This window comes from Paraburkholderia domus (assembly GCF_905220705.1).
Lineage (GTDB): Bacteria > Pseudomonadota > Gammaproteobacteria > Burkholderiales > Burkholderiaceae > Paraburkholderia > Paraburkholderia domus.
On record NZ_CAJNAT010000014.1, the window covers coordinates 112,702 to 170,372 of the forward strand.

The following is a 57,671-nucleotide window of genomic DNA, read 5'->3' on the forward strand; positions in this document are numbered from 1 at the left end:
AAAGCCTGGTGGGCATGATGGTGGGTCGCGACATTTCTGGCTTCTACAAGAAGGAGCACGCCCCGTACGATCCGGGCAAGGTCGTGCTGCAGGTGCGCGATGTTGCCGACGCCGGGCGCGTCCGCGGCTGCAGCCTGGATGTTCACACGGGCGAGGTGCTCGGCATCGCGGGCCTCGTCGGTGCAGGACGCACCGAACTGGCCCGGCTCATCTTCGGCGCCGAAGCGCGTGTGCGCGGCGAAGTCGCCATCGACGGCCGCAAGCTCGAGATGCACACCCCGCGTGAGGCGATCGACGCCGGCCTCGTCTATCTGACGGAAGACCGCAAGCGCCAGGGGCTCTTTCTCGACATGAGCGTGCGCGACAACGTCAATGTCTCGGTATGCGGCCGCGATGCCCGTCTGGGCGTGCTCGACCGGGTCCGGGGCGCGACCCGGGCGCGCGAGGCGATTGCCTCGCTCTCCATTCGCGTGCCGCATGCGAAGGTCAACGCCGGCGCCCTGTCGGGCGGCAACCAGCAGAAAGTGCTGCTCTCGCGCCTGCTGCAGACCCAGCCCCGTGTGCTCATCCTGGATGAGCCGACCCGGGGCGTGGACATCGGCGCGAAATCGGAAATCTACCGCATCATCAACGAGCTGGCGAAGTCCGGCGTGGCCATTATCGTCATCTCGAGCGAGCTGCCCGAGATCATTGGTGTCGCCGACCGCGTGCTGGTCATGCGCGAGGGTGAGATCGCCGGCGAACTCGGTGGATACACCGGCAAGCCGATCAGCCAGGAAGCCATCATCGAGCTGGCCACCGGCTCCCGACCTGCGCTGGGCCAGGCTGCCTGATCTGCGAAAGTAAATTCGTTACATCATATTTAGGAGTGCGACATGTACAATACCACCAAACAGCCGAACGTCGACGCCGTGCCGGTCTCGAAGACACAAAGCCAGCCCCAGCGGCAATCACGGATTGAACACAAGGAGCGCATGCAGACGTTGATGCGCACCGCAGGCATGCTGCCGGTGCTGGTGCTGCTGTGCATCGGCTTCGGCCTCGTGACCGACGGGTTCTTCACCCTGCAGAACCTGTCGATCGTCACGCAGCAGGCATCGATCAACATCGTGCTCGCCGCGGGCATGACCTTCGTCATCCTGACCGGCGGCATCGATCTGTCGGTCGGCTCGGTGCTCGCCGCCGCCGCGGTCACCGCCCTGCTGGCGTCGAACATTCCCGGCTGGGGCTGGCTCGGCGTGCCCGTGGCGTTGCTGGTCGGGCTGGGCTTTGGCCTCGTCAACGGCGGCCTGATCGCCCTTCTGCGGCTGCCACCGTTCATCGTCACGCTCGGTGCGCTCACCGCCGTGCGCGGCATCGCGCGCCTGATCGGTCACGACACCACCATCTTCAATCCGCAGCTGTCGTTCGCCTTCATCGGCAACGACTCGATCCTCGGCATCCCCTGGCTCGTGGTGATCGCCGCCGTCGTGGTCGTGATCTCGTGGTTCATCCTGCGCCGCACCGTGCTCGGGTTGCGCATCTATTCGGTCGGCGGCAATCCTGAAGCTGCCCGCCTCGCGGGTATCAAGGTGTGGGGCATCCAGATCTTTGTCTATGCGGCCTCCGGTGTACTGGCCGGGCTGGGCGCGGTGATGTCCGCGGCCCGCCTGTATGCCGCCAACGGCCTGCAGCTCGGCCAGTCGTATGAGCTCGATGCCATCGCCGCGGTCATTTTGGGTGGCACCAGCTTCGTCGGCGGCGTCGGCTCGATCGTCGGCACCCTGATCGGTGCACTGATCATCGCCGTGCTCACGAACGGACTGGTCCTGCTCGGCGTGTCCGACATCTGGCAATACATCATCAAGGGGCTCGTCATCATTGGTGCCGTCGCACTCGACCGCTACCGCCAGCGCGGTTCGGCCCGCACCTGACGTACCTGGTTTTGCCCTGAGCTGAAACCCCTATCCTTGCCTTGACCGTATGCAGGCGCCTGCAGGTCCGCTTACGCCCGATACACCCGATACACACCACAAACCACCCTGGAGACACCCTCATGTTCAAGCAGAAAATCGCCTTCGCCAGCATCGCTCTCGCCCTCGGCTCCGGCCTGACCGTGCCCGCAGCGCAGGCCGCCGACAAGCCGCTCACCTCCGTCGGCATCACCGTTGGATCGCTCGGCAATCCCTACTTCGTCACCATCGCCAAGGGTGCCGAAGCCAAGGCGAAGCAGATCAATCCCAACGTCAAGGTCACCACCGTGTCGGCTGACTACGACATGAACAAGCAGTTCACGCAGATCGACAACTTCATCTCCGCCCACGTCGATCTGATCCTGCTCAATGCGGCTGACCCGAAGGCGATCGAGCCGGCGGTGAGAAAGGCGCGCGCGGCCGGCATCGTGGTGGTCGCCGTCGACGTGGCCGCGGCAGGCACGGACGCCACGGTGCAGACCAACAATGTCCAGGCTGGCGAACTGTCGTGCGGGTTCATCGCCAAAAAGCTTAACGGCCACGGCAATGTCGTCATCGAGAATGGCCCGCCGGTCTCCGCCGTGCTCGACCGCGTGAACGGCTGCAAATCGGTACTGGCCAAAAATCCCGGCATCAAGATCCTCTCGGATGACCAGGACGCCAAGGGCTCGCGCGAAGGCGGCATGAACGCGATGCAGGGCTACCTGACGCGCTTTCCGAAACTCGACGCGGTCTTCACCATCAATGACCCGCAGGCTGTGGGTAGCGATCTGGCCGCCAAACAGCTCCATCGCAAGGACATCGTGATCACGTCCGTGGACGGCGCGCCGGACATCGAAACTGCGCTCAGGAGCGACACCCTGGTACAGGCTTCCGCCAGCCAGGATCCGTGGGCCATGGCGCAAACGGCAGTGGGCATCGGCTACGGCATCATGAACGGCAAGAAACCCGCCAATCCGACCGTCCTGCTGCCCTCGACCCTCGTGACACGTGACAACGTGAACACCTACAAGGGCTGGTCGTCGCCACGCTGAAGTTAAGCCGTCAACTACGCGCTGGATAAACATGTCAAACCTCACTCAGTCGCCCGCCTGGCGGGCGCTCGCCGAACATCGCGAGAGCATGGCGCACGCGTCGATAGGCGATCTTTTTGCACAGGATAACGAACGTTTCCAGCGACTCTCACTGGAAGCCGCCGGCGTCTACGTCGACTACTCCAAGAACCTGATCACGACGGGCACGCTCGATCGCCTGAACGCGCTTGCGCGCCAGGCGGGCGTGGAAGAGCGACGTCGCGCCATGTTTGCTGGTGAGCGCATCAATACCACCGAGGACCGGCCGGTGCTGCACGTCGCGCTGCGCGAGCGCACCGGCACGCCGATTCTGGTGGACGGCAAGGACGTCGTCCCGGAAGTGTCTGCGGTTCTTGCGAAGATGGGGCGTTTTGTCGACGCCGTCCAGGAAGGCGCATGGCGCGGCTATACGGGCCGAGCGATCACCGACGTGGTCAACATCGGCATTGGCGGCTCGGATCTGGGCCCGCGCATGGTCTGCGAAGCTTTGAAACCGTATGCGTGCACAGGACTGACGATGCACTTCGTGTCCAATGTGGATGGCGCGGAAATTGCCGAAGTGCTGCAGGTCGTCGATCTCGAGACGACGCTCTTCGTGATTTCGTCGAAGACCTTCACCACACGGGAGACCCTGGCCAATGCACGCACCGCGCGCTGCTGGCTGTTAAGCACTGGCGCGCCCGAATCAGCCGTAGCGAAACACTTCGTTGCAGTCTCGACGCATGCTGAAGCGGTCGCAGCGTTCGGCATCGATCCTGACAACATGTTCGAATTCTGGGACTGGGTGGGCGGCAGGTACTCGCTCTGGTCCGCCATCGGACTGCCCATTGCGCTCCAGATCGGCATGGACGCGTTCGAGGCGCTGCTGGCCGGTGCCCACGCGATGGACCGGCACTTTAGCGAAGCGCCCCTGGAGCGGAACCTGCCGGTCCTGCTTGCCTTGATCGGCATCTGGCACACCAATTTCCTGGGGGCAACCAGTCACCTGATCGCCCCATACGACCAGTACCTGCACCGCCTCCCCGCGTATCTGCAGCAACTCGATATGGAAAGCAACGGCAAGTCCGTCACGCTGTCGGGCGAACGCGTCGACTATGCGACCGGGCCGGTCATCTGGGGAGAACCCGGCACCAACGGCCAGCATGCCTTTTTTCAGTTACTGCACCAGGGCAGCGCCGTGATTCCGGCGGACGTGATTGCCTGCATGCAGCCTCATCATCCGCTGGACGTTCATCACGACATCCTGCTCGCCAATTGCTTTGCCCAGACTGAGGCGCTGATGAACGGCTCGCAGGCTGCAAGTGAGCCGCACCGCACTTTCGACGGCAACCGCCCGACCAATACGATCCTCCTGGACAAGCTCGATCCGGCCTCGCTCGGCGCCCTGCTCGCGTTGTACGAACACAAGGTGTTCGTACAAGGGGTGATCTGGAACATCAATTCATTCGACCAATGGGGTGTGGAACTCGGCAAGCGGCTGGCCGTGACGATCGAGAGCGAAATCAACCAGCCGGGCGTGGTAAACGCCCACGACAGTTCCACCAACGGTCTGATCAACCGCTTCAAGCAGCGGCGCAAGCAACAGGCTGAATCGGCAATTTGAGTCAATTGGAAAGACGATGAACCTCCCCAAACTGATCGTGTTCGGCGAAGCGCTGACCGACTTTATCCGCGAAGACCGCCAGCGCTGGCGCAGCACGCCTGGTGGCTCGTGCTGGAACGTTGCCCGCGTCGGCGCCCGTCTCGGCGTGCCCACCGGCTTCGCCGGCACCGTCAGCCACGACACCTTCGGCGACGAGTTGATGCAGCAAAGCGCGCGGGCTGGGCTCGACATGCGCTTCACCCGTCAGGTCGAGCGCGCGCCGTTTTTCGCCATGGTGGTCTCGAAGCATCCGCCGCAATATTTCTTTATCGGCGACAACAGCGCCGACCTCGCTTTCGATGTCAAAGCCATGCCCTCCGGCTGGCTGGAGGCGGCCCGGATCGTTCACTTCGGCTCGCTTAGCCTCGTCCGGCAGCCGCTCGCCGCGCACCTGCTGGAGATCGCAGAGGCCGCCCACGCCGCCGGCAAGCAGATCTCATTCGATCCAAACTACCGCGATCTGATGGCCGGCCCTGCCTATCGGAACACACTGCGCCGCATGGCCGGACTGGCCAGCTATATCAAGGTCTCCGACGAGGATCTGCGGGGCCTGTTCCCCGAACTGGACGAAGCCTCGGCTCTGGCCCAGCTTCGCGAATGGGCGCCGGCCGCGGCCATTCTCGTGACGCGTGGCGCCGCGGGCATGCAACTGTTCACGGCGCAGGAGGTGCTGTTTCAGCCGGCCTTCGCCGCCGAAGTAGTCGACACCGTCGGCTGCGGCGACGCCTGCGTCGGCGGATGGATGGCGAGCCTGCTCACCCGCCCCGATGCGCCACTGGCTTCCCATCTCCAGTTTTCCGCCGCCTGCGCAGCGGTAACGTGCGCGCAGCAAGGGGCCTATGCCCCGCGGTCGGACGATGTGACGGCGCTGCTCGGTTCCGAAAGTCCCAGTATCGATTTCCATCACTGACTGCCATGACGAAACCTTCTCCCCGCGAGCTGGACCACCCCCCATTCGCCTTCGTCCTGTTCGGCGGAACGGGCGATCTGGCGATGCGCAAGATCTTGCCCGCGCTTTATGCGGCGCACCGCGACGGCCTGCTCGCGCCAGATGGCAGAATCGTCTCCGTCGCGCAGACGGCACTGGATACCGGCAGCTATCTGCGATGGGTCGACGAGCACGTGAAGCCCCACATCCCGGGAACAGCGATCGACGATTCAGTGTGGCGAAGCTTTCGCGAGCGCATCGCCTACGTCGCGCTCGACGCCAGTCAGCCCGAAGCCTTCTTCTCGCTGGGCGATACGCTCGGCGCGGGACACGGCAGACGCATTTTCTATCTGGCAACCGGGCCTGCGCTGTTCGTGCCGATCTGCCGCGCCCTGGCGTCGGCTGGGCTCACCGAAGGCTCCCGCGTCGTTCTGGAAAAACCGCTTGGCTACGATCTGGAATCGTCCAACGCGATCAACGATGCAGTCGGCCAGATCTTCAAAGAAGACCAGATCTACCGGATCGATCACTACCTCGGCAAGGAAGCGGTACAAAACCTGCTCGCGCTGCGCTTTGGTAATTCGTTGTTCGAACCATTGTGGCGCCGCGAATGGGTCGAGAGCATTCAGATCACCGTAGCCGAGGAACTGGGTGTCGAAGGCCGCGGCAACTTCTACGACCAGACGGGTGCGCTGCGCGATATGGTGCAGAACCATCTGCTGCAACTGCTCTCCATTATCGCGATGGAGCCGCCGCAGTCGATGGACGCGGATGCGGTGCGTGACGAGAAGCTGCGCGTGCTGCGGGCGCTCAAACCGGTGCTGGGCGAGGAAATCAGGCAAAGCGTGGTCCGCGGCCAATACCACGCTGGCGCCATCAAGGACACAACGGTATCCGCTTATCACGCAGAGCCCGGTGTCCGGCAAGGCAGTACGACCGAGACTTTCGTCGCGTTGAAAGTGGAGGTGGAAAACTGGCGCTGGGCCGGTGTGCCGTTTTTTCTACGCACCGGCAAGCGGCTCGCGGGCCGTATTGCCGAGATTGTCGTCAACTTCAAGCCAGTGCCGCACTCCGCGTTGGGAGCAATGGCCTTGCGTCCCGGTTCGAACCGGCTGACGATCCGTTTGCAGCCGAACGAATCGATTCGGCTCAGTGCGCTTGCCAAGCAGCCTGGCATGGGAATGACCCTGCAAGGCGTGCATCTCGATCTCGCCTTCGATCAATTCTTCCAGCAAGGCCGCATGGAGGCCTATCAGCGTCTGTTGCTCGATGTAATAGCGGGGCGGCTCGCCCTCTTCGTGCGGCGCGACGAACAGGAGGCGGCATGGCGCTGGGTCGCGCCGATCATCGAAGACTGGGCCACGCAGGGAAACCTTCCGAAACCTTACGCGTCCGGTACGTGGGGCCCGGCGGCGGCCAGCGCGCTGCTCGCGCGGCACAACACCTGCTGGCAGGAAGAAGAAAACTGAGCACCGACTGGACTTTTCGTGGCTGAGATCGCTCAGGCGCCCCTCGGCCACGAGCACTCGATCAACCAGATCATGACGCGCTTATTCCGTAGTACGAGCTATACGGCATGACGCGCCGCTCTCGGCCCGGGCAACGAAGTGCGGCGCCATACCATTTTCTTTTAAGAAGACAACAATGAATGAAATCTGGCACCTTGAATGGCCTCATGGCTCCCTTGACGTTCACGCCAGAGGCGGGATGCTCAGCGGCGTTTCGCTAACGAGCGGCAGCCGGCACGTCCAGCCGTTTTACGAAGCCCCGTGGCTCGCCGACGGGACGCCCGAACAGGCGGGACTACTCGGCCAGCTCAGAAGCGAATTTCCATGCGTTCCTTTTGGGGTGCCGTATTCTCCGGAAACCGTCGTGGAAAGCTGGCAGGAGAGTCTCGCCACGTCAGTCGACAAAGATGATCACCCGTTAGATGCGAGCGACGACCTGCTGCATGGTTATGCCTGTGTGGGTGAATGGTCACTCGTGCGACAGACAGATCTCGCGATCGAGATCGCGCTCGAGTATCCGTCCACCTCGTCGATTGCTCGCGTTGTCCGCGCGATTCGCGCCGACCCCGATGGCCCCGCAATCGACTTCTCCGTAACGGTTGAGGCTCGCCAGAAGACGCGCCGTCCGATTGGCCTGCACCCCAATCTTGCGCTGCCGTCGATGACCGGAGCGCTCCAGATCTACCCGGGCACGTTTCGCTTTGGTGTCGTTCACCCGGCCGGCCCCGAACCAGGTGTGTCTCGTGCCGACCCGGGCGCGGTCTTCGACAAACTCGATAACGTACCGCTGCATGCCGGAGGAACAGCCGCGTTTGATCGTTTTCCTCTCGCTCACGATACGGAGGAAATCATTCAGCTCTGCGGAGTCGACGGGTCCGTCATCCTGACGAATGACGAGTCCCGGGTTGCATATCGGCTGACCTGGGACGCCTCCGTACTCCCATCGCTTCTGCTGTGGATCAGCAATCGCGGCCGCACCCACAGCCCCTGGAACGGCCGCAACCTCTGCCTGGGCGTCGAGCCGGTGGCGAGCGCGTTTGAACTCGGCTGTCGTCCCTCGCTCGCGGCGAACCCGATCAATGCAAGAGAGGTTCCAACCGCGATATCGCTCAATCCGGATCAGCCGGTTGAAATTGCTTACCGATTCGAGGTCGTGACCCAATGAATGCGAGCCATGCATGTGCGGGGGTGCCGGCTGCCTGAACCCGCGCCAGGCGTGTCTGGCGGAATTCAGCCGCGTTTTTCAGCACTTCGTGCGCGCGCATGCTCCTTGACCGAAACCAGCGCCAACCTGCACGTTGCGCTTTACGCAGCGCGCCTTGAACGTTTTGATTCGCCACGACTGCCTTAATGTCACCCCCTCCTTCGGAGACCTCATGACGACCGACCACAATTCGCGACTCGCCCAGCACTTCCCTACGCCCGACGAGATTCCGGCGGAACGCTGTCTCACCACTCCGGTTCACCAGCGCGGTTTCCTGATCGGCGGCCAGATGCTCGTATGGGACGGCCCCTGTAAAACCGTGCTGTCGCCAGTCTGCACCCGCGACCCGGCGACCGGTGACGTGAGCCAGGTCGCGATTGGCAGCTACCCGCTGATGGGCGAGGCGCAGAGCGACGCGGCTCTGGATGCCGCGGTCGCCGCGTACGACAACGGCCGGGGCCAATGGCCGACGATGACCGTCGCCAGCCGTATCGCCTGTATGCAAACGTTCGTGAGAGGCATGGTCGAGCGCCGCGAGGCGATCGTGAACCTCCTCATGTGGGAAATCGGCAAGAGCCTCGCCGACTCGCGCAAGGAATTCGACCGCACCATCGAGTACATCCAGGCCACGATCGAGGCCCTGAAGGACATGGACAACGGCCATTCGCGCTTCATGGTGGTCGAGGGCACCATTGGCCAGGTCCGCCGCACGCCGCTAGGCGTGGTGCTGTGCATGGGGCCCTACAACTATCCGCTAAACGAAACGTTCTGCACGCTGATCCCGGCGTTGCTCATGGGCAATACGGTGGTCCTCAAGCCACCACAATATGGCACCCTGCTGTTCGAGCCGCTGCTCGACGTGTTTCGGGATGCGTTCCCGCCCGGCGTGGTCAACACCATCTACGCACCGGGTCAACTGGTGGTGCCGCGCATGCTGGCCTCGGGCAAGGTCAACGTGCTGGCATTGATCGGCTCGAGCCGCGTGGCAGACCATCTGAAAAAGCAGCACCCCAAATCTCACCGCCTGCGTGCCGTGCTGGGACTGGACGCGAAGAATGCGGCCATCGTGCTGCCCGACGCTGACCTGGATCTCGCCGTCAAGGAGTGCCTGCTCGGCGCACTGTCGTTCAATGGGCAGCGCTGCACGGCCCTCAAGATGCTGATCGTGCACAGCAGTATCGTCGACGCGTTCCTTGAACGCTTCACGGCTGAACTGGCGCGGCTCAAGATGGGCATGCCCTGGGAGGCCGGCGTGCAGATCACCCCGCTGCCCGGGCCGCATCGCACCGCCTACATGACGGAAGCGATCGAAGATGCCAGGGCCAAGGGTGCGCGCGTCGTCAACGAGGGCGGCGGCGCCTTTTGCGACACGCTGTTCAACCCTGCTGTCGTCTACCCCGTGAAGGAGGGGATGACGTTGTACCGCGAGGAGCAGTTCGGTCCGGTCGTCCCGGTGATGAGCTTCGACGCCGTGGAAGAGGCACTTGACTACGTGATCACCTCGGATCACGGGCAACAGGTAAGCATCTTCGGAACCGACGCCGCGCAGATCGGTGCGCTGGTGGATCCGCTGGCCAACCAGGTCTGCCGCGTGAACATTAACTGCCAGTGTCAGCGCGGGCCGGACGTGTTCCCGTTCGCCGGGCGCAAGGATTCCGCCGAGGGCACGCTGTCGGTCAGCGACGCGCTGCGCGCGTTCTCGATCCGCTCGATGGTGGCCACGAAACAGACCGAGCCGAACAAGGAACTGCTCAATACCATCGTGCGCGAGCATCAATCAAAGTTCATCAATACAGACTTTATCCTTTGAGCGGAACGAATATGATGCGTCGAAAACGTAACGCCAGGATCGTCGCTACACTCGGGCCATCGAGCTCCGACCTGACCACGGTGCGCGCCCTCTTCGACGCCGGGGCCGACGTGTTCCGGCTTAACTTCAGCCACGGTACGCACCCCCCGGCGCCAGGAGCGGCTCGAGATCATCCGCGGCTTGGAGCGGGACACCGGGCGGCCCATCGACGTGCCGCTCGATCTCCAGGGCCCGAAGCTGCGCCTCGAGTTCCGCACTCAAGGAATAACCGCTTACGGGCGAAGCTCCAACGCAATGCACCCTTCGAGATGCGCGCTTAGACCAGCGACGTTTGCCAACAGGCATTCGACTCGCATGAAGGTAGTGGTCTACGATGGCTCTTCGCCCCGAACCGGGGAAGGGAGAGACTCAAGCAGTCTCACAAGCCTTGCCTGCTGCTGCGCAGTCAGCCCTCGTGTAGCACTCACCTGCTGAACACGTGTGCGCCAGTAGGTCCGGCTGAACAGTGAATCTGCGCCGTCGGCTGACAGGATCCGTTCGAGATGTGAAATCGCATCCTCGGCAGTTCGGGGCGTATAAGGGCTCTCCATGTCTCCGGGCCCTTTTTTGATTGTTGTTTTCATCCACTTCTCTCGTGTGCTGCGGTTACCGACTAAGTCCGGTCCGTTCGTCAGGCTTCAGTTGAGCCTGTCCCTGCAAAATGCGGGCGTACCCTCGCTGAACAGCGCCCATGCGCACCCCGGAACCGCGACGCGCCCCGGCCGACGCCTAGATGCGACCCGTTGCACGCATACGGCACCGGGAATGTTTAGCAAAGCTCTGCGGTGGCCACCCACGTCATCTTTTCGAACTGCCGGAGAACGGTGTTCAGCGACCCGGAGAACGTTTCAGCAAACCATATCGTTATGTCCTCAGAACCGCGTTCGCTGTTGGTCACAATCTGGACGCGCTCGATGTCACGGGCGACCGGCATCAGCACCTGCCAGACCGCGGCGACCCGCATGCCGCCGCTCCTCGTACGAACCGTGATCTGATGGCCTGTGGCCTTTAATAGCCCGGCAATTTCCGGTGTCATCCTCCAGCCCTCTCTCTGATGTGTTTGTCTTGTCATCCGCACGGGCGGTGCGATCACATTCGCCCACGCGTTTGATGCCACCACTCATGACGATTCAAGTGTCGTAGCAGTCTTGCCCGTCTCCGCTCACGGCGATAGTGACCAATCATCATGAGCAGCGCGATACTGAGGGCCGAGCCCCCGATGATCAGGCCCATCCAGGTTTCACTCATGACACATTCCTCTCCTGGAAGCACAGGGGTGTTGCGTGAATGGTTCACGCCGGTTCGTGCGGTGCCCCACGCGAACCGGCCGGTGCGCGCGTCGAGTTATTGCATGTGCTGGCCACCGTTGATCGCGATATTGGAGCCGGTCACGAAACCGGCATCATCCGAACACAGATAAAGCACGAGCGCCGCCACTTCCTCGGGCTTGCCGAGACGCCCCATCGGGATATGTGGCAGGATCTTCGTATCGAGAATCTCCTGCGGAATCGCCGTGACCATCTTCGTCGCGAGGTAACCTGGCGAAATCGTGTTGACGGTGACTCCTTTGCGCGCCACTTCCAGCGCCAGCGATTTGGTAAAACCGTGCATGCCAGCCTTGGCCGCGGCGTAGTTGGTCTGGCCGACTGAACCTTTCGAACCGTTGACGGACGAGATGTTGACGATGCGCCCCCAGCCGCGTGCGACCATGTCTTCGCACAACGGCTTGGTCATGTTGAATACTGAATCCAGATTGGTGCGAATGACCGCGTCCCAGTTGACCTTGTCCATCTTCCTGAGTGTCATGTCCTGGGTGATCCCGGCGTTGTTCACCAGAATGTCGATAGGGCCGACTTCAACCTGAATTCTGGCCACACAGTGCTGGCATGAGTCGTAGTCGGCCACATCAACCGGGTACGCGCGAAAGTTCCGGCCTTGAGTTTCCATGCTCGCCAACCATTCGGCTGCGCCTGTGTTATTTGGCGAGTGCGTGACTACAACCACGTAACCCGCGTCATGCAGTTTCATACTGATCGCTTCTCCAAGGCCGCCCATCCCGCCTGTCACTACAGCGATTCGTTTCGTCATCCATTCCGTCCGTGATCGTAATATCTGCGAGGATCATGAATACCCAATGGCCGGCTCGCACAACCCGCCATTGCTTTGCCACAATGCATTGCCGCCTCCGGACTTGCGGGAGGGGGCAATGCATTGGTTGAACTGCGCGGGTTTTTGTAGGCTTGTGGTATTGCGCGAATGGAGTCTGATGCGCCGGCGAGCTACAACATGCCGCGCCGGCGGACCGCTCTAAAAATTCCAGATGTCCCGAATGATCAGGCGCGCGCGCCCGGCTTCGACGCAACGTTCCTGCTGGCTCCGGCGGCGATCGCGGAGACATTGGCCTGCGCGGCTTCTACGACGCTACGGACCGACTTGTGCACCGCTTCCGCCGTGTCGCTAGCCGTCGAAAACGCCGACTTCACGGCGACGAGAGCCGTCTCTGAACCCGCCGGCGCATGCTTTGCCCAGTTATCGATGCGGGCCAGTAAGTCGCGGCTGAACTGGTCGTACTGCGCGTCGATGATCTTCGCCGAGGCGGACTGGGCTGCGACCGCAATGTCGTGGACATGCTGCTGGTACGACAACGTCTTCCCGGCAGCGGACTGAACAAGGCGCAACGGCGAAACCAGCCAGTCTGCGCTCGCCGTGTCGGAGCTCACTTCCTGCAGACGCGCGACGCTTTCTGACAGAACGGAGCGCCCCGCCTGCAAGTTAAGTTCGGCCAGCTTCTGCACCCCCTCAAACGCCTCGCTGACGAGCGAAAAGAAGGTTGAAACATTCGACTTGTAAAAATGCGTCAACTCCTCAGACGAAAATTCGTTCATTGTCTCTCCTGGGTTAATGTTTGAAACACCCTACTCCGCCGGTTGCGCAGGCCATTAATTATCTGACTGCGGGTCCGCCGGATTTTCAATCCGAAAGTTATAGTTAGTATTGCGAATTGATGCAATGCACTCCAACCCAGATCGAAACCTCTGGCCCGACATCCAACATCCAGCTGATGCAACGTTGCGCGATTCTGACCACCGCGTCGCGCCCGCCTGGTCAGGCATGACACTCGATTTGCCTGGCCGCGCCACTGGTGGAGCGGCATCTTCGGTTACGGAGGTTTCGGTGTATGTAGTTACATGTAAGCAGATATTAGAGTGTTTATTCTAACGACTAAATGTTAAATCCAAATGCTGGATCACTAGGTAGATACCCCTATTTTTGTGCGAAACGCACGCTCATGAGGGGCTGTTGTCTGAGCACTGCCGACGCTCGAACGTCGGGGGCAGCCCGAGCCAGTGGCGCTTCCTGGCCGGGTGGAGTCTTGATGGCGGAAACCCTCGCGGATGTTCACCGACGAAAAAAAACCGGCGCGAGGCCGGCTTGGAAAGGTCTAGTATCCAAGGGAATGCTAGAACCTGAGAGACGAAAAACTGCTGGCAGCACCGTCGCTTGGGAAGGCTGACTCGCGCAAGGAACCCGTTGCTGCCAAAGTTGTGTTATCGGGTTTACGGACAGATTGCAGCAATCTTTAGGGGTAGGATCAAATAGGCTGCCGGCAGCTTCGACCGCGTAACTGCGTGACAAACCCATATCTGACGGGCCTCTCATCCGCTACGTGAACAGTCCTGTGACCATTCTGCAACGCCTGCGCCAGCGATTGAGACCGGCCTGCGCCACGATAGATGCGGCAATGCAGTCTCTTGCAAATATTCAGATGAAAGACCTGATTGCTTCGGAAATGCGGATGTGTAGGATGGCACCAACGTCAGCGCCTCATGCGCGGCGTGTGTGTTCGAGGCCGCAGCAATGTCTGCGGCTTTTTTTATGCATCCGGAATCTCTCTGGCGTTTGCGCGAGCCATCCGGCGGTGCTAGCTTCCACGGCACAAACGGCTCGCCGCAGGCCGACAGATTGCGGTGCGCAAACGGGCGATCGTCCAGAACTGCTGTCTATGCCATGTGCTCGAAGCGACTGCCTAGCGGTCACGGCGACCCAGGCCAGCCGCGTTTGGGGTGTCAAGTAAGCCATAGGCGGGTCCTGCGCCGTCCTTTTATGTACACACCGGTGAAAATCCGCAGGGACTGGATCAAGAAATGTTCCGGTGCGGCGTTCGGTGTTGTCGAGATTTCGAGCGACACGGACAAGTGCTTCCCGCTAGCGTGGACCGGCCCCCGGTTTCGAAGTCATCCAGTTCAAGCAGCAGCCTATCCAGCGCACAGAGTTGAGCGGGCGTGAGGTGCGTCGCATCCAGAAGCTTGTGGAGCCGCCCGCGCCAATATTCGGCCGGCAGGATTGGCCTGCGGAGGCCTCCTACCAATGACGGCAACATCACGCGTGCAATATGCGCAACCTCCTGGTCAAAGAACATACCCATGCGCGCCCCCGTATTTGCTTTTGGCCCACGAACCATTGCTTTACGTCTGATCAATACTGTAGGCCAGTTTTCCGCGATATGCCAACTATTGGGATAGATGGCGCTAATTCTCAGGCAACCGTCTCGCGAGCCGTATTGGGTAGTTGATGAGCGTTGGCACGCCCTTCAGCGGCCCGGATATTCACCGCCCCCGCCTGTCGCCATCACCTAAAATACAGGCATGATCGCGACAAGCAAGGAGACGGCCATGGGCGAGTCAATATCGGGGATGTTGCTTGGGGTGGTCGTCCTGATCATGGCAGCCATCCTGGTTGCGGAGCACTACAGGCGCGAACATCACAGGAATCAGCAACTTCGCTGGCTGGACACGCACCCTATGCGCGACTGGTTACACCGCAGGCCTTGACGCAGGCAGGAACGAAAAGCCCAGCGCCAAGCGGGGCAGATCAGGCGAAACGGGTTAATGGCAGCGGTTTTGCCAGTGGCCGTGTACCTTCACTTTATGGCAAACGCGATGGTGTTGATGATTGTCGGCGTGTGCAGGTGCAACTGCGCCGAGGGATATAACTACCGCTGCAAGCGCGAGAAATGCTTTCTTCATCGTGGAACCTTCGAGTGGAACGGGAGACGGGCATCCTACCAACGCCGCATTACGATTCACTGAACCGAAGGTTTCGCAGCATGCCGCAATCCGTCAAGCGCGATCGTGATTGTCAGGGTGGCCGCCAAGCGCCCGTAATACGTCACGCGCGAAGTCTTCGTCTACCTCTGCCCATCCCGCCGAGCCGATCGGGTAATCGTCCGGATTCTTTTTGCCCCGGCCCTTGCGGATCGCTGCGACGCTCAGGGCAAGTGCTCTAGCCTGCAGATACTCAGGGTGTCCCGGGCCGAACGGGACGTACGGGTCGTCTTCCATAACCGGAATGTCGGCTGTGATCGCGCAAACTTTAGCGCGTGCCTAGACGTCTTCAACGCCGTCCACCAATGGCATCCTCGACAGATGCGCCGCACGGCGCAGATCTAGTCTGGTACCACGATGCAGCGCGCTGGGCGAATCACCCGCCGCCCACACGTGGAGGGCCTCCGCCTGTTCGCAGTGAGGTCGGTCGAGCGCTGGGGCCGCCGCCCGGTCGTGAGCGTGCGTATGGGCGCGGGCCGGAAACTCCGCCGAGCATGGCGGCGCCCCTCAACAGCAGGTTCAGCCTCAGCCCCGGCCGCAGGCCAGTCTTCAGCTTGGGCCAGGCCCTGCTCATGCGGTGGTAGCACCGCAGATGCATGGCGGCGGCCGTCAGCCCGCACAGCGCGGTGGGGAAGCACACGGCGGCTATGAACACGAAAGCCGTCCGGACAGCCATTAGGCGATGGCTTGCCTTTCCCCAGCAACGGCGGTGACGCGCGTTTACCCAGACCCAGCTCCGCCCGGCTTTGAAAATCAAGTAGCGGGCCCGGGCCTCACGGCGGACTCCGAAGCTGGCATTGCCGCGTGGAAGTCAGCGATTGCTACCACCAGTACACTGGTCGAAACGCCGCAGAAAACAAACCAGCAAGCAGTACAACTTGCCGAAAGCCACAGAGGCTGCGACGGCTGCCCGACGCACCGGCGAGCAGCCCTCGGCTGGCGCGAAGCGGTAACGCCTCACGCGGGCTGCATGCCCGCTTCCGTGAACAACGTCATGCAAAGGAGTCCGATTGACATCGGCTCCGCTGAATAATTCCCAGGCGGGCGTCGTCGCTCTCCATTGGAGTGCGGCGCGACACGCCGGCCCCGACGTCGACGAACCGACAACGCGATACGAGCCGCAGAAGCGGCCGAATTGAAGCCATGCCCGATGGTACGGCCATTTTTGACGACCTATTTCATCGCGTCGATGCGGCGCTCGGCGTCGAAACGAGCCTCTTCGATCGCCTGCTCCGGAGTTCCCGCAGGCGCCTCCGGGTTTTTCCAGTAGATGGGCGGTTTGGTCAACGTGTATGCCCAGTCCCACCTGCCGTCCTTTTGTTGGGTCACGTAAACGCTGTAGTTGACCTCGTTGTACGAGAAATTGTGGCTGGCCATGAAGGTTTCTCTCGGTTTTTTTCGAGGAATCCTAGCATGAAGGAACTATCCGTAAGCCGGCTCTCCGGCGCAAGTGAATCAGTGCTGCCCCGCGTTCAGGAGCATCCAGATCTGTCGCGCCGGCGGCTCGGCGAGAATGCGCGCAAATACGCCACAGCGTCCCAATCTTTTTTCCCGCGGCTTTGAATGATTCGGCGAACCATCAAATCGCCGCACGGAGAGGTCATACTTGCGCGGAGTGCAAAATCGAAGCGGCCGCCATGCGACTTTCCCGCCGAAAAAAGATCATGTCGGAACTGCGGCGTTAATCACAAAGTGCGGCGTGCCGATACGCAGCCCCTTCAACGCAAACGATAGCGATGCGAAAGTGGCGTGCCGGTGCGCGCCTGCCCCACGGCCGCACCCGGCTTGCGGGCGCGGTGGCCTGCACGTTCATGTCGCCTCCGTTTGCCCGGATGTGAGGCGCGAAGGCTCGCCGTATGTCGCAGGTGTGCCTCTCCGACACCTTCTGAACCTGACGGCGTGACGTTGCCGTCGTCATGGCGCGAGAGCAAAGTATCGCCGGGTTTGATCACGGCCAGCATGGTTTTTAGTCTCTTCAGCATGAAACTTCAGTCTCCTTCAGGCGGTGCTCAACCGTTCCAGTTCGGTGTCGACCAGCAGCTTCTTCAGTTCCGGCACGCACGACCCGCAGTTGCCACCAGCCTTCAGGCAAGCGGTGATTTCCGCCGCCGTCTTGAGCCCTTGCTCACGGATCGCCGTGCAGATCGTATTGCGTCCGACACCGAAACACGAACAGACCGTGGGCCCCGTATCGACCCCCTTGCCAATCGGCTGTCCCGCCAGCAGGCCGGCACGATCCTCTTCGTCGAGCTCGTCCTTCCCGAACAGGCCCGCGAGCCACGTACGCGACGGCAACTGCGACTCGCGGCGCGCCGATACGAAGATGCAACTCTCGATACGCTCATCGATCAGGTGCACAGCGCGATAAGTGCCCGCCGCCCTGTCCTCGTACTCGAGCCAGTCAGCGTGCGGATCCTCGATACCGAACAGGGCTTGCGCCCAGTTGCCGTGATCGGCCAGCGGCTTGCGCCCCGCGAGTTCGTAACGCACGAACTGCGTGCCGTGGACGCGCGTCCAGTAGGTCACGTCGTCCAGCATCGGAGCGTGACGGCTCAACGAGAAACCGTGCCAGGCGACGTCGAACCTGTCGACCCGAACCGGCGTATGTTTGAACTCAGGCTCCCCGGAAACCGGATCGACCTCGGGATTCACCACTGCGCCGACACGCGCGTCGGATGCCACCTGATCGTTCCAGTGGATCGGCACGAACACGCTGCCACGCGACATACCACCGCCATGCTGCACACGTGCGACCATCGTGCCCCAACGGCTCGACACGCGCGCGAGTTCACCTTCACGCACGCCGCTCGACAGCGCGTCCTGTGGATGCAGATCGACGAATGCTTCCGTCACATGGCCGGCGAGCTTCTCCGACTTGCCCGTGCGGGTCATCGTGTGCCATTGGTCGCGCACCCGGCCGGTATTCAGCGTCAGCGGATACTCGTCGTCCGGCGCGTGGACCGGTGCGCGCGGTGGTGTCGCGACGAAACGCGCCTTGCCGTCCGCGTGGGCATAGTGACGATCACCGAAAAGACGCGCGGTACCACGCTGCTCTGCGCCGTTCGCCGCCAGTACCGGCCACTGAATGGGCTGCAACGCGTCGTAACGCTCGCGACCGAGTGCGACGAGGCCGCCCAGATTGAACACACGCGGCACATTACCGTCGATGTGTCCGTTGCCTGTTGTCCCGAGACTGTCATTGGTTTCGCTGCCGTTGCCCGCCTCGTTACGATAAGCACTTAGCCGCGCATGCTCGTCAAAGATCTCGTGCGGATGCGAAAAATCGAAACCGGCATACCCCATGCGCTGCGCAACGTCGCAGATGATCCGCCAGTCGGCGCGCGCTTCGCCCGGTGCCGGCAGGAACGCACGCTGGCGCGAAATCCTGCGCTCGGAGTTCGTGACGGTGCCATCTTTCTCGCCCCAGCCGAGCGCTGGCAGCAGGACGTGCGCAAACGCATTGGTATCCGTGTTTTCAACAATGTCGGAGCTGACGACGAGTTCGCAGCGCGCGAGCGCGCGCTTCGCCTGATCGCCGTCGGGCAGGCTCACAACCGGGTTCGTGCCCATGATCCAGACGGCCTTGATCCGGCCTGCCTCGATTGCCCCGAACAGCTCGACCGCCTTGAGTCCCGGCCGCTCCGCGATAGCGGTCGAGCCCCAGAACGTCTGCACGAGTTCGCGATGGCGCCGATTATCGAGCTCCAGGTGTGCCGCCAGCATGTTCGCGAGTCCGCCCACTTCACGCCCGCCCATCGCGTTCGGCTGCCCGGTAAACGAGAACGGCCCCATTCCCGGCTTGCCGATGCGACCGGTCAGCAGATGGCAATTGATGATGCTGTTGACCTTGTCAGTGCCGGAGGTCGACTGGTTCACACCCTGGGAATAAACCGTCACCACCCGCTCAGTCCGCGCGAACAGCCGGTAGAACTCGAGCAGATCGTGCCGGTCGACCTTGCAGCCCTTCGCGCACTGCGCGAGGTCAAAGCCGTTCGCCGCGTCGGTTGAGGCCGCATCGAGCGCCTGCGCATAGCCGGTCGTATGCGCATCGACGAAACCTGCATCTGTCGTATCGTGTTCCGCGAGAAAACTGAGCAGCCCATTGAAGAGGCGAACGTCGGTGCCCGCCTTCAGCGGCAGGTGCAAATCGGCCATCTCGCAGGTCGCGGTGTAGCGCGGGTCGATCACGACGACCTTCATATCGGGTCGCGTTTCCTTGATCCTGACAATCCGCTGGAACAGGATCGGATGGCACCACGCGGTATTCGATCCGACCAGCACGACGAGGTCTGCCAGTTCGAGGTCTTCGTAGCACACCGGCACCAGGTCTTCGCCGAACGCACGCTTGTGCCCTGCAACCGAAGACGACATGCACAGGCGCGAATTGGTGTCGATGTTCGCGCTGCCGACATAGCCCTTCATCAGCTTGTTGGCAACGTAGTAGTCCTCCGTCAGCAGTTGTCCCGAGACATAGAGTGCGACCGCATCCGGGCCGTACTGATCGATGATCCGGCGAAAGCCGCTGGCGACTGTGTCGAGCGCATCGCTCCACGAGACATCGCGCCACTCGCCGCTGCCCGGTTCGCGCAACTTCGGATGCAGCAGGCGTCCGTCGAGCCCGACCGTTTCGCCGAGCGCCGAGCCCTTCACGCAAAGGCGTCCGGCGTTTGCCGGATGGCGTTCGTCGCCGGCAATGTCCGGTGGGCCGTCCGGGCGTGGGGTCGCGCGTACGCCACAACCGACGCCGCAATACGGGCAGGTGGTTCGGACCGCGTCACGGCTACCGTCAGGCGGGCTGGAAATGACGATGGGAAAACTCACGTTTGATTCCGGTTCAGGCGGGCTGCGCCTCGCACAGGGCTTTACCGAACAGCAACTGGCTGCGCAGCGGAGAAATGTCGGTTCGGTTCTGAATCAGCTCGAAGTACCACGCTCCGTCCTTGACGTCGCCGTAGAGGACTGCGCCGATCACCCGGCTATCCTCGATAACGAGGCGCTTGTAGACCCCGCGTCGCGGATCGCGCAGCACCAGGTCTTCACTGTCCGGGCCGCCGGTGAAATCGCCAGCAGAATAAAGGTCGACGCCAGTGACTTTCAGCTTGGTCGCGGTCGCGCGCTGCACGTAGCGACGGTGGCCCGCACCGGCCAGATGCGCGCCGCAGACACGCGCCTGGTCCCAGATCGGCGCCACGAGGCCGAAGGTCGCCGTGCGGTGCTGCACGCATTCGCCGACCGCGTAGACACGCGGATCGTAGGTCTGCAACGTGTCGTCGACGACAATCGCCCGCTCGCAGTGCAAGCCCGCCTGCTTCGCGAGGTCGATATTCGGGCGCACCCCGGCCGCCATGACGACCAGGTCGGCGGGGATTTCCGTGCCGTCGTCAAAACGCACGGCGGTGACACGCTCCGGCCCGACGATTTCGGTGGTGCGGGCTTTCAGCAGGAAGCGCAAGCCCTTCTTCTCCAGCGTCTGCAGCAGCAGGGCCGATGCGCTCCTGTCGAGCTGGCGGTCCATCAGGCTGTCGGTGTCGTGCACGACAGTCACCGACATGCCCTGGCGCATGAGCCCGTTCGCCGCTTCGAGCCCGAGCAGGCCGCCGCCGATGATCACGGCGTGACGGTGACTGCGCGCGGCGGCGAGCATCGTTTCGACGTCCTGGATGTCGCGAAACGCGATTACCCCCGGCAACTGGTGACCCGGCACCGGAATCAGGAATGGCTTCGAGCCAGTCGCGATCAGCAGCCGGTCGTAGCTCACCTCGATGCCGCTTTGCGAGCGCACGATGCGGCGTTTGCGGTCAATTGCGACCACCGGGTCGCCCGCATGCAGCTGGATACCATTGTCTGCATACCAGTCACGCGTGTTGAGGATGATCTCGTCGACACACTTCTCGCCCGCGAGCACCGGCGAGAGCAGGATGCGGTTGTAGTTGCCGTACGGCTCGGCACCGAATACGGTGATGTCGTAGAGGTCCGGTGCGAGCTTGAGCAGTTCCTCGACAGTGCGCATGCCGGCCATGCCGTTGCCGACCACCACAAGACGCGGGCGGGACGGCGCACTGAGCGACGCGCCTCCGGAGCTCGGCGCTGCGTATTCGTATCTCATGCCGCGACCCACACCTTGCCGCTCTCGACGCGCACCGGGTAGGCATTGACGGAATTCTCGGGCGCCTCGAGGCACTCGCCGGTGCGCAGATCGAAATGGTGCTTGTAGATCGGCGAGGCCACCACGATGCGCTCGCCGAGGTTGCCGATCAGCCCGCGCGAGAGCACCGCCGCCTGCGAACCCGGATCGAAGTTGTCGATCGCGAATACGCTACCGTCACCGTGCGCGACGTGAAACACCGCGACCTGCTCGCCGTTGACAAGCGCACAGACGCCCGTATTCGGAACAATGTCGTCGAGCGCACACACGGGCATCCACGATTGCGGAAGTCGATCGTTGTTCATGTTGATCTCCTCAGGGTAGGTGATGTGGAAGGTCAGGCGGTCTCGACAACCACGGGAACCGGGAACTGCTTCGCTTGCCGCTCGGCGGGCGTCGCGGGCCGGATCTGGCCGCGTTCCTCCACAAACGTAACCGTGCTGTCGGCCTTTTCGCTGTTGACGAAATGGCGGAAGCGTTTGCGCGTTTCAGGATCGGTGACGGCTTTCTTCCACTCGTCTTCGTAGCTGTCGACCACCTGCTGCATTTCGATTTCGAGTTCCGCCGCAACATCAAGGTGATCGTTGACGACCACGTCGATCAGATACTCGAGGCCACCTTCGAGGTTGTCGCGCCACACGCTGGTGCGTTGCAGCCGGTCGGCCGTGCGCACGTAGAACATCAGGAAGCGGTCGATGTAGCGCACCAGGGTCTCTTGATCGAGGTCCGAGGCGAGCAGTTCAGCATGGCGCGGCTTCATCCCGCCGTTGCCGCACACGTAGAGGTTCCACCCCTTCTCGGTGGCGATGATGCCGACGTCCTTGCCCTGCGCCTCCGCGCATTCGCGCGTGCAGCCGGATACGCCGAACTTGATCTTGTGCGGCGTGCGCAGGCCCTTGTAGCGGTTCTCGAGTTCGACCGCGAGGCCTACCGAGTCGCCGACGCCGTAACGGCACCACGTCGAGCCCACGCACGACTTCACCGTGCGCAGCGACTTGCCATACGCATGGCCCGATTCGAAGCCTGCGGCGATCAGTTCTTCCCAGATGAACGGCAGTTGTTCGACGCGGGCACCGAACAGATCGACTCGCTGACCGCCGGTGATCTTCGTGTAGAGGCCGTATTTCTTGGCGACCTGGCCGACCGCGATCAGGCCGTCGGGCGTGACCTCGCCGCCCGGCATGCGTGGCACGACCGAATACGTGCCGTCGCGCTGGATGTTGGCGAGGTAATAGTCGTTGGTGTCCTGCAGCGATGCGTGCTCTTTCTTCAGCACGAATTCGTTCCAGCACGACGCGAGGATGCTCGCAACTGCCGGCTTGCAGATGTCGCAGCCGAGGCCATGACCATGCTTCGCGAGCAATTCGCCGAAGCTGCGCACGTCTTCGACACGCACAATGTGATACAACTCCTGGCGCGAATACGGGAAGTGTTCGCACAGGTGGTTGTTGACCGCGAGCCCCTGCTTCTTCATTTCGGCCTTCATCACCTGGGTGACGAGCGGCACGCAGCCACCGCACGAGGTGCCGGCCTGGGTCGCGCATTTGAGCGAACCGATGTCGGTCGCGCCCGCACACACCGCGGCGCACAGATCGCCTTTGGAGACGTTGTTGCACGAGCAGATCTGCGCGGCCTCGGGCAGCGCGTCGACCCCGAGGCCGGGTTTGGCCTTGCCGTCGCTTTGCGGCAGGATGAGGAATTCCGGCGCTTCGGGCAATTCGATGCGATTCAGCATCATCTGCAGCAGCGTGCCATATTCAGTCGCATCGCCCACCATCACGGCGCCGAGCAGTTGCTTGCCGCACTCAGACACCACCATCTTCTTGTAGACCTGTTTGCGCTCGTCGCTGAACTGGTACGTGCGGCTGCCTGGCGTCTTGCCGTGCGCGTCGCCAATGCTCGCGACATCCACGCCCATCAGCTTGAGCTTGGTGCTCATGTCCGCGCCGCTGAAACCGGCCTGATCGCCCAGCAATTGCTTCGCTGTGACGCGTGCCATGTCATACCCTGGCGCCACGAGGCCATACACCATGCCGTTCCATGCCGCGCATTCGCCGATCGCATAGATGTCCGGATCGCTCGTTCGGCAGGTGTCATCGATCGCAACGCCGCCGCGCGGGCCCAGTTCCAGTCCGCAGTCACGCGCAATCTCGTCGCGCGGACGGATACCCGCGGAGAACACGATCATGTCGGTGTCAAGATGCGTGCCGTCGGCGAACTGCATCCGGTGGGTGCCCGATTCGCCATCGACGATGGCGAGCGTGTGCCTGGCCGTATGGACCTGCACACCCAGTTCCTCGATCTTGCTGCGCAGCACGCGTCCGCCGCCGTCGTCGACCTGCACCGCCATCAGACGCGGGGCGAACTCGACGACATGCGCGGCCAGTCCCATGTCATGCAGCGCCTTCGCGCATTCGAGCCCCAGCAGGCCACCGCCCACCACCACCCCCGACTTCGCCCGTTCGCCGCACGCCTGCATTGCCTCGAGATCCTCGATGGTGCGGTATACGAAACAGTCCTCACGATCGCTGCCCGCCATCGGCGGAACAAACGGCGACGAACCGGTAGCGAGCACCAGTTTGTCGTAGGAAAGCGTCTCGCCGGTGGAGATGCTTACCGTGTGGGCCTCCCGGTCGATCGAAATAGCCTTCGCGTTGAGCCTGAGCAGCACGTTCTCGCGATCGAAAAAACCAGGCTTCACGAGCGAGAGGTCTTCCGCGGATTTGCCGGAAAAGAATTCGGACAGATGCACGCGGTCATAAGCGGGACGGGGCTCCTCGCACAGCACGGTGACGTGCAGCGCGGCGCTCGCATCGTCCACGAGACATTCAAGAAGCTTGTGCCCCACCATGCCGTGACCAATGACGACAACCTTCATGACTGGAGTCCCATCTACTTCCAACGCGGTTCGCGGCATGATTTTCGTCCGGCAAATAAAAAGGCGTCCCGCGGATCCAGTCGTCAGGTGACTGAATTCAGGGGACGCCGTTGTCCAAAAAAATAATGATCTACAGAATGACTTTTGCTGCGTGCTGGCCGGATCATCGTTGATCCGCTGCCTTGACTTACGCAAAGCCCGTGCCATGCGGCGCATCGGCCGCAGTGGCCATAGCCACAGGCGATACGGGATTTCAGCCCTGGTTTGGGGCGCAACAGGAAGATGCATTTTGCCGGGCACAGGCACAATGGTGGTGCAATGCAGCACATCATCCGTGCAGCGGGTCGGGTGAAGATGGCCTGCTCTGGCTTTGCTCGTGACCCCGCATGCGTGAGCAGACCAGAGGTTTTTCGCGGCGTGTTGCGCGGCCCGATGTGGTAGCACCCGCGAGCCGGCGCGGACTCGCGGTGCATCGTCACATCTGGCTTGCATGGATGGCGCCGCCGCGCGTTCTGCGCTGCTGCCCGCGTCGACACAGTCTGGCGTGGATATTGCCTCTGTCGATGCGCGCGGCAACGGTGCCGGCGCATGGAATCACGCTGCAGATGGCGCGCAATGCGCCACCCGGCAGCACAGGCAACCCAGATCAGGACAACGGCGTCCCCTCGTTCAACACGACGAGCGGACGCCGTTTGCATTCGGCGCAGCGCTCGTCCAACCGGCCGTCGAACCGGCCGCCTCAGGACGTACAAGGACATCACCATGGCAACGGGCAAGGTCACTTTACTCAGCGCAGGTCCGGGCGACCTCGATCTGCTAACGATCAGGGCCGGGAGGCTGCTGGCAAGCGCCGATGTCGTGCTGCTCGACGACCTCGTCAATCCGGAGATCGTTTCGCTTGCGCCACAGGCGCGCGTGATTCGCGTGGGCAAGCGCGGCGGCTGCAAGTCGACCCCGCAGGCGTTCATTCAGCGCCTGATCCTGCGCTACGCGCGCGCCGGCCGACACGTGGTACGCGTGAAAGGCGGCGACGCGCTGCTGTTTGGACGCGCCGGCGAAGAACTGGCGGAACTGCGGCGCGCGCAGATACCGTTCGAGATCGTCAATGGCATTTCGTCGGGGTTTGCGGCGGCAGCGAGTCTCGGTATTTCGCTCACGCATCGCAATCACTGCGCGGGCGTGACGTTTATCACAGCGCACCTGCGCGATGACAGCGAGCCCAACTGGGCCGCACTGGCCGCCACCGGCACGACGCTCGCCATTTACATGGGCATGAGCCGGATCGACAGTCTGTGTGCCGCGCTGATGTCGGCCCTGCCGCACGACACGCCCGCTGCGGTGGTGCAATCGGCGGGTGGCGCTGCGGAGCGGCACGTGCTGGCGACGCTTGACACGCTTGCGTCGAGTGCGCGTGGTGCCGGGCTTGGAAGCCCCGCTGTCATTCTGGTTGGCAAGGCGATTGGCGAGGCCGGGGCGCACGCGACGGACGAGTCGGCGGCGAACGTGTCTACTGAATTGCCATCCGCTTCTCACGCGCTGTGCTACGAGCGCGATGCGGTCTTGCGTAGCGCATGACCCAGACGCCAAACGCTAAATGGCTTGGGCCCGCGTCGTCTGACGCGGGCCGTTTTACATACGGCGTTGGCAAATGACAGCGGCGATCCGCTTTGCACACACCGGCCGCCTCACTCAGCAATAGAACTGACGATTCACACCTTCAGGCTGAGCTCCCGCGTTTATCCAATCCTTTGCGAGCGAGGTGAAACGGGAAGCGCGCGCGGCGACTTACAGCCAATGCAGGCACGCTTCCCGCTCAACGCCCAGCTCACACTCCACTATTCGCACGCGCGCCCGCAGCCGGGATCGAGCTCGCAACCACCAGGCTCTCCGCAGGCAGCGCCCACGTGAGCCAGCGCGTGCGATGCAGGACAACCAGCGCGAAGGCCAGCGCCGAGATGACGCCAAAGGTCGCGAAGCCCATCTGATAGCTGCCGGTGCTTTCCTTGGCCATCCCCATGATCACGGGAAGATAGAAGCCGCCAATGCCGCCCGCTGCGCCGATGATTCCGGACATCAGCCCGGTTTTGCCCTTCCAGCGTTGCGGCACGAGCTGGAAGGTCGCGCCGTTGCCGAGCCCGAAGCACAGGTAGGTGGCCACCAGCAACGCGATACCGGCGGGCAGCGGCGGCATCCACGCGGCGAATGCGAAATCGCACAGCGAAATACCGGCGAGCAGCAGCACCAGCGCGCGAACGCCGGAGATGCGGTCGGCGATCAGGCCGCCGAGCGGCCGCACCAGCGCACCCGTGAAGGCGAGCAGCGACATGAAGAGCCCCGCCTCCAGCTTTGGCAACTGATACAGCGAAACCAGCAGCGTCGTCACATAGGACGACATGCCGACGAAGCCGCCGAACGTGATGCTGTAGACCAGCATCACGACCCACGTGTCGCTTTCCGCGAGCACGCTGCGATAATGCTTCGGCAACACCGCAATCGCCAGCAGCGCGCCCAGTACCGGCAGCAGCAGCACGCCCGTCTTGCCGGCGCCGAAGACACCCGCGTGCACGGCGAGCACGAGCGCGATCAAGCCGCCCAGCGTGACGCAGAAACTGCGCAACGCACGCGGCGCGCTACCGGACTTCGGCCCCAGGTCCTTCGCCCAGAAGAACAGCGCCGTGGCCGCCAGCGCGAGCAACGGCAACGCAGCGCCCGCGGCCTTGGCCCAGCCGAAGTGATCGGCAAGGCTCGGGAACAGGAAGCCGTCGAGCACCGCGCCGATATTGCCCGCCGCAGCGAGCCCCAGCACCAGCCCCTGCACCTTGGGCGGATAGTTGCTGCCGGCCATCGGCAGCGCCACCGCAAAGCTCGCTCCCCCCACACCGAGAAACACGCCCAGCACCAGCAGCATCACGTATGAAGGCGCGGACGGTGACAGCAGCAGCACGATCGACGGCAACGCCGACAGCACGACGCCGCAGAGCGCAATGCGGCGGCCGTCATAGGCCTGATACAGGTTGCCGAGCGTCACACGCAGGATCGCCGCGCCCAGCACCGGAACCGCGACCAGAAAGCCCAGTTCCGCCGGCGTCATCGCGATGTCCTTGTGGATGAACGGGGCGAGCGGGCCGAACATCACCCACACGGTGAAGCCGGTATCGAAGTAGAGAAAGCACGCCAGCAACGCGCGCCAGTTACCGCTCGTCAACGAATTCAACAGATGTTTCATGGGTTTCTCTCGCAGGGTAAAGGCTATTGAAGGGCGCGGCCGGCACTGGCGTGCCGACGTTGAAGGGGCATGCCGCGCGTGTCGACGACACTTTTGATCAGCTCGTCCATCTCCTTGATGATGTCGGCGAGCACGGTCGTGATCACCGCGAATTCCCGCCCGAACTGGCCTGCTCGCGCGGCCGAGATGCGCGCGTTGAGCGCGACGATATTGGCCTGCATTGAGATCCTGCCGAGCCGTTCGGCAATGTCGGTCTGCCGCTTGAGTGCGGCCGCTTCGATACCGCGCATCTCGTGCTGATAGGCGAGCGTGATGTCCTGCAACAGTTCGAGCAGCGGCGTCGCCTGCATGACGAGCGCGTCGAGTTGGGTCCGATCTTCCGCGCGGCCCGACTCGACGCACGACACCGCGCGATTCACCTGGGCGATAAATTGCTGAATCCGCTCGTCGGCCCTCCGGTTGCCGAAATACAGCTCGCGCAGCGCTTCGGAAAACACGCCCGGCAGGCGCTCGTTGCCGCTCACCAGATCGGTATGCGCTTGCTCAAACGTGGCAAGGCACGCTTTGGCTACGGACAGCGCGTCGCTGTTGCCAAGCGACGCGAGCAGCACGTGCAGCACGATGCGCTGTGAGAGCATCCGTTGCCGCCCCCCCAGATTGATGAGCTCACCGATGACCTGTCCAGAGACGGCATCGGGACCTGAATGTGTCGCCTGTTTCATCGTGAATGTGGACATGAAAGCCCTGCACTGTTGCTCCATTCGCACGGCGCGCGCGCCATGACGAGACTCACGGCGGCATATGACGCGCAAAAAAAAGCGCCCCGAGCGCAACCGCGCGTCCCGATTGCTCGGTTGCACAGTTGGCACTCGGGACGCCGTTGTCCCTGCTGGTCGCTCAAAGCGAGCGGCCGGTAATGATTCAATACGTTGGGGCCTCCGTTGGCTCCGCTGCCGAACTATGCAATAGCCGTGCCACAGATCCGTGCAGCGCAAATCCTGGGCGGTCTCTCCGGCGGCTTCCAGGCGCCCCTCATTCGGCTAACAGCGCGTCCAGCGGGGCTGCCAGTTAAACGACGTATCGCACAATCGTCAAATTTCCGGAAAACCGGGACGTTCACCTCGGCGCAAGTGATGGGATTTCAGTTGCTGCGAAGCACGGATTCGCCGCGTGGCCTGAATTGGGTTGGTGCGACGCGTTGGTGCAGCGCACTACAGCTGTGCACCGCACCGGCTCAAGCTACGGTGCCAGCGTCGGTAGCAAAACCATTCCGGAGCAAAGCTGACGTTGGCACCGGGCGGTAACCTGGTCAACTGCCTCCCGCAAGGCTGATTCGTGTTCGGCGCGGGCGGCCAGCAATCCGTCGAGTTCGCGCCCATGCGCAGACGCGCATCGCGTAGTGCCTGATCCGATTGCGCACGCAGGGTATCGCGCTCGACCGTAGCGGCTTCGCTCCGCCGGGTGGCGCCATCTCGCTCAGCTTAGGCACGGGCAAGATCGGCCGGCGCCCAGGCAAGGCGTGTCTGCTGATTGTCGAGTTGGCACGCAGGGTATGGCCTTCGGCCTGAGGACCCGCGTTGGCCGTCGCCGGGGACTCGCGCATCTCACCGCGGCCGTCACTTCTGTCTCAAGCTCTTCGTCGCATTGCGCGAAGACCTGTTCGCCATGTTCGACCGCGAGCGCCCAGACCGATACCATCGCGCTTGCGACCGCTGACGGCGGTGAGGCGCTCAGTGTACCGATGCGCGCCTGCTCGTCCTTCCACAACTTGAGTTCGTCGTTGATCGCGGTGCGGCTGCCTTGCCGGATCCCGGCGTAGATCAGGTCGACGGTGAGCTCTTGCGGGAGCCGACTCTCGGCAACGAGGCAGACGGCAGCTTCGCGGGTACCGTTGGTGCCGAGGTTCAACGCTTTCCACGGACCGCGTTCGCCAGCCACCCTCAAAGCGACTGAACCGCTCTGTGCGCTGGACAAACCGCAGCCCGACGTATCACTCCACAGGCGGCTCACCTTCGCCACGCGTCCTGACGGGCCTGGCTCCCGCTTCGTCACGTTGCGGCATCCTGCTTTTCTCGTTATCGCTGTGCTTCACCGGCTGCGGATGCCTGATTTTTTCGTCGAGGTCAGTCATGGCTTTGCTCCCTCGACTTTGCTGATCGTCCTGCGGCGATCAGGGGGCCTGTACCGCAATGTTGCAAAAATCACGCGACTGCGGCTTCACGGGCATCGACTACTTCGCCTCCCCGAATCCGAGCCGCGATTGAGGTCATTACTGCACCCCGAAATATCTCATGTTTTGATGTTCTGCCGATCTGCCAGATTCGTCAGGAGGGCCCGTTGGCCGGTGCTACCGCAAGAAGCAGAACGGGTCTAGTGCGCCCCCTTCATCCTCTTTCGTGGTGTATTTACCGACGGCGATCGCGATGACCTCGTAACTGGCGAGTCAGATGGTCACATATGTCACGTCGTGATATATAATTGAATGAACGGCCCGCGTCAAAACCCCGTGCGAATTGAAAATGCAACTGGCGCGAGGGAACCTGAACCCGCGAAAGCGGCCACGGTTTACCGCCAAAAAACTTCACTCGGGGTTTTGATGACGCAGTCTCACGCGAAATAAAGGAGGAGGCGCAATGGTCATCAACAACGACTTTGAGATCAGCTACCTGCTGATTGCATTTGCGCTGCTCGGCACTATCCTGGTTGGCGACCTGCTCAGCATGCTGCAGTTGCAACGCTGGCATCCCAAGCTGCTTGGTGCAGCAGTGGGCGCGTTACTGGGCTTCGTGCTGATCGAGGCCGTGCCGATGTTCACCTGAACGGTTTCGCGGCGAACCGATTTGATCGGCCGGATGGATAGCACCGCGAGAGTTGGTAAAGGAATCCACCATGGCCCCGTTCAACCGGATCCTTCTCTGCTACGACGCCACACCGGAAGGGCGGCTCGCGCTGCGCTTCGGTGCGGCTCTCGCGCAGCAGTTGCAAGCTGAAACTCATCTGCTCTCGATTTTCGACTATACATACTGGTCAAGCGGGTTCGAAGTTCTTTCGTCGACGAAATTCGAGGTCGATGAGCAGGCGGCACAAGAGACACTGCGCGAGGGAATTGACTGGCTGCGGGCATGGGGTGTGACTGCAACGGGACATTGTTCGGTCGGAAATGCGATTGACCAGATTTCCCGCCTGGCAGATTCACTGAAGGTCGACCTGATCGTCATTGGACATCACCCGCACGGATTTTTTGCGCGCTGGTGGACGGGAGAAAACCACGCATTGCTGCTCGACCGCGTGTCGTGCGGCGTCCTGTTCAAGGTGGCCGCTTGACGGTCTTGCGTGAATTCGAATCGGGGCGGCCAAGACCTCTTTATTGACCGCACATCCCTAGCGGAGGCGAAGATGATAATGGATCTTCTGGTACAGATTGTTGTTGCGGCCGCAGTGCTGGCGATGATGATTCTTTTCGTCGTTGCCCTGGCTCCCGGGGACAATCCTCGTGAACGGATTCTCCGGCATGCAACCGGCAGGCACTGGTGGAACCGCACGCGTCACGGACCTTGACGCTGCTGGCGGCATCGCTCCAGTGATATCCCCTTTTACTTTCCGCGGCCCGGCCACCGATGCGACAGGCGTTGGCGGCCGGGCGTTGCTTCATTCGGATTGTTCGTCCCGCCGACGAATCGTCTACAGCGTTGGCCAGAGAAAGATCACGTGCAGATCGTCGTCAGTACGACTATGACGCGTGTCTCCCGTGTGCCATCGTCTGCTGTCCAGACAGCAGCCATCCGGCCACTTCACCAACATGAAGGGTCCGCTCGATAGCATATCGAGCCTCGCACGCCCGAACGCACCGACAACCGTCAGCGGAATATCAGCGAAGTAAGGAGTAGCAATTCCATTAGCTGGCGTAGCCCTCGACATCCCTGCCAGCTCGCAGCGGCTCCGGTCTGCACACGACCTCGAGCCAACATCTTGTGGTTGGGCGCCGGGATGCGCGCCTGCCCACGCCGACGCGCAGATGCCGCACGCGGCAAGAGCTGCTGCGAACAGGCGCCGTGCAATCCATCGTTTCATCCTGGCGTCCTTCAGCAGGCGGTGCGGCACGCAACCTGCATCAACTCGCGCTGCGACACGGCACCTACAGCCCCCAGATGATGTCGGCATTATGTTTGCTGGCTTCACGCAGCATGTCGAGAAATGGCCAGGCCCGCTGCGACAGCCCGCTGCTGGATTCCTGACGGCGCTCGCGGGAATACTGCAGTGATTCGAGGGCAATCTCCGCTTTTTCATCGTCCGAAATCGCTGCTTCGAGACGGCTGATTGCACGAGGCAGCTCGTCGTGGAGGATAACCCCACGCGTATCGAGCCGCTTGCCCACGAGACCCAGCAGATACTGGGCGAGATCCCTGAGCATCACGACATCGGGCGTAGCGGGCGATTGAAACGTGATCAGCATAATGGCTCCTTGTTTCGATCTGTATTGCACCATCGCACCGGAAAGCCATTCGGACTCACCCCGGAGGACGAATGCAACGCGTCTTTCGCACTGTGACGCAGCACGACCCGGGCAGCCGGTGATCGTCTCCTGTGACGGCGGCCGGGGCCTCCACGATGACCGGCTTTGCACGTCGGAGAAGCACGGCATCCCCATGGGCGCGTGCCATCCGGGCAAATCATCCTTGTAGTTTCACCCGGACTGCTCCTGTTTACGAACCAGTCACGAGAAGGCCTGCTTTCATTTTATATCACAACGTGATCAATTCAAGCCGAAAATGTCGTCAATCGGACCACACTGCGCCAGCCGCCGAACCAGTCTGCCCCCGTGACCAGTCTCGCTCTGTCAGATCGCGGCGACCCGAAACGTACTTTTATATCACAATGAAATATAATCATGACGACACGTTCTTTCGTTTCGTGAGGATTTGGCCTTAAGGTGTGGTGCCATCCCACGTGATACCCCCCACTTTCCTACTTGAACCTTGTCCCGCTACGCTCTGATTCGCTGGCTTTCCAGCTTTGCCCCTCATCCCATTGCCGTTCGGTGGCCAGAACGCTTCAGATCGTGTCTCGGCGCATTGCTGGGGATTGCGTTCACCGGCGGGACAATGCACCTCCTTCTCGGACCCGCGGCGAACATTCCGCTCCTCGTGGCTCCAATGGGTGCTTCGGCCGTGCTGCTGTTCGCGGTTCCTGCAAGTCCGCTTGCGCAACCGTGGTCCATTATCGGTGGCAATATCGTCTCCGCTACGGTTGGCGTTGCCTGTGCAAGCCTGATCGTCGAGCCGGTGGGCGCTGCCGCTTTGGCCGTTGCGATGGCGATCTGTGCGATGTTTGCGCTGCGGTGCGTTCATCCCCCGTCAGGCGCGGTCGCCCTGACCGCGGTCCTTGGCGGTCCGGCAGTGCACGCTCTGGGCTACCGCTTTGTGGCTGAACCGATTGCGATCCAGTCGGTGGCGCTGTTGTGCGCGGCCATCCTGCACCACGCGGCTACCGGGCATCGATACCCGCACGTCGCCCAGAGTTCGGGCAAAGGCACGGCAGCACCGGCGGCGGCGGCGGCGAACGAAGGTTTCACGCGCGCGGACCTCGAAGCGGTGCTGAACCGGCGCGGGGAATTGCTCGATATTGACACGGACGATCTGGAATCCCTGCTGCGCGATGTTCAGTTGCAGGCCTACGCCCGCACGTTCAATGAACTGACCTGCGCGGACATCATGTCGCGCTCCCTCGTCGCCGTGTCGGCCGTCACAAGAGCTTCCGCCGCGTGGAGTCTGCTGAAACAGCGCCATATCAAGGCACTCCCGGTTACTGACGAGAAGCAGCACGTTATCGGCATCGTGACCCGCGCCGACCTTGTCGACAAACGGGCGTTCAGCAAGGGGGCCGGTTTGACGTCCCCCGTACAACGCTGGTTCCGGCGCAGTATCACCCCGGCGCCGCTTGTCGGTGCCCTGATGAACGTCGAGGTTCGTACCGTCGACGCGACGACGCCGATCGTCGAGCTGGTGCCGGTGTTCGCGAACTACGGGCACCACCATATCCCGGTTCTGGACTCGAATCGGCGCCTTGCCGGAATGATCACGCAGGCCGACCTCATCACCGGGCTCTATCGCCAGGCTTACGCGCAGCAGCGGCGCGCGGCATAGCCGCTGTCACCCGTCATCGGTGTTGAACACAGGCATAAATATCACGCCATGATATAATTTGCGTTTTACCTATTCCTCCAAGGAACGCCGATGAAAACACTCGCTCGCGGCTTGACCAAGACGGACTTCGAGCAACTGTCCGAGTTTCGCTACCAGATGCGGCGCTTCGAACGTTTTTCTGAGCAGGCCGCCCAGGGCGAAGGCATTACACCATTGCAGTATCTGTTACTCCTGCATATCAAGGGTTATCCGGAGCGCGACTGGGCCACCGTCGGCGAGCTTGCGGAGCGCCTCCAGGCGCAGCATCACGGCGTGGTCGCGCTCGTGTCCCGCTGTGAGGCGCTCGATCTGGTCCGCAGAAAGGTCAGTGAGACGGACCGCCGCCAGGTCGAGGTTCATTTGTTAAAAGCGGGCGAACAGGTGCTTGCCCGTCTCGCCGAGATGCACCGTGCCGAACTGAAGTCGCTCGATGGCGCCTTTAACGTCCCCCAGATTGATTTTTGAGTCACCATGAGTCTCGATACCCATAAGCGCGATTTTTCCACCAACGCGCGACTTCCCGGCATTTCCGCACTCGCTGCGGGGATCGGCGCCCTGAGCACGCTCGCGGCATTCGTGCTGCTGAGCCTGATTCATCTGTTCACCAATCTGTTTTTCTTTCAGCAATTTTCGTTTGCGGACCGCTCACCGGCCCTCAACACTTTAGGTATCTGGGTGGTGGTCGTTCCTGTGATCGGCGGCCTCATCGTCGGTTTCATGGCCTGTTACGGCTCGGAGAAGATCCGTGGGCACGGCATTCCCGAAGCGATCGAAGCCATCCTGTTCGGCAAGAGCCGCATGTCGCCGAAAGTGGCGATTCTCAAGCCCCTATCGTCCGGCATTGTGATCGGCAGTGGCGGGCCGTTCGGCGCAGAAGGCCCGATCATCATGACAGGTGGCGCACTGGGGTCGCTGATCGCGCAATGTGTGAAGGTCACCTCTGCGGAACGTAAGACGTTGCTGGTTGCCGGCGCAGCGGCGGGCATGACGGCGGTATTTGGCACGCCGGTGGCGGCCGTGCTGTTGGCGGTCGAACTGCTGCTGTTCGAATGGCGCCCACGCAGTTTTCTTCCGGTCGCGCTTGCCTGCGCAGTCGCGGGGTTCGCGCGCGCGGCGTTCTTCGGCACGGGGCCGCTGTTTCCACTTGTGACCGCACCTCCCGGCGCACTGTCGCTGGTCTCCTGCGTCATCGCAGGGCTGATGTCCGGCGCGCTCGCATCGGGTCTGTCAGCCGCGCTCTACAAGACCGAAGACCTGTTCGGCAAGCTGCCCATCCACTGGATGTGGTGGCCCGCGATTGGCGGCCTCGTCGTCGGCATCGGCGGCTTTCTCGAACCTCGCGCGCTGGGCGTCGGCTACGACGTGATCGGCGACCTGCTGCACCAGCACATTGCCATCCAGATCGCGCTGGCAATCCTGGTGGTGAAGGCGGTCATCTGGGTCGTGGCGCTGGGCTCGGGCACCTCAGGCGGCGTGCTTGCGCCGTTGCTCATGCTGGGCGCGGGGCTCGGCGTCGTGTTCGGCCACGTGCTGCCGGGCGGCGACCCTGCCCTGTGGCCGCTCGTCTGCATGGCGGCCACGCTCGGCGCCACGCTGGGCGCGCCGTTGACCGCGATCGTATTCGCATTCGGCCTCACGCACGACAGCAACGCATTGCTGCCGCTGCTCGCCGCAACGCTGATCGCGCACGGGTTTGCAACGGTCGTCATGAAGCGCTCCATCATGACCGAGAAAATTGCCCGGCGCGGTTACCACATCTACCGGGAATACGGCGTCGATCCGCTTGAGCGCCACCACGTCGACGAGGTGATGTCGCGTACGGTCGAGACGATCGATGGCGATCTGTCCGTGGGCGAAGCGCTGGCGACGTACTTCGGCACGACGCAGAAACATCGCGCCTATCCGGTCGTGCGTCAAGGCATGCTGGCGGGCGTCGTCGATCGCGCGGTACTGGAAAAAATTCGCGATGAAGCGGCAGAGCATGCGCTCGACTCACGCCTCGCCGACGTGTTGCGCCACCGCTCCCCTGCGTTTGCATTGCCCAGTGAAACCTGCCGACTCGTCGCAACGCGGCTTGCGGTACACGGTCTCGAACGTTTGCCCGTAGTCACGGACTCCGAAACGTTGCAGCTGATCGGCATTGTGTCGCGCAGCGATCTGGTCAAGCCGTCTCTTGCCCACTTCGACGAAGAGCACAAGAAAGAACGCTTCCGGCGCTTGAGGATTCAGCCCGGCAAGCGGCACTTTCCCCCGGTTCCGTGAGTCAGCAGCCGGTCGGCTGCCAAAAACAGATACGCGCTCCTTCCGTGCCCCTTCGGGGGCACACCTCTCCGGCCTTTCCCGGCCCTCCTGCATTTCCCGCTGATTCAGCACCCATTCCCTGGACAACATCTTCACCACGTTGCGAAGCCATGTCGCGCTCCTGATGGCTGTTCCGCAAACGTGTCAGAGAAACGCGCATCGCAGGCCTTTCCCAGGACCGGAAGCGGGACCGGAAACGGGAACGCGGTTCGCACACGTGACATCCAATACCGTATTCAGGATCGAATCGACCGCGGATCACGTGCGGACCGACTCGGACTTGCCATGATTACTCAGGAGACCCGACATGAAGATAATCAGCGCAGCGCTGTTCGGCGCACTCGCCAGCGCACTCACGTTTACCAGCCTCCCTGGCTGGGCACAGAGCGCTGGTCCCACTGATCCTCAGATCGCCGCCATCGTCGTGACCGCCAATCAGGTGGATATCGACGCGGGCAAGCTCGCGGAATCGAAAACGAAGTCGAAGGATGTCAAAGCCTTCGCGCAACGCATGGTCACTGATCACACCGGCGTGAACAAGGCCGCCACCGACCTCGTTCACAAGCTCGGCGTGACGCCAGAAGACAATCCGACGAGCCAGAGCCTCAAGCAAGGCGGCGATGCGAACCTCGCCAACCTGAAAACGCTCAAGGGCGCGCAGTTCGACCGCGCATATATCGACCACGAGGTGACCTATCACGAGAGCGTTCTCGACGCGCTGGACAAGACGTTGATTCCGGATGCGCAGAACGCCGAACTGAAGGCGCTTCTCGTCAAGGTGCGTCCGGCCTTTGTCGCGCATCTCGAGCACGCGAAGCATCTGCAGGCGGAGTTGGGCAAGAGCGGTGGCTAATCCGATACTTTGCGCAGCCGGACGGCGCCGGAGCAAGCTACGCTCCAGCGCTTTTGTCCTTGCCTGCGCTTTCGTTGCGATCATGGCGATGTCGCGGGCAGGCGTTTCCGAAGCCGCAGGCACAACGTACCAGATCGTCATCGAGCAGATGCGCTTCAATCCGCCGGTGCTCACGGTGCACCGCGGAGATCGTGTGGTGTGGGTGAACAAGGATATGTTTCCCCATACGGCGACTGGAATGTCGAAAGCGTTCGATTCACGCGAAATCGCGCCGAATGCATCGTGGAGCTACGTGGCACGCCAGACCGGCAGCTACCCGTATATGTGCACCCTCCACGCCACGATGCGTGGCACACTGATCGTGCAATGAGGGCTGAGCAATGAGTGAGGGTGACCTGGTGAGGCAGTCATGACGGAGAACGCTGAAGCACATTCAACATTTGCCGCGGACGACGAACGCGAGGTAGTCCGTCGAATCGTCGCGGGAGATCGATCAGCATTCGAATGGCTGATGCGCCAGCACAATCGGCGGTTGTATCGCCTGGCGCGCGCCACCTTGCGTGACGGAACGGAAGCAGAAGACGCGCTGCAGGCGGCGTATCTGTCAGCCTACAGATCGATCGCCGGGTTTCGTGGCGAAGCCACGCTCCTCACCTGGCTGTCCCGACTGGTACTCAACGAATGCTACGGACGCCTGCGCCGGGAAGCACGCCGTCAGAACGTGATTCCGATGGTGGACGCGAACACTCATGTCGATATCGATGCCATGACTGCGCAAGATTCCGATTCCCCAGACAAGGCGGTAGCGCGCACCGAGCTGCGAGCCTTGCTCGAGCGCAAGCTGGATGAACTGCCGGAAGTCTTTCGCGTTGTGTTTGTCCTACGTTCGGTCGAGGAATTGAGCGTCGAGGAGACGGCACAATGTCTCGACATCCCGGAAGCGACAGTGCGCAGCCGGCATTTCCGCGCAAAGAGCCTGCTGCGCGAATCATTGGCGCACGAGATCGATCTCGCCGAGCGCGACGTATTCGAATTCGGCGGGGCGCACTGCGATCGAGTGGTCGCCAACGTACTATCGCGGGTAGCCGGCGAGGATGACCAGGGTAGTAGCGCGCCGGCGATATAAATCGCCCCATTTCGTTGACGTCATTCGCTGTGTCTGGGCGATAGCGGGCATTCTCGCCGTGGCGGCAAGCTCGAGCGCGGAAACGCGGGCAATCAGGATCATATCGGGCATCTATGGCACGAACTGCGGAATGCGAGGAGGCAACGCGACGCATGACCTCGCGCGTCAGTGCGACGGACTGCAGACCTGTCCGTACATCCTGCACAAGGCACTCACGGGTTCGTCATCCAAAGGCTGCCGCAAGGACCCCAAGGATTTTCGTGTCGAATGGCGATGCACTGATACCGAATTCCACACCGCCACGCTCAGCGCTGAAGCAAGGCCGGGCAGCACACTCGTGCTGAGTTGCGTTGAAGACACCGGCCCAGGCCGATAGACATCACCATGCAACTGCCCGCGTTTGACGTGAACGCATCAGGATCGGACACGTTGCTCATCTGGCGAACGGCTCACGAAAGACATCAGGTGTGGGGGCGCGCCCAATGACACGTCGAACCGTATTGACCATCTCCATTAAAAGACTGATGGCGCTATCCGGGAATCGTCTTCGATTGAGATGACCTGTGTTCACATAAGCGGCGCGATCCGCGATGAGGCATCCATTGCCTCATTCAACAGCCGCTCGATGACCTCGGCGGCGCTGGAGACCTGGTCGACGAGCGCTGCCGATTCGCCGGCAAAGAGCGCCATCTGCTCAAGATCTCCCACCGTGGTGCGTAGTGGCGAATCGGTGCTAAACCGGTAGATCGGCCGTCCTTCGTCGTAGGCGATCACATCGCGTGGCAGGCTGTCCGGGTGGTGTCCGAACAGGTGGCTTCCGGCTCTCCCGGTCACGCTGTTTGCCAGGACGCGCACCGGAGAGTGAGGTGGCCAGTTGATCGCGAACAGGTCGGTATAGACCGTATCGCCCGCGCGGGCGGCGAGAATGCGTTGCTTGTGATAGTCGTGCGCGAAAGACTCGTGGGTCGCGAGGAAAAGCGTACCGCAGTGAATTCCCGCTGCGCCGAGTGCGAGCGCCGCAACGAGGCCCGCGCCTGTCGCGAAGCCGCCCGACGCGACAACCGGGATGCGCACAAGCCGGGCGATCTCGGGAAGCAACGTCAGGATCCCCGTACGCCCCCGCACATGGCCGCCCGCTTCAATGCCCTGCGCAATCACGATGTCGGCCCCCGCCTGTTCAGCGGCGAGCGCGTCCTCAAGTGAACCGACCTGATAGAGCACCTGCACGCCTGCATCTTTCGCTCGTGCGACCACGTCGGGTACGACATCCCAGAAGAAACATATCGCGGGAACACGGGCGTCCAGACAGGCATCGAGCTCTGCCGCGAGGAGAGCCGGTTCCGTCGCCGACGGGATCAGATTGACGCCGAACGGCTGATCAGTGAAGGCCCGCACCGCAGCAACCTCACGGGCGATCAACTCAGGCGACTCGCGCACCATACCCAGCAGGCCAAATCCGCCGGCATGGGAAACGGCCGCCGCAAGCTCAGCACGCGCCGGACCGCCCATTCCCGCCGAAATGACGGGATACCGGCAGCCCAGCAGCCGGGTCAGCGGCGTAGCAAACGACGTCGCATCAACAGCCATCGGATTACCTCTTCGATTGAGGATGGCACCGCATTACATCACAAGGTGATATAGAATAATTCAAATGCGCTGTGATCTCCATCGTTGTGCTGCCGCGCTCGTGAGCGACGGTCGTTCGAACGGTTGCGCATCCACCGCCCGGCTGCTGGACAGCGGGGCTTTTTGAATCGGAACGAGTGATGATATGTCTGCATTCGGGCGCATCCTGTTGTGTTACGACGCAACCCGTGAAGGGCGGCAGGCGTTACGTCATGGCGCCTCATTAGCGGAGCAGCTCAAGGCGGAAACGCACCTGCTTGCCATTCTGAATAGCCTGGTGTGGACGCAGGGGGCCGATGTTGCGTCTGCCGTGCCGTTCGATGCGCTGGAGCAGTCTGCGAGGGAGATACTCCGCGATGGAATCGAGAAACTCGCTGCGCGTGGAGTAATCGCCACGCCCCATTTCGCGATTGGCGACCCTCTGGACCATATCCCGTTTTTTGCCCGTGAATTGAAGGCCGATCTGATTGTCGTGGGGCATCGCCGAAGCGGCCTCGTCCGGCGATGGTGGAGCGGCAAGAACGACGGGTTACTGCTGGACAGGGTTTCCTGCGCAGTACTAGTCGCTATGGATCCGGAAGACGCGGCTGGTCGCGAGCCGGTAGAGACATTATCCGCACGTGCGTAAGGGCATCGGGAAAAGCTCGTAGCCAAACGATCCGACAGCGGTGGTTTTTACACCACGCCAATACTCTGGAACATGACCTACAGAACCATTGAAGCCGTCATTGGCAACACCTCGCTCGTCGAACTCGTTCGTCTTCCAGATGAAACGATCCGGGCGCGCAACAACGTCATCCTCGGCAAGCTGGAGGGCAACAACCCTGCGGGTTCAGTCAAGGATCGCGCGGCGCTGTCGATGGTCAGGGGCGCCGAGCAACGCGGACGCATACGGCCCGGCGACGTGCTGATCGAAGCGACCAGTGGCAACACCGGCATTGCACTCGCCATGGTGGCCGCACTGCGCGGTTACCGGATGGTGCTGCTCATGCCAGAGGATGTCTCCGAGGAACGGTGTCGCAGCATGGCAGCGTATGGCGCCGAAATAATCCTGACGCCGGCCAAGGGCGGTATGGAATGCGCGCGGGACATCGCTGCGCAAATGGAACAGGAAGGCCGGGGCATCGTTCTCGATCAGTTCTCCAATCCCGACAACCCGCTTGCACATTACGAAGGCACCGGTCCGGAGATCTGGCGTGAAACACAGGGACGCGTCACGCATTTCGTTTCTGCCATGGGGACTACCGGAACCATCATGGGCGTAAGCCGGTTTCTGAAGGAACAGAATTCCACCGTTCAGATCGTTGGGGTGCAACCTGACGAGGGTTCGCGAATTCCGGGCATACGCAAATGGGCCGACGGATATCTGCCTGCATTCTTTGAACCCTCGCGGATCGATCGGACCGAGTCGGTGGGTCAGGCAACGGCTGAGGCCGCAGCGCGTCGTCTTGCTGCGATCGAGGGGATTTTCTGCGGAATTTCGGCGGGTGGAGCGTGCGCTGTGGCAATGCGTATTGCTCGGGAAGTTGAGAACGCTACGATCGTGTTCGTTATTTGTGATCGGGGCGATCGTTATCTATCGACAGGCGCGTTTCCAGCGTGATGGGCATCGCGAGGGCTGAACTGGCGTTTCCAGCAACCTGTTGCTTCTAGCGCATGAGGGAAACGACAGCACGAGCGATCAGTTCAACGCGTGAATGTAGCTGCCAACGCGGAATGTGACTCCGCATGCATTTCGTCTGTCAATCGCGGACGCCGATGCCGAGCCTTTCGCTCCGCTGCCGTACGGCCGCCCGTCTTCACCATTCAGGGAGGCGCGGAGGGCACGCTCAATCGATATCCCGCTTTTAATCAACGGATTTGAGGACTGACAGCCCTCAAATCCGCAACGGTCCATTGGATCACGCCGCCCTTCTCCTGCGCACTAAGCGCCGCGACAGCGTCGGCTTGGTCCCCTCCACCTTCTTCAACGCACTCCGGATGGCTTCATCGACGCTGCTATCCGTGGCGACGTGCCTGTTGTCACGCCGGCGCCCGTTACGAAAGCACAGGTCAAAGCAGCAAGAAAGGCACAAAGCAAGCAGGCGCGCGTGGCCAAGAATGCCGAACTCAAGAAGCTCGAGCAAAACGGATAGGGACCGCAGGCCATCCCGCAGGACTACCCGCAGAACCTGATTCGGGCTGAACGGAAAGCTGCCAATCAGGACGCGGCTTCGTTGCCTCCCGCCCTGACTTTGGCGTTACCCCGCTCCGGCGATTGACAATCGACGATTTTCTGGAATGCTACATGTAGTAGCTCGACCCGGATCTCGGGAGCGTCAGGTTACGTCCCGCAGCTTCGCGACCTGCGTGTTCTATCGGGTGCAGGTCGGCGTCCAAGGCCGCCTGCAACCGTAACCAGTTAAAAATGTCATCCTTTGAAAAACCAAACTTAGTACTACACCCATAGATATAGCAAAGCACGAGGTATGCAGCCGCGTCGCTGGTAGTGGCACTGCTGGGCGCGGCACTGATCCCTGCATCGCCATGACGACCAGGGCAAAACGCACTCGATGGAGTAAACGCCGCGCCATAGGATGCGGCACAGTAGCCGGAGGATCTCCTGCACACTGAGTGGCACCGAACCTTCAGGTGTTTTTTGCCGCGCACCCCGCAGGGTGACGAGTACGGCACGGGCGAGCAAAGCCAGCGTGATATGGCGGTGCCAGCCCTGCCCTGCAGCACAAAAACCAACCTCATCCACATGTGAGTTGCCCACCGCCGGCAGGCGTCGTGGCCGTGACGGGCCACCCGCCAGCCGGACGTGGACAACTCGCAGCCCCTCTTCAAACCGGAGGTGACCTATCCGCTCAAAATTCAACTACGTAACCGTCCACCGCAGCGGGTTATCACTAGCCCGGTACGGAGCAATCGTCTGATGCATAAGCGACTTCGCACCCGCTACGGTGCCCCAGATTTTCACTCGGCAAACAGGTCGGGGCCAAAAACTTCGTAGTTTATCCTCGCCTCCGGAATGTCCAGAGCCCTGAGCGCGTCATGTTGCGCGCGCATGAACGGGATAGGGCCACAGACATAGTAGTCCGCCTCGGGCAGCAAAATCAGGTCCTTCAGTCCGTCAAGTTCAATGAAGCCCACCCCGTCGTAGTCTTGCCCCAGAACGTCGCCGGGCAGCGGCGCCTCATAGAAGACGACAGCTTTGAAATTGGCATACGTGGCTGCCGTCTGACGAAGCCTGTCGCGCATCGCGTGGACCGCGCTGTTCCGCGCGCCATGTACGAAGACGATCTGGCGCTGCGGATCCTGAATCGCCCGTTTGAGCATGCTGACCATCGGCGTCAGACCGACGCCTCCACTGATGAGCACGATCGGAGTTTTCGCATTGACGTCGATGTGGAAACTGCCATACGGCGCAGCAAGCTTCACCTCATCGCCAACGTTCATATGATCGTGCAGAAGTGACGAGACGTAGCCCGGCGGCGTTGAGGCGTCCCCTTCTTCACGCTTGACTGAGATGCGGTAGGTGCGTCCATTCGGCATGTCCGACAAGCTGTACTGGCGGATCTGCTGCAATTGCAGTGAGGGCACATTGACGGTGATACTGATGTACTGGCCTGGCTCGAAATTGACGACCGGTTGACCGTCAGACGGTTCGAGTACGAAAGACGTAATGACGCTGCTCTCCGGTCGCTTCTCTTTTACAACGAAGGCTCGCCACCCATTCCAGCCACCAACCTGTGCCGCTGACTTCTCGCGCAGTTCGCTTTCCATCCCCATCAGCATATCGGCAAGGTTTCCGTAAGCCTGCGCCCACGCCGAAATGATTTCGTCCGTTGCTGCTTCGCCCAGCACATCCTTGATTGCGCCGAGCAGATGTTCGCCTACGATCGGATAGTGTTCGGCCCGCACATTGAGGCTGGCGTGCTTGTTTGCGATGTTCTTAAGCACTGCGGCAAGACTGCCTGGATTCTCAATGTTTTCCGCGTAAGCGTATACCGCTCTCGCGAGCGCCTGCTGTTGCTGGCCTTGTTCCTGATGAGCCATGTTGAAGGTATTCTTCAGCTCCGGATGTGCATCGAACAATCTCCGATAGAAGCGCTCGATGATCGGGAGGCCATGTTGTGCGAGCACCGGCGCAGTCGCTTTTACAATATCTTTCGTTCTTTGTGTGAGCATGAAATCCTCCTTTCACGACCGCGCGCTCGATCACGGCACGCGGTCGCTTCGAAACCGTCGTGTGGTCTGCAGATAGCGCGACCGACCATCTGGGTCGCCCCGACGGCCCCCACAGACAATACGGCCATACACCTGATCTATATCCGCTTAATTGAATTTATCCCGGCCTGCTTCCTGACAAAATCGGCTACTAGCCGCCAGCCTCGCGGCCGAGCACTACCAGACAGCGACCGCGAATGCGGAGGAATGTCTCCCGCGCGCGGACTTCCGATAATCTTCTGCGGTTTATTGTATATCACAACGTGATCTATGATCGAATACGCCTAAGGAGCGGATCGATCTCGCTGGGATAGCAGCCCATGCGAGGTTCGACGCATCGAACTTCCCAACGTTGCAATCCAGATTGAGCCGACTCGCCGACTCAATCATTGACCTGGGTCAAGTTGCCGGCGCCGCTTATGGCTTTTCATACCACGATGCGTCGCAGGAATAGCGCAGCATGGACGATTTCAGGCTGGGAGCTGCCGTTCACGCCCGAAGGCTCGTTGCGATTCCTCACAGACGCATATTTTGGAGACCATGTTGAGGATTACAAAATCCGTCACAGAACTGCCACCAACAGCCGCCGAAGGTCTTCCTGTTCTGCGCCTGGGTTTCCGGCCGTTCTATCTGGGTGGTGCGCTTTTTGGCGTCATTGCAATAGCGCTTTGGCTGACCGCGCTGCATGGCCACCCGGTCGCAGGCTCTTCGCCTGCCATGAACGGTGTGCTCTGGCACGCTCACGAAATGATCTTCGGCTTCGTCGCCGCCATTGTGGTGGGCTTTCTGCTCACAGCCGTGCGGGCTTGGACGACGCTCGACACCCCGCGAGGCGCACCGCTGGCGGCTTTGTGGCTGCTATGGGTGGCGGGACGTGTGCTGGTCTGGTCTGGCCCGGAACCCATCGCAGCGGTCGTCGATTGCACCTTCCTGCCGGTTGTCGCCATTGTGCTGTTGCGCGTGCTGATCGCTGCGCGCAATCACCACAACCTCTTCCTGCCTGTCGCGCTAGGACTTTTTGGTTTGCTGAACGTCTGTTTTCATGGGTGGGCGTGGCACGGGCGCCCCGACCTTTCAATACGGGCGTCTTACGCAGCGATCGGACTCGTGGTGATGTTCGTCACCGTCATCGCGGGCCGCGTGGTGCCTATGTTTACGACGAACGCCATTCCCGGCTTCCGGATGACGCGCTGGAAGGTGATTGAGACGCTCGCGGTGCCGGTCGTCTTACTGACATTCGTTGCGGATGCGGCCAATGCGAGGCCATTACTGATCGTGGCATGTGCCTGCGCTGCGGCGGCGGTCCATGGAATCAGAGTCGCCGGATGGCATTCGTGGCGAGTGGGGCCTCGGCCAATTCTCTGGATTTTGCATGTCGCCTATGCGTGGATTCCGATCGGCTTCGCGCTCCTTGCCTTGGCGGCCGCCGGTGTGGTCTCGCATTCGCTTGCGATTCACGCACTGACGATTGGAGCGATCGGGTGCGCAATTATCGCGATGATTACCCGCACCGCGCTTGGACACACCGGGCGCCCTCTCGTTGCGGGACGATCCGAGATAGCGAGTTACTGGCTGATGATCGCCGCCGCAATCGTACGAGTTTTCGGGCCCTGGATTGCCAGTGGCGCGACAACAATCTGGATCGACATAGCAGGCATATGTTGGTCTGCCGCATTGATCGCTTACCTGATCAAATACGCGCCCTATCTGACGACGTCACGTATCGATGGCAAAGCGGGCTGACGGATCCACATCGTTCGAACATGAGATCGACGGGGGTCTACGGGTATACCAACAACCAGTTCCATAGCAGGGACTCAGCGCTAATGTTGAGCTTGCTGCGCACCGGATCAGCGAATTCTGGGGATCAGATTTATGGGAAGCGCTTGAGATAGTCCCCCGCGGGCGTCAGCAAAAGCAGTAATTGTTCATTCCAGGAAGCACCGGCTTCCCGTCCGCGGTTCTTCCAGAGTGCATGCTATCGGCAATGCCACGGAGAAAATCAGAATGTCCACAATTTCGGACAACACGCGTAGACTCCGAGCATCGAATGCCACGGAGTCGATCAGATGAGCCACTTTATTGATCGCCTGAAGTACTTCTCCACGTCGAGGCCAACTTTCTCCGAAGGCCATGGGATGACAACCCATGAAGACCGTGGATGGGAGGACGCCTACCGGCAAAGATGGCAGCATGACAAGATCGCGCGCTCGACTCACGGCGTCAACTGTACAGGTTCGTGTTCGTGGAAGATTTATGTCAAGAGCGGCATCGTCACCTGGGAAACCCAGCAGACCGATTATCCCCGCACCCGTCCTGATATGCCGAATCACGAACCGCGTGGGTGTGCTCGCGGCGCGTCCTATTCGTGGTATCTCTACAGCGCCAATCGCCTTAAATATCCGCTGATTCGCAGTGCACTGCTCAGACAGTGGCGCGAAAAGCGCCAGACGCTCGCGCCGGTGGAAGCGTGGAGCGCGATCGTGAATGACCAGGAAGCCCGCGCTTCGTATACGCGCCGCCGCGGCTTGGGTGGTTTCGTTCGCTCAAGCTGGGATGAGGTGAACGAAATGATTGCGGCCGCAAACATCCATACCATCAAACGACATGGCCCGGACCGCATCATCGGGTTCTCACCAATACCCGCAATGTCGATGGTGTCCTATGCGGCAGGCAGCCGCTATCTGTCATTGATCGGTGGCGTGAGTCTGAGCTTCTACGACTGGTACTGTGATTTGCCGCCCGCGTCGCCGCAGACGTGGGGCGAACAGACCGACGTTCCAGAATCGGCCGACTGGTACAACTCCAGCTTCATCATGTTGTGGGGGTCGAACGTGCCGCAAACGCGCACCCCCGACGCGCACTTCATGACCGAGGTACGCTATCGCGGCGCAAAGATCGTATCGATCTTTCCCGATTACGCCGAGGGTGCGAAGTTCGGCGACATCTGGCTGCATCCCAAGCAAGGCACGGATGCAGCGCTCGGTCTCGCGATGGGTCACGTCGTGCTGAAAGAGTTTCACGTCGCAGGCAAGAGCGAATATTTCTCGGACTACTGCCGACGTTATACCGACATGCCGCTGCTCGTGCGCATCGTCAAACAAGGCGAGCACTATGTGCCCGAACGACTCCTGAGAGCAGACGAGCTCGATGATGCATCCGGCCAGGAAAACAACGCCGCCTGGAAAACTGTTGCCTTCGACGAATTGAGCGGCAAGCTTGTCACGCCAATCGGATCGATCGGCTTTCGCTGGGGACAAAAGGAAGGTGGCGACGCCGGCAAATGGAATCTGAAAGAAGAGGATGTCCACGGCAACCCGATCTGTCCGGTCATGTCGTTCGTGGAGAAACACGACGAGACGATCGAGGTCGCCTTCCCCTATTTCGGCAACGTCGAACATACTCACTTCACGCACACCGGCCATGCGAGTGTATTGCCGCGCCGCATTGGCGTACGCAAGATCGCCACCCGCGCCGGTGAAGTTCTGGTTGCCACAGTCTACGACCTGTTCGTCGCCAACTATGGCGTGGACCAGGGACTTGGCGGCCCGAACGTCGCGGTCGATTTCGACGATGACGTACCGTACACGCCCGCGTGGCAGGAGAAGATTACTGGTGTCAAACGGCACGATGTCATCGCCGTTGCGCGCGAATTCGCCGATAACGCCCAGAAGACCGAAGGCAAGTCGATGGTGATCGTCGGCGCGGGCTTGAACCATTGGTTCAATATGGACATGAGCTATCGCTCAATCATCAATCTTCTCGTCATGTGCGGTTGCGTCGGCAAATCAGGCGGCGGCTGGTCTCACTATGTCGGCCAGGAAAAGCTCCGGCCGCAAACTGGCTGGCTGCCGCTGGCATTCGCGACTGATTGGTACAGGCCGGCGCGCGTCATGAACGGCACGTCGTTTTTCTATGCGCATACCGATCAATGGCGCTACGAAACGATGAAAGTCACAGAACTGCTATCGCCCCTCACCGATGGCAGCGGGTTCGCCGACAGCCCGATCGACTATAACGTCCGTGCCGAACGGATGGGCTGGTTGCCGTCCGCGCCACAGTTCAGGACCAATCCGCTCGAACTCGGCCGGGCATCAGTCGGCGCCGACCCCGCCGCTTATGTTGCGAAGGGTCTGAAGGATGGCTCGCTTGAGATGTCGTGCGGAGATCCCGACGCAGCGGAAAATTTTCCGAGAAACCTGTTTGTCTGGCGCTCGAACCTGCTGGGATCGTCGGGCAAGGGACATGAGTACTTCCTCAAGCATCTGCTCGGTGCCGAGCATGGTGTGCAGGGAAAGGATCTGGGCGCAAGCGCCGGCATCCTGCCCAAAGAGGTGAAGTGGCACGAGAAAGCGCCCGAGGGCAAACTCGATCTCGTCGTCACGCTCGACTTCAGAATGTCCACCACCTGCCTGTATTCGGACATCGTGCTGCCGACCGCCACGTGGTACGAGAAGGACGATATGAACACGTCCGACATGCACCCGTTCATCCACCCGCTGTCGGCGGCCGTCGACCCAGCGTGGCAATCCAGAAGCGACTGGGAAATCTATAAAGGCATCGCGCAAAAGTTCTCTGAACTGGCCGAAGGCCATCTCGGCGTGGAGCGCGACATTGTGATGTCACCGCTCCAACACGACAGCGCCGGCGAAATCGCCCAGACCGACGGCATTGCCGACTGGGGTCACGACGAATGCGATCCGGTTCCCGGAAAAACGATGGGAAGCATTGCGGTCGTCGAACGGGACTATCCCAATACCTGGCGCAAGTTTACCTCGCTCGGACCGCTGCTCGACTCGCTCGGCAACGGCGGCAAAGGCATTACCTGGCAAACCGGCGAGGAAATCGAACAGCTTCGAGAATTGAATTATCCGGTTGCTGACGCGGGCGTTTCGCACGGGCGACCACAGATTCTTTCGGCGATCAACGCAGCCGAAGTGATCCTGTCGCTGGCCCCGGAAACCAACGGTGCCGTCGCGCTTAAAGCATGGCAAGCGTTGTCGGCGCTCACGGGTACCGATCACACGCATCTCTCGCGCGCTCGCGAGGACGAAAAAATCCGGTTCCGGGATATTCAGGCGCAGCCGCGCAAGATCATTTCGTCGCCGACGTGGAGCGGGATCGAATCCGAACATGTGTCCTATAGCGCAAGCTACACGAATGTTCATGAGCTGATTCCCTGGCGCACCCTGTCCGGGCGCCAACAGCTGTATCAGGATCACGTGTGGATGCGCGACTTTGGCGAGTCGCTGTGTGTCTACAAGCCGCCGATCGACACGCGCAGCACCACCGGCATGGCCGGCAGCCACTCAAACGGAAACGCGGAGATCGCGCTGAATTTCCTCACCCCTCATCAGAAGTGGGGCATTCACAGCACCTACACCGACAACCTGTTGATGCTGACGCTGTCGCGCGGGGGCCCGATCGTCTGGATCTCCGAGACCGATGCCAGGAAGATCGGCGTGGTCGATAACGACTGGATTGAGGCGTTCAATCTGAACGGCGCGCTAACCGCGCGCGCAGTGGTCAGCCAACGCATTCCGGTAGGCGCCGTGATGATGTATCACGCGCAGGAAAAGATCATCAATACACCGGGCTCAGAAGTCTCCGGGGTCCGCGGCATTCACAATTCTGTCACGCGCATCATGCCGAAACCGACCCACATGATCGGTGGCTATGCGCAGCTCTCATACGGTTTCAACTATTACGGCACTGTCGGCTCCAATCGCGACGAATTCGTGATCGTCCGCAAAATGAAAACGATCGACTGGAAGGATGAGTCGACACCCGCGTCGGTGCTGTCGGCGGCCGAAGCTGCGCGTCATCAGCACACACTCGCTCACGGCGCGCCGACACTTGCGATGGCCGATGATGAGACTGGAGAGAAGCCATGAAAATCCGCGCGCAGATCGGTATGGTGATGAATCTGGACAAATGCATCGGTTGCCATACCTGCTCCGTCACCTGCAAGAACGTCTGGACCTCGCGCGAGGGCATGGAGTACGCGTGGTTCAACAATGTCGAAACGAAACCAGGCGTCGGTTATCCGAAGGACTGGGAAAACCAGGATCGCTGGAACGGCGGATGGAAACGCAAGACGAATGGCAGGATCGAGCTTCGTGCCGGCAGTAAGTGGCGTGTGCTCGCCAATATCTTCGGCAACCCGAACCTGCCGGAGATCGACGATTACTACGAGCCGTTCACCTTTGATTACGCGCATCTGCACGATGCACCCGACGTTAAGGTCGGGCCGGTCGCTCGACCGCGTTCGCTGATTACCGGCGAACGTCTGGAGAAAATCCAGTGGGGCCCGAACTGGGAAGAAATTCTCGGCGGAGAGTTCGAAAAGCGTAAGCTGGACTACAACTTCGAGCAGGTGCAGACCGACATCTATGGGGAATTCGAGAACACCTTCATGATGTACCTGCCGCGACTTTGCGAGCACTGCCTGAATCCCGCATGCGTCGCGTCCTGTCCCTCCGGCGCGATCTACAAACGAGAGGAAGACGGCATCGTTCTGATCGACCAGGACAAGTGCCGCGGCTGGCGGATGTGCGTGTCCGGGTGTCCGTACAAGAAGATTTACTACAACTGGCAAAGCGGCAAGTCGGAGAAGTGCATTTTCTGCTATCCGCGTATCGAGGCAGGCCAGCCGACCGTGTGCTCGGAAACCTGCGTCGGCCGGATACGCTATCTCGGCGTGCTGCTGTACGACGCCGACCGGATCGAGGAAGCCGCATCGGTCAAAGACCCAGAGGATCTGTACGAAGCGCAGCTGTCGATCTTCCTGGATCCGAACGACCCGGCCGTGCGTGAACAGGCGGCTCGCGACGGCGTGCCGGAGAACTGGCTCGAAGCGGCGCGTCATTCCCCGGTGTACAAGATGGCGATGGAGTGGAAGATCGCTTTTCCGCTTCACCCCGAATATCGCACCTTGCCGATGGTCTGGTACGTCCCGCCGCTGTCGCCGATCAACTCGGCCACCAATGACGGTCGGCTCGGCATGAAAGGCTTGCTGCCCGACGTCGATTCGCTGCGGATCCCGCTGCGCTATCTGGCCAATCTGCTCACAGCCGGTCGCGAAGCGCCGGTTCGGCTTGCCCTCAAGCGAATGCTGGCGATGCGAGCGTTCATGCGCGAGCGCCATGTCGAACGTCGCGAGAGCCCGGAATTGCTCAGCGAAGTCGATCTGACCAGCGCGCAAGTCGATGAGATGTACCGATATCTGGCGATTGCCAACTACGAAGATCGATTCGTGATTCCGACGGCTCACCGCGAATATGCAGAGGATGCCTTCGACCTGCGCGCATCGTGCGGTTTCTCGTTCGGTAACGGGTGTTCCGACGGCACCACGGAAACCAGCCTGTTCGGTGGACGCAAGGGCATCAACAAGGCACGCAAAACTATTCCCATTCGCGCGGCGGGTGAATAAATGGAAGACAACCGTCTGATTTTCAGCATGTTGGGCGCGCTGCTGGACTATCCCGATCAAACACTGATCGTGGCGCTCGACGAGATCCGCACCGCGCTGGCCGGGCACCCCGGGTTGCCGTCGGACACACGCGTAGCCTTGATCGAGCTCGTCGACCGACTGTCGGCGCGGCCGCTGCTGGATCTGCAGGAAGACTACGTCGAGATCTTCGACCGCGGCCGAGCCACTTCGCTCTATCTGTTTGAGCACGTCCACGGCGAGTCGCGCGAACGTGGGCAGGCGATGGTGGATCTGCTCGCCATGTACGAAGCGAACGGCCTGTTTCTCGGTGCCGGTGAACTACCTGACTACCTGCCGGTTTTTCTCGAGTTTCTGTCTCACGAAACGCCTGCGCAAGCGCATGCGCTGCTTGGCGAAATTGCCGATATCAGCCGGCAGATTGCGACCAGCCTGGCCGAGCGCGGAACGCCGTATTTCGCAGCCGTTGCGGCATTGTTGCCACTCGCCGGCGAGGCACCGCTGGCGAACGCGAACACGACCGTGAGCGACGCCGCCACGACGCGCGAGATCGATGCCGAAGCGCTCGATCGCGAGTGGCAGGAGGAGCCCGTGAGCTTCCTGGGTGCACAAGCGCCTTTATCCACGGCGCCCCAACCAATCCAGTTTTACGACAAAAGACCGTCACGTTAGCCGGAAACGGCGGAGTTCCGTGCTCACATTCCGCGCATTACCGAACAGGATCCTGGCTGGAGAAACCTCATGAGTCAGCACTTCGTCAACGCACTGCTGTTTGGCATCTACCCCTACGTGTGTCTCGCGATCTGGTTGCTCGGCAGCCTGATCCGTTTCGACCGCGAGCAGTACACCTGGAAGAGCGATTCGTCGCAACTGCTCAGACGCCGTCAACTGCGCCTGGGAAGCAATCTGTTCCACGTCGGCGTATTGATTGTGATCGGCGGCCACTTCGCCGGGTTCCTTGCGCCTCACTGGATGGTGTCGCCATTCCTGAACGCCTCCCAGCATCAATGGCTCGCGGTGATGGCAGGCGGCATCGCGGGCATCGTCGCGATCGTCGGCCTGTCGATCCTGCTGTACCGACGCCTGTCCGATCCGCGCATTCGCATCAATAGCGCTCATGCGGACATTCTGGTGCTGGTAATTCTGTGGCTGCAACTCGCGCTTGGACTGGCCACCATTCCGCTGTCCCTGGCTCATATGGACGGCGCGATGTTCGAGACCCTGAGTGACTATGTGAAAGGCGTCGTCACGTTTCAACCCGGCACCGCGGACCTCATCATCCAGGCGCCGCTCGTCTACAAAATCCATATCGCGCTCGGCTTCACGATTTTCCTCATTTCCCCGTTCACCCGCCTCGTCCATATCTGGAGCGGCATGGCCACGCTGGGTTTCCTGGTTCGGCCCCACCAGATCGTCCGTAAGCGCTAACTCGAGGAATCTTTTATGTCGGCAAACGACGATCTCTCACCAACACTCGCCACCATCGACGTACTTAGCGTCAATGGTGCCGTGATCGAAGCCGCCGCCATTGCAGCGGAGTCCGCATTGCACGCGGATGAGCCCGATCCGGACCACGCCGCGCGACGGACTCTGGTCGTGCGTGAACTGCTGGCCCAGCGCGCCGTTGCAACAGGGCTGCTTGCGAACGGCGCCGATCTTGACGATGGGACCGTTGACCGTCTGCTGGAATTGGAATGTACGACGCCGGTCCCGTCCGCCGAAGAATGCCAGCGCTACTACGCAGCGAACATGCAGAAATTCCGCAGTCCGGACCTGGTCTTCGCGCGCCACATCCTCTTTGCGCTGACCGAAAAGGCAGCGATGACGCGGGTCCGCGCCCGCGCTGAAGAAGCGCACCGCGAGCTCGCACAGCATCACGACCGGTTCGATGCGCTCGCCCGAACGTTATCCAATTGCCCGTCCGGGCAGGTCGGCGGGAATCTGGGGCAGTTGACCCTTGGCGAGAGCGTGCCGGAATTCGAGGCGGCAATTTTCGGCAGCCAGCACATCGGCCTGCTACCGGGGCTCGTCAATACGCGCTATGGCTTTCATATTGTCTGGGTGGAGCGTCGCATTGCGGGTGAGTCCCTTCCGTTCGAAGCGGTGCAAATGACCATCGAACGCTATCTCGCCGAGCATGTCCGGCACAAGTCGATTCAGCAATATTTGACTCTGCTCGCATCCAGCGCCGAACTGCGTGGCATTGCGCTGGACGTGCGTCCGGGCCTGTTGTTGCAATAGCGATTTGTCATAGTGTTTACAGGGAATCGGCATCTGTATTTGGTGTGCTCCCATCCCCCTGCACCGATCAATAACGCCCGTATGTAGACGCCATCCTTGTTGTCCTGCCCTGGAGTCGTCATGAGTTCACAAAGAAGTCCCATATTGGTTCTATGTGTCACGACTTTGGCATTTCTGGTCTGCTTCGTCGTCTGGATGATGTTCGGCGTACTCGGCATTGGGCTGCGAACCGAGCTTGGACTGAACAGTACGGAATTCGGTATGCTGACGGCCACGCCGGTTCTGACCGGCGCACTACTGCGCGTCCCGCTGGGCATCTGGACCGACCGTTTTGGTGGTCGCGTGGTGATGACGCTATTGCTGGTCCTCTGCGCCATCCCCGTATTCCTGATCGCATACGCGACGGCGTTCTGGCAGTTCCTCGCGATCGGCTTGTGTCTCGGTGCGGTTGGCGCATCGTTCGCTGTGGGTACGCCGTATGTCGCGCGGTTCTTCCCGCCCGAAAAACGTGGCTTTGCCATGGGATTCTTTGGCGCCGGTACGGTCGGCGCCGCCGTGAACCTGTTCATCACGCCTTCGCTGCAGGCTGCCTGGGGCTGGCGAGCTGTCCCGAAAATCTATGCTCTCGCCCTCCTCGTCACTGCGCTGGTGTTCTGGCTGGGCTCCGCGACCGACCCGGGCGCAGGTAAATCGTCGGGGCCATGGTACAAGCAGTTTCAGGTTCTGAAGAACCCCAAGATATGGAAGTACTGCCAGTACTACTCGATCTGCTTTGGTGGTTTCACCGCGTTATCACTGTGGATCCCACAATATCTGAAGGGTGAATTCGGCTTTTCGGTCGTCACCGCCGCGGCGTTAGCCGCCGGCTTTTCGCTGCCCGGATCGGTATTGCGCGCGCTGGGTGGCACCCTGTCCGACCGCTTCGGTGCGCATAAGGTGACGTGGTGGGGATTGTGGGTTGCGTGGGTATGTCTATTCCTGTTGTCGTACCCGGATACCTCTTTCGTGGTGAGCACGATCGACGGCCCGCGCAGCTTTCACATCCATCTGGGCGTCCCGGCTTTCGTCGGACTTCTATTCATTCTCGGCGTGGTATTCGCGTTCGGTATGGCGTCGACGTTCAAGTACGTCGCCGACGACTTTCCTGAGCAAATGGGCGTCGTCACCGGTATCGTTGGACTGGCCGGCGGACTGGGCGGCTTCCTGCTACCGATCCTTTTCGGCGTAATTCTTGACTGGCTTGGTGTTCGCTCGAGTTGCTTCATGTTCCTGTACGGCATCGTCTGGGTGTCGCTGATTCTGCTGTATCAATCCAGCGTGCGACAGGTCCGCATCGACGGAACAGCCCAGCAAGTGACTGAATGAACAGCCGACGTAATGTGCCCTCCCGACACGACACCACATGGACGATTGATGATGAGTATCTCGAGTTTTGATGAGCTGATTCGGGTCGCGCGGCAACAACCCGAACCTCAGCGTCTGTTATTCGTATTTACCACGGTAGAGTTGCCCGATGACTGTACGCCCGAACAGCGGGCCCGCTTCCAGGCTGGTCAGGGTGGCGCGTTGACGCCACTCATGTGCGTGGACAAAACGCCAGAAGAAATCGGTACGTTTAGCGATCTGCTCGACGAATCGCGACAGGTTCTCCAGGAATGGGCGATCGTCTTTGTCGCGGCTCTCTCAGGTAGTAACGGGTGTGTGCCGCGGACTGAAGATGCCGAAGCGCCGTTGAACAGGATGGTGGAATCGATCAAGGCCGGGACTATCGGCATGTTTATTCCATTCGATGCGCACGGTCAACCAGTGCTATTTGGTCCGCCCTGAACAGATCCGTCACTGACTGCGATCGCCGCGCCAATGACGCGTTCCCCATCAAGCTTGGCCAAAGTGCAATGGAACGGTTGCTTCCGCTGCGCGATTGCGGAATCGCGGGATACCCTGCATGCCGAGCGGGGTCAGGCCGCGCCCGGGGAACTTACGACACAGGCGGCAGCGATGCCGGGACCTGGCGAGGAATGAGCATGAGCGACAAGCTGACAAACGATTGGGATCCGAGGTCTGATGACGTCTTGCGCGATCAGGCTGCGGCGTATGATGACATGCGGCACCGCTGTCCAGTCGCGCACAGTGACTACCTGAACTTATCCCTGTTCCGCCATGAAGATGTCATTCGCGTGCTCAACGATCCTGAAACGTTCAGCAGTGCGGTCTCGAGCTATCTCTCCGTGCCCAATGGCATGGATCCGCCTGAGCACACCCAGTACAGAAGCATTATCGAGCCATATTTCAGCCCGCAGCGCATGGCGGTCTTCGAGCCGGTGTGTCGAGAGATTGCCGTCAGTCTGGTAAATGGACTTCCGAGGTGCGGCGAAGTCGAATTCAACGTCCGGTTTGCACAAGAATTTGCAATACAGATCCAGTGCGCTTTTCTGGGCTGGCCACAGGATTTGCGCACGCCGCTTCTTCACTGGATTCGCAAAAACCGTGAAGCCACGCTGACAGGTGACAGGATCGCTCTCGACAGGGTGGCCCTCGAATTTGACACCTACATCAAGGGTTTGCTTGAGCGAAGGCGCGAATCGGGTGCGGATGCGCCGGACGATATCACGACCAACCTGTTACGTGACCGGATCGGGGACCGGCTGCTGAACGACGACGAAATTGTCAGCATCCTGCGCAACTGGACCGTCGGCGAACTCGGGACGATTGCGGCGTGCGTGGGGATTCTCTCTCACTACCTTGCCGAACATTTCGATGTCCAGCGCCAGTTGCGGGAGCAGCCGTCGCTATTGTCAACGGCCATCGACGAAATACTCCGGATCAGGGCGCCGCTCATCGCCAACCGGCGCATCAGTACCAAACCGGTGGAAATCGGTGGTTGCGAGGTGCCCGTTGGCCAGCGTATCACGCTCATCTGGGGATCCGCGAACCGGGACGAGACGATTTTTGGCGACCCCGACGAATTCCGGCTCGACCGCGATCCGGCCTGCAACCTGCTATACGGTGCTGGCATTCATGCGTGTCCGGGTGCGCCGCTCGCGCGGCTCGAACTGCGTATTTGCATGGAAGAACTGCTCGCGCGTACTAACTGGATTGCGCTCTTGCCCGGCGGCCTCGTCGCGAAAGCCGTGCATCCGGGTGCCGGTTTTTCTGTGTTGCCATTGTGCATCAAGTGAATACCCAGCTGCTCGACCAGGGGCTCACTCAAAGTCTCATCGACTCGTCGTGAAATGTGGTCGCGCCGATTCCGAGCCAGTTTCGAAGACGATTGTCGCTCGCGTCATCCCACGGAATGCCCGACAGGCACGCACGTCAGCCAGAAGCGTATCGAGCGACGAACTCGCGGGTTTATTCATTTTCCGGCCACTTCATTTCCAGGTCGTCGTCATGGTGTTTGCGTCGCCCACCGGCGATCCCTTGCAACTCATCCGGCCTGACGAATACGACGGTCACGAGTATCGATGCGTTCTGGAAGGCTGTGAGTGCGTGTGGGGCGCCGGCTGCAAGATAGATGAGATCACCGGTACGCAGAATCTGGTGCCCTTCATTCATCTCGAGATCAACTTCACCTTCGATACATTGAACCGTTACCGGTCCATCGACCGCATGCACAGGCATTCCTTTGCCAGCCGGAAGAACGATCCACATGACTTCGAGGCGCTCCTCCTTGAACAATGCCGTGGTCGGAGTCTGTTCAAGCCTGTTGCCGAGCGGTAACAGGCTCGCAACTTCGCCAGACGAAAGATGTGATATGGCCACCTCCTCTCTCCTTGACGTACGGCCCGGTCAGATTCAGCAGGCCGGCGTGGATCGCCAGCGTGCCTGCCGTGCGTGTTGCGATAGCATACTTCGCACGACGCCGCAAACTTGGAGCGGCCGGCAGGAAACGGATGATGGCGCCATTGCCTATCTCCAGATCCACGCCGGTGGATCGCTAGCCGGAAATGACTGATCGGACGCCATATCGACCGGATCCAGCGCGGGGAAAAACGGCTCCCGCGGCTCCAGGCTGTCCTGGCCGTCACCGCCTGGATCGATGCGAGACTGGCGTACGGTGGCCGCCCCGGATCCCGGTCGCAGGTCATTTATGCGCTGACTCCCGAGCGGCGTCTGTCCGGTGCCCGACACTGGCGCGCCCGGGACATGCCGCTTCTGGCCGGCGCAACG

At 61.3% G+C, this 57,671-nt stretch carries 47 protein-coding genes and 3 pseudogenes (1 of these 50 running past the window's edge); 31 read left to right on the forward strand and 19 right to left on the reverse strand.

Annotation, left to right across the window (positions count from 1 at the left end; genetic code table 11):
- The 9 genes and pseudogenes from KHO31_RS22820 to KHO31_RS39390 all read left to right on the forward strand — a co-directional run.
- A protein-coding gene (locus tag KHO31_RS22820) for a sugar ABC transporter ATP-binding protein (RefSeq protein WP_201078184.1) crosses the window boundary here: on the forward strand, positions 1-833 show its 3' portion. The gene continues 721 nt to the left of window position 1, outside the view; 833 of the gene's 1,554 nt are visible here — the last part of the coding sequence; its start codon lies off the left edge, out of view; the stop codon is at positions 831-833.
- 42 nt (positions 834-875) lie between these two features.
- Positions 876-1,913 carry an ABC transporter permease subunit gene (locus KHO31_RS22825; protein ID WP_201078182.1) on the forward strand — a complete coding sequence of 346 codons (1,038 nt, stop codon included), beginning with the start codon at positions 876-878 and terminating at the stop codon, positions 1,911-1,913.
- Positions 1,914-2,035: 122 nt separating this feature from the next.
- Complete coding sequence (locus tag KHO31_RS22830; RefSeq protein WP_201078180.1) at positions 2,036-2,986, forward strand: ABC transporter substrate-binding protein; 951 nt, start codon at positions 2,036-2,038, stop codon at positions 2,984-2,986.
- A gap of 31 nt (positions 2,987-3,017) precedes the next feature.
- Positions 3,018-4,628: a glucose-6-phosphate isomerase gene (pgi, locus tag KHO31_RS22835; protein WP_201078178.1), complete on the forward strand. Its 1,611-nt coding sequence runs from the start codon at positions 3,018-3,020 to the stop codon at positions 4,626-4,628.
- Positions 4,629-4,644: 16 nt separating this feature from the next.
- Positions 4,645-5,577 (forward strand): carbohydrate kinase family protein, encoded by a 933-nt coding sequence (locus KHO31_RS22840; RefSeq protein ID WP_201078176.1) that lies wholly within the window; start codon positions 4,645-4,647, stop codon positions 5,575-5,577.
- Between the two features lie 5 nt (positions 5,578-5,582).
- Positions 5,583-7,064 (forward strand): glucose-6-phosphate dehydrogenase, encoded by a 1,482-nt coding sequence (gene zwf, locus KHO31_RS22845; RefSeq protein WP_201078174.1) that lies wholly within the window; start codon positions 5,583-5,585, stop codon positions 7,062-7,064.
- A 175-nt stretch (positions 7,065-7,239) separates the two neighbouring features.
- Entirely contained in the window at positions 7,240-8,268 is a 1,029-nt protein-coding gene (locus KHO31_RS22850; protein WP_236060949.1) for a hypothetical protein, read from the forward strand.
- Positions 8,269-8,479: 211 nt separating this feature from the next.
- Positions 8,480-10,117 carry an NADP-dependent glyceraldehyde-3-phosphate dehydrogenase gene (locus tag KHO31_RS22855; RefSeq protein ID WP_201140981.1) on the forward strand — a complete coding sequence of 546 codons (1,638 nt, stop codon included), beginning with the start codon at positions 8,480-8,482 and terminating at the stop codon, positions 10,115-10,117.
- A gap of 14 nt (positions 10,118-10,131) precedes the next feature.
- Positions 10,132-10,363 (forward strand): annotated as a pseudogene (locus tag KHO31_RS39390) (pyruvate kinase); the annotation flags it as partial.
- Between the two features lie 562 nt (positions 10,364-10,925).
- Here KHO31_RS39390 and KHO31_RS22865 read toward each other — a convergent pair.
- The 5 genes from KHO31_RS22865 to KHO31_RS22885 form a co-directional block, all read right to left on the reverse strand.
- Positions 10,926-11,192, reverse strand: a complete 267-nt coding sequence (locus KHO31_RS22865; protein WP_201078170.1) for a hypothetical protein — start codon at positions 11,190-11,192, stop codon at positions 10,926-10,928.
- 308 nt (positions 11,193-11,500) lie between these two features.
- On the reverse strand, positions 11,501-12,244 hold the full coding sequence (gene phbB / locus KHO31_RS22870) for an acetoacetyl-CoA reductase (RefSeq protein ID WP_201085357.1): 744 nt from the start codon (positions 12,242-12,244) through the stop codon (positions 11,501-11,503).
- A 245-nt stretch (positions 12,245-12,489) separates the two neighbouring features.
- Complete coding sequence (gene phaP, locus KHO31_RS22875; RefSeq protein WP_201078166.1) at positions 12,490-13,041, reverse strand: TIGR01841 family phasin; 552 nt, start codon at positions 13,039-13,041, stop codon at positions 12,490-12,492.
- Between the two features lie 2,235 nt (positions 13,042-15,276).
- A complete protein-coding gene (locus tag KHO31_RS22880) occupies positions 15,277-15,498 on the reverse strand; it encodes a hypothetical protein (protein ID WP_201078159.1) in 222 nt (73 codons plus the stop codon).
- Between the two features lie 936 nt (positions 15,499-16,434).
- Positions 16,435-16,638, reverse strand: a complete 204-nt coding sequence (locus KHO31_RS22885) for a hypothetical protein (RefSeq protein ID WP_063496102.1) — start codon at positions 16,636-16,638, stop codon at positions 16,435-16,437.
- A gap of 36 nt (positions 16,639-16,674) precedes the next feature.
- On the opposite strand from KHO31_RS22885, the gene KHO31_RS22890 reads away from it, so the two are divergent.
- Both KHO31_RS22890 and KHO31_RS40065 read left to right on the forward strand, forming a co-directional pair.
- A complete protein-coding gene (locus KHO31_RS22890) occupies positions 16,675-16,824 on the forward strand; it encodes a hypothetical protein (protein ID WP_211624199.1) in 150 nt (49 codons plus the stop codon).
- A 33-nt stretch (positions 16,825-16,857) separates the two neighbouring features.
- Positions 16,858-16,946 (forward strand): annotated as a pseudogene (locus KHO31_RS40065) (LysR family transcriptional regulator); the annotation flags it as partial.
- Between the two features lie 33 nt (positions 16,947-16,979).
- On the opposite strand, the gene KHO31_RS22895 reads toward KHO31_RS40065, so the two are convergent.
- Genes KHO31_RS22895 through nirB form a run of 5 tightly spaced genes read right to left on the reverse strand, consistent with a single transcriptional unit; the run spans position 16,980 to position 24,284 of the window.
- Positions 16,980-17,243, reverse strand: a complete 264-nt coding sequence (locus KHO31_RS22895; RefSeq protein ID WP_201078158.1) for a hypothetical protein — start codon at positions 17,241-17,243, stop codon at positions 16,980-16,982.
- A 16-nt stretch (positions 17,244-17,259) separates the two neighbouring features.
- The gene (locus KHO31_RS22900) at positions 17,260-20,082 is read right to left on the reverse strand and encodes a nitrate reductase (protein ID WP_201078157.1); all 2,823 of its coding nucleotides are present in this window, start codon (positions 20,080-20,082) and stop codon (positions 17,260-17,262) included.
- 13 nt (positions 20,083-20,095) lie between these two features.
- Positions 20,096-21,367 carry an NAD(P)/FAD-dependent oxidoreductase gene (locus tag KHO31_RS22905; protein WP_211624200.1) on the reverse strand — a complete coding sequence of 424 codons (1,272 nt, stop codon included), beginning with the start codon at positions 21,365-21,367 and terminating at the stop codon, positions 20,096-20,098.
- Positions 21,364-21,711, reverse strand: coding sequence for a nitrite reductase small subunit NirD (nirD, locus tag KHO31_RS22910; RefSeq protein WP_201078155.1), 348 nt, complete (start codon positions 21,709-21,711; stop codon positions 21,364-21,366). Before nirD ends, KHO31_RS22905 begins: the two co-directional genes overlap by 4 nt.
- 32 nt (positions 21,712-21,743) lie before the next feature.
- Positions 21,744-24,284, reverse strand: a complete 2,541-nt coding sequence (gene nirB, locus KHO31_RS22915) for a nitrite reductase large subunit NirB (protein WP_211624201.1) — start codon at positions 24,282-24,284, stop codon at positions 21,744-21,746.
- A 762-nt stretch (positions 24,285-25,046) separates the two neighbouring features.
- Between nirB and cobA the strand changes: the two genes are divergently transcribed.
- On the forward strand, positions 25,047-25,859 hold the full coding sequence (cobA, locus tag KHO31_RS22920; RefSeq protein ID WP_236071398.1) for a uroporphyrinogen-III C-methyltransferase: 813 nt from the start codon (positions 25,047-25,049) through the stop codon (positions 25,857-25,859).
- A 250-nt stretch (positions 25,860-26,109) separates the two neighbouring features.
- Here the strand turns inward: cobA and KHO31_RS22925 are convergent, their stop codons facing one another.
- The 4 genes from KHO31_RS22925 to KHO31_RS22940 all read right to left on the reverse strand — a co-directional run bounded on the left by KHO31_RS22925 (position 26,110) and on the right by KHO31_RS22940 (position 29,641).
- Complete coding sequence (locus KHO31_RS22925) at positions 26,110-27,510, reverse strand: MFS transporter (protein WP_201078150.1); 1,401 nt, start codon at positions 27,508-27,510, stop codon at positions 26,110-26,112.
- Between the two features lie 23 nt (positions 27,511-27,533).
- Complete coding sequence (locus tag KHO31_RS22930) at positions 27,534-28,247, reverse strand: methyl-accepting chemotaxis protein (protein WP_236060952.1); 714 nt, start codon at positions 28,245-28,247, stop codon at positions 27,534-27,536.
- Between the two features lie 739 nt (positions 28,248-28,986).
- Entirely contained in the window at positions 28,987-29,562 is a 576-nt protein-coding gene (locus KHO31_RS39405; protein WP_328822733.1) for a DNA-binding protein, read from the reverse strand.
- Positions 29,501-29,641: a hypothetical protein gene (locus tag KHO31_RS22940; RefSeq protein WP_201078148.1), complete on the reverse strand. Its 141-nt coding sequence runs from the start codon at positions 29,639-29,641 to the stop codon at positions 29,501-29,503. The genes KHO31_RS39405 and KHO31_RS22940 overlap by 62 nt, the downstream gene beginning before the upstream one ends.
- 502 nt (positions 29,642-30,143) lie before the next feature.
- On the opposite strand from KHO31_RS22940, the gene KHO31_RS22945 reads away from it, so the two are divergent.
- Positions 30,144-30,329 carry a hypothetical protein gene (locus KHO31_RS22945; protein WP_211624203.1) on the forward strand — a complete coding sequence of 62 codons (186 nt, stop codon included), beginning with the start codon at positions 30,144-30,146 and terminating at the stop codon, positions 30,327-30,329.
- Positions 30,330-30,399: 70 nt separating this feature from the next.
- Positions 30,400-30,834: a universal stress protein gene (locus KHO31_RS22950; RefSeq protein WP_211624204.1), complete on the forward strand. Its 435-nt coding sequence runs from the start codon at positions 30,400-30,402 to the stop codon at positions 30,832-30,834.
- A gap of 811 nt (positions 30,835-31,645) precedes the next feature.
- On the opposite strand, the gene KHO31_RS22955 is transcribed toward KHO31_RS22950, so the two are convergent.
- On the reverse strand, positions 31,646-31,963 hold the full coding sequence (locus tag KHO31_RS22955) for a DUF1840 domain-containing protein (RefSeq protein WP_200567225.1): 318 nt from the start codon (positions 31,961-31,963) through the stop codon (positions 31,646-31,648).
- Positions 31,964-32,486: 523 nt separating this feature from the next.
- Between KHO31_RS22955 and KHO31_RS22960 the strand changes: the two genes are divergently transcribed.
- From KHO31_RS22960 to KHO31_RS22985, 6 genes are all read left to right on the forward strand, one after another.
- On the forward strand, positions 32,487-33,653 hold the full coding sequence (locus KHO31_RS22960) for an HPP family protein (protein WP_211624205.1): 1,167 nt from the start codon (positions 32,487-32,489) through the stop codon (positions 33,651-33,653).
- 90 nt (positions 33,654-33,743) lie between these two features.
- Positions 33,744-34,157: a MarR family winged helix-turn-helix transcriptional regulator gene (locus KHO31_RS22965; RefSeq protein WP_201078139.1), complete on the forward strand. Its 414-nt coding sequence runs from the start codon at positions 33,744-33,746 to the stop codon at positions 34,155-34,157.
- Between the two features lie 6 nt (positions 34,158-34,163).
- Entirely contained in the window at positions 34,164-35,954 is a 1,791-nt protein-coding gene (locus tag KHO31_RS22970; protein ID WP_201078130.1) for a chloride channel protein, read from the forward strand.
- A 346-nt stretch (positions 35,955-36,300) separates the two neighbouring features.
- Positions 36,301-36,846: a DUF4142 domain-containing protein gene (locus KHO31_RS22975; protein ID WP_201078128.1), complete on the forward strand. Its 546-nt coding sequence runs from the start codon at positions 36,301-36,303 to the stop codon at positions 36,844-36,846.
- On the forward strand, positions 36,839-37,216 hold the full coding sequence (locus KHO31_RS22980) for a cupredoxin domain-containing protein (RefSeq protein WP_407945953.1): 378 nt from the start codon (positions 36,839-36,841) through the stop codon (positions 37,214-37,216). The genes KHO31_RS22975 and KHO31_RS22980 overlap by 8 nt, the downstream gene beginning before the upstream one ends.
- Positions 37,217-37,255: 39 nt before the next feature.
- Positions 37,256-37,972 (forward strand): RNA polymerase sigma factor, encoded by a 717-nt coding sequence (locus tag KHO31_RS22985; RefSeq protein WP_201078124.1) that lies wholly within the window; start codon positions 37,256-37,258, stop codon positions 37,970-37,972.
- A 567-nt stretch (positions 37,973-38,539) separates the two neighbouring features.
- On the opposite strand, the gene KHO31_RS22990 is transcribed toward KHO31_RS22985, so the two are convergent.
- A complete protein-coding gene (locus tag KHO31_RS22990) occupies positions 38,540-39,559 on the reverse strand; it encodes an NAD(P)H-dependent flavin oxidoreductase (protein WP_201085355.1) in 1,020 nt (339 codons plus the stop codon).
- A 184-nt stretch (positions 39,560-39,743) separates the two neighbouring features.
- Here KHO31_RS22990 and KHO31_RS22995 point away from each other — a divergent pair, with 184 nt between their 5' ends.
- Positions 39,744-40,226: a universal stress protein gene (locus KHO31_RS22995; RefSeq protein ID WP_201078120.1), complete on the forward strand. Its 483-nt coding sequence runs from the start codon at positions 39,744-39,746 to the stop codon at positions 40,224-40,226.
- A 72-nt stretch (positions 40,227-40,298) separates the two neighbouring features.
- On the forward strand, positions 40,299-41,201 hold the full coding sequence (cysM, locus tag KHO31_RS23000; RefSeq protein WP_201140985.1) for a cysteine synthase CysM: 903 nt from the start codon (positions 40,299-40,301) through the stop codon (positions 41,199-41,201).
- Positions 41,202-42,556: 1,355 nt separating this feature from the next.
- Here cysM and hmpA read toward each other — a convergent pair.
- Positions 42,557-43,771 (reverse strand): NO-inducible flavohemoprotein, encoded by a 1,215-nt coding sequence (gene hmpA / locus KHO31_RS23005; RefSeq protein WP_201140987.1) that lies wholly within the window; start codon positions 43,769-43,771, stop codon positions 42,557-42,559.
- 579 nt (positions 43,772-44,350) lie between these two features.
- On the opposite strand from hmpA, the gene KHO31_RS23010 reads away from it, so the two are divergent.
- From KHO31_RS23010 to KHO31_RS23050, 9 genes are all read left to right on the forward strand, one after another.
- A complete protein-coding gene (locus tag KHO31_RS23010; RefSeq protein ID WP_201140998.1) occupies positions 44,351-45,553 on the forward strand; it encodes an NnrS family protein in 1,203 nt (400 codons plus the stop codon).
- Between the two features lie 326 nt (positions 45,554-45,879).
- Positions 45,880-49,704 (forward strand): nitrate reductase subunit alpha, encoded by a 3,825-nt coding sequence (locus KHO31_RS23015; RefSeq protein ID WP_211624206.1) that lies wholly within the window; start codon positions 45,880-45,882, stop codon positions 49,702-49,704.
- Complete coding sequence (narH, locus tag KHO31_RS23020; RefSeq protein ID WP_211624207.1) at positions 49,701-51,242, forward strand: nitrate reductase subunit beta; 1,542 nt, start codon at positions 49,701-49,703, stop codon at positions 51,240-51,242. Before KHO31_RS23015 ends, narH begins: the two co-directional genes overlap by 4 nt.
- Positions 51,243-51,932 carry a nitrate reductase molybdenum cofactor assembly chaperone gene (gene narJ, locus KHO31_RS23025; protein WP_201078108.1) on the forward strand — a complete coding sequence of 230 codons (690 nt, stop codon included), beginning with the start codon at positions 51,243-51,245 and terminating at the stop codon, positions 51,930-51,932. It abuts the gene before it with no gap.
- Positions 51,933-52,001: 69 nt separating this feature from the next.
- On the forward strand, positions 52,002-52,688 hold the full coding sequence (narI, locus tag KHO31_RS23030; RefSeq protein WP_028229413.1) for a respiratory nitrate reductase subunit gamma: 687 nt from the start codon (positions 52,002-52,004) through the stop codon (positions 52,686-52,688).
- 15 nt (positions 52,689-52,703) lie between these two features.
- Complete coding sequence (locus tag KHO31_RS23035) at positions 52,704-53,501, forward strand: peptidylprolyl isomerase (protein ID WP_201078106.1); 798 nt, start codon at positions 52,704-52,706, stop codon at positions 53,499-53,501.
- 120 nt (positions 53,502-53,621) lie between these two features.
- Positions 53,622-54,866, forward strand: coding sequence for an MFS transporter (locus KHO31_RS23040; protein WP_201078104.1), 1,245 nt, complete (start codon positions 53,622-53,624; stop codon positions 54,864-54,866).
- Positions 54,867-54,917: 51 nt separating this feature from the next.
- Positions 54,918-55,328 (forward strand): hypothetical protein, encoded by a 411-nt coding sequence (locus KHO31_RS23045; protein ID WP_028229416.1) that lies wholly within the window; start codon positions 54,918-54,920, stop codon positions 55,326-55,328.
- A gap of 197 nt (positions 55,329-55,525) precedes the next feature.
- Complete coding sequence (locus KHO31_RS23050; RefSeq protein WP_328822734.1) at positions 55,526-56,680, forward strand: cytochrome P450; 1,155 nt, start codon at positions 55,526-55,528, stop codon at positions 56,678-56,680.
- Positions 56,681-56,720: 40 nt separating this feature from the next.
- On the opposite strand, the pseudogene KHO31_RS39410 reads toward KHO31_RS23050, so the two are convergent.
- Both KHO31_RS39410 and KHO31_RS23055 read right to left on the reverse strand, forming a co-directional pair.
- A pseudogene (locus tag KHO31_RS39410) lies at positions 56,721-56,816 on the reverse strand (uracil-DNA glycosylase family protein); the annotation flags it as partial.
- 36 nt (positions 56,817-56,852) lie between these two features.
- On the reverse strand, positions 56,853-57,152 hold the full coding sequence (locus KHO31_RS23055; protein ID WP_328820999.1) for a cupin domain-containing protein: 300 nt from the start codon (positions 57,150-57,152) through the stop codon (positions 56,853-56,855).
- Positions 57,153-57,671 lie beyond the last annotated feature (519 nt).

Excerpts from the sequence above, each read along its gene's own strand:
- KHO31_RS22855 (WP_201140981.1), top strand. The coding sequence starts at position 8,480 with ATGACGACCGACCACAATTCGCGACTCGCCCAGCACTTCCCTACGCCC.
- narJ (WP_201078108.1), top strand. The coding sequence starts at position 51,243 with ATGGAAGACAACCGTCTGATTTTCAGCATGTTGGGCGCGCTGCTGGAC.
- KHO31_RS22885 (WP_063496102.1), bottom strand. The coding sequence starts at position 16,638 with ATGGCCAGCCACAATTTCTCGTACAACGAGGTCAACTACAGCGTTTAC.
- KHO31_RS22925 (WP_201078150.1), bottom strand. The coding sequence starts at position 27,510 with ATGAAACATCTGTTGAATTCGTTGACGAGCGGTAACTGGCGCGCGTTG.
- narH (WP_211624207.1), top strand. The coding sequence starts at position 49,701 with ATGAAAATCCGCGCGCAGATCGGTATGGTGATGAATCTGGACAAATGC.
- narI (WP_028229413.1), top strand. The coding sequence starts at position 52,002 with ATGAGTCAGCACTTCGTCAACGCACTGCTGTTTGGCATCTACCCCTAC.
- hmpA (WP_201140987.1), bottom strand. The coding sequence starts at position 43,771 with ATGCTCACACAAAGAACGAAAGATATTGTAAAAGCGACTGCGCCGGTG.
- KHO31_RS22850 (WP_236060949.1), top strand. The coding sequence starts at position 7,240 with ATGAATGAAATCTGGCACCTTGAATGGCCTCATGGCTCCCTTGACGTT.
- KHO31_RS22940 (WP_201078148.1), bottom strand. The coding sequence starts at position 29,641 with ATGACTGACCTCGACGAAAAAATCAGGCATCCGCAGCCGGTGAAGCAC.
- KHO31_RS22905 (WP_211624200.1), bottom strand. The coding sequence starts at position 21,367 with ATGAGATACGAATACGCAGCGCCGAGCTCCGGAGGCGCGTCGCTCAGT.
- KHO31_RS22945 (WP_211624203.1), top strand. The coding sequence starts at position 30,144 with ATGGTCATCAACAACGACTTTGAGATCAGCTACCTGCTGATTGCATTT.
- KHO31_RS22970 (WP_201078130.1), top strand. The coding sequence starts at position 34,164 with ATGAGTCTCGATACCCATAAGCGCGATTTTTCCACCAACGCGCGACTT.
- KHO31_RS22840 (WP_201078176.1), top strand. The coding sequence starts at position 4,645 with ATGAACCTCCCCAAACTGATCGTGTTCGGCGAAGCGCTGACCGACTTT.
- KHO31_RS23040 (WP_201078104.1), top strand. The coding sequence starts at position 53,622 with ATGAGTTCACAAAGAAGTCCCATATTGGTTCTATGTGTCACGACTTTG.
- KHO31_RS23045 (WP_028229416.1), top strand. The coding sequence starts at position 54,918 with ATGAGTATCTCGAGTTTTGATGAGCTGATTCGGGTCGCGCGGCAACAA.
- pgi (WP_201078178.1), top strand. The coding sequence starts at position 3,018 with ATGTCAAACCTCACTCAGTCGCCCGCCTGGCGGGCGCTCGCCGAACAT.
- cobA (WP_236071398.1), top strand. The coding sequence starts at position 25,047 with ATGGCAACGGGCAAGGTCACTTTACTCAGCGCAGGTCCGGGCGACCTC.
- KHO31_RS22930 (WP_236060952.1), bottom strand. The coding sequence starts at position 28,247 with ATGTCCACATTCACGATGAAACAGGCGACACATTCAGGTCCCGATGCC.
- KHO31_RS22890 (WP_211624199.1), top strand. The coding sequence starts at position 16,675 with ATGAAGGAACTATCCGTAAGCCGGCTCTCCGGCGCAAGTGAATCAGTG.
- KHO31_RS23035 (WP_201078106.1), top strand. The coding sequence starts at position 52,704 with ATGTCGGCAAACGACGATCTCTCACCAACACTCGCCACCATCGACGTA.
- KHO31_RS22975 (WP_201078128.1), top strand. The coding sequence starts at position 36,301 with ATGAAGATAATCAGCGCAGCGCTGTTCGGCGCACTCGCCAGCGCACTC.
- KHO31_RS23015 (WP_211624206.1), top strand. The coding sequence starts at position 45,880 with ATGAGCCACTTTATTGATCGCCTGAAGTACTTCTCCACGTCGAGGCCA.
- KHO31_RS22865 (WP_201078170.1), bottom strand. The coding sequence starts at position 11,192 with ATGACACCGGAAATTGCCGGGCTATTAAAGGCCACAGGCCATCAGATC.
- KHO31_RS22965 (WP_201078139.1), top strand. The coding sequence starts at position 33,744 with ATGAAAACACTCGCTCGCGGCTTGACCAAGACGGACTTCGAGCAACTG.
- KHO31_RS22995 (WP_201078120.1), top strand. The coding sequence starts at position 39,744 with ATGTCTGCATTCGGGCGCATCCTGTTGTGTTACGACGCAACCCGTGAA.
- KHO31_RS22990 (WP_201085355.1), bottom strand. The coding sequence starts at position 39,559 with ATGGCTGTTGATGCGACGTCGTTTGCTACGCCGCTGACCCGGCTGCTG.
- zwf (WP_201078174.1), top strand. The coding sequence starts at position 5,583 with ATGACGAAACCTTCTCCCCGCGAGCTGGACCACCCCCCATTCGCCTTC.
- phbB (WP_201085357.1), bottom strand. The coding sequence starts at position 12,244 with ATGACGAAACGAATCGCTGTAGTGACAGGCGGGATGGGCGGCCTTGGA.
- nirB (WP_211624201.1), bottom strand. The coding sequence starts at position 24,284 with ATGAAGGTTGTCGTCATTGGTCACGGCATGGTGGGGCACAAGCTTCTT.
- KHO31_RS23050 (WP_328822734.1), top strand. The coding sequence starts at position 55,526 with ATGAGCGACAAGCTGACAAACGATTGGGATCCGAGGTCTGATGACGTC.
- KHO31_RS22830 (WP_201078180.1), top strand. The coding sequence starts at position 2,036 with ATGTTCAAGCAGAAAATCGCCTTCGCCAGCATCGCTCTCGCCCTCGGC.
- phaP (WP_201078166.1), bottom strand. The coding sequence starts at position 13,041 with ATGAACGAATTTTCGTCTGAGGAGTTGACGCATTTTTACAAGTCGAAT.
- KHO31_RS22895 (WP_201078158.1), bottom strand. The coding sequence starts at position 17,243 with ATGCTGAAGAGACTAAAAACCATGCTGGCCGTGATCAAACCCGGCGAT.
- KHO31_RS22825 (WP_201078182.1), top strand. The coding sequence starts at position 876 with ATGTACAATACCACCAAACAGCCGAACGTCGACGCCGTGCCGGTCTCG.
- KHO31_RS23055 (WP_328820999.1), bottom strand. The coding sequence starts at position 57,152 with ATGTGGATCGTTCTTCCGGCTGGCAAAGGAATGCCTGTGCATGCGGTC.
- KHO31_RS22950 (WP_211624204.1), top strand. The coding sequence starts at position 30,400 with ATGGCCCCGTTCAACCGGATCCTTCTCTGCTACGACGCCACACCGGAA.
- nirD (WP_201078155.1), bottom strand. The coding sequence starts at position 21,711 with ATGAACAACGATCGACTTCCGCAATCGTGGATGCCCGTGTGTGCGCTC.
- KHO31_RS22880 (WP_201078159.1), bottom strand. The coding sequence starts at position 15,498 with ATGGAAGACGACCCGTACGTCCCGTTCGGCCCGGGACACCCTGAGTAT.
- KHO31_RS22955 (WP_200567225.1), bottom strand. The coding sequence starts at position 31,963 with ATGCTGATCACGTTTCAATCGCCCGCTACGCCCGATGTCGTGATGCTC.
- KHO31_RS22985 (WP_201078124.1), top strand. The coding sequence starts at position 37,256 with ATGACGGAGAACGCTGAAGCACATTCAACATTTGCCGCGGACGACGAA.
- cysM (WP_201140985.1), top strand. The coding sequence starts at position 40,299 with ATGACCTACAGAACCATTGAAGCCGTCATTGGCAACACCTCGCTCGTC.
- KHO31_RS23010 (WP_201140998.1), top strand. The coding sequence starts at position 44,351 with ATGTTGAGGATTACAAAATCCGTCACAGAACTGCCACCAACAGCCGCC.